Origin of the sequence: Dactylosporangium sp. NPDC051484 (assembly GCF_040689395.1) — a bacterium.
Taxonomy (GTDB): Bacteria; Actinomycetota; Actinomycetes; order Mycobacteriales; family Micromonosporaceae; genus Dactylosporangium.
Window position 1 is genome coordinate 57,672 of the sequence record NZ_JBFAZX010000020.1, and the last position, 56,778, is coordinate 114,449.

Sequence of the window (56,778 nt, forward strand, 5' to 3'; positions counted from 1 at the left end):
TAGTGGTTCTTGGTGGCGTCGCGCACCACCCTGGTTCCTTCGTCTTCCCGGCCTTTCTCAATGACCCGGATGCGATGGGCGGCGTTGCGATTGATTAGGAATGGTGAGTGGGTGACGTAGACGACCTGGTCCCGGCGTGAACCGTCCTCAGGCTGGGCGTACTGCTCAAGGATGCGCAGCAGGTCCTGCTGCCCGGTGCTAGACAGGTAGGCGTCGGGTTCGTCCATGAGCAGGATCTCGTGCCGATCAGCTGGGCGTTGATGGGCCAGAAGTTGCACGTAGTAGCTCAGAAAGTATTGGAGGCCGCGGCTGCGTTCCTGGAACGAGTAGTCGGTGTTGGTGCGATCACGGATGGTGAAGCACAGTTCGTGTTCGCGGGGTGACAGCAGGAGCTTGAACTCGCGGTCCTGCGTCCACCAGCGGGGCAGGTTCAGGTTTCGGGCGATCTCGTTGTTCATTCGCTGGATCAGGCCGTTGACCTGCCCTTCGTGGCCTTTCTTCATCGCTTCAGCGAGGTCGTCGAACGCCCGCCGGTCGATGCCGCACACGTCGATTAGGAGTTTGCGGCCGAGTTCACGCTGCTTGCCGATCGCGCTATTGGCGTCGGCAGCCCCGCCTTTGATAATCGACAGGATTTCCGGGGCGCGTTGGGTGATCTGCTCGGTTGTGGTGATTCCCCCGCTGAAGATCAGGTCCAAGAAGCTCGTGCGCTGCTCGCGTTGCTGCGACCAGGTCGGTGTGCGGCCGGCGAGATAACTGATCGGGATGCTGTCGGGCAGGGCGACTCCGGTGTCGAGCCGGTATACCTGCGGGAGGGCGTCGCAGATCGCCGCGAGGGCCGCTGGCGTAACCGGGGCCGGCGTGTCAGCGTCGCCGTACAGGACGAACGGTTGACCCGATCCCGGCCGGAACAGTCGGAAGCGGTCACCGATGCGAAGAGGGCCACTGAGCACATCGGTGAGCGCTTTGCCAGCCGTTTCGGAGATGATCTCGAACTCGGCGCCAAACTCGGGCGAGTGCATTTGGTCTTTGGCCACCGAGTAGAATTCGGAGTATCGACAGAACGCCCCCCGCTCGATACCGTCACCGCTGGCGAGAATTTCGATCGCGTCCAACAGGTGGCTCTTGCCGGACTCGTTGGCGCCCACGATCGCGGTGATCGACGAATCGAGGTCGACGGTGACGTACGGAAACCACCGCCCGTCGAAGTCCTCCCACTTCCGGCGCGTGGCGTTGGGGGCGGCTTTGCGTTCGTAGTTGTAGTTGAACGACTTGTAGAAGCGGACGTAGAGCTTCGTCATACGCATAGATGCCTCGGTTCCCCCAACGTTGCGCCACATACGGCCGACCTGAACTCGACCCCGTGGACGGTGGTCGCTGGCGATGGTCTACGTCCGCCGACCTGATTATGCCCGCACGGTGGAAGCGAGGGCCGACACGCGGCCGGTTCGATGGCAAGTTGATCTGGAACGGCAACGGGACACCCGTCTGGCGCGCGGTGGCCCACGCTTTGTTCGCCAGGTCGGTCCCACCTTGACCAGGTGGTTTCGATGTTCTTCGGTTCTGGGCCCACTTTCGACAGCGGGGCATCGGCTGGTCTGGCGAGAGTCCGCCGAGGCTGCCAGTGTCGAAGGTCGACCCCGTTCGCGGCGTTCGGACGGGACTCGCGCGCCGGCTTGTCCGTGCGGGCGCTCGTCTCCAGCTATCAGGTCAGTCGCCGTTTCTAAACCCCGCCCAGCGACGCCCGGCCATCACGGAAGTGGGCCCCAATGTCAGCGACATTGATCAAGGAAGCCGCTCAACCAGGGCCCGGAAGTCGTGCACATCTGGGCCCCCGTTCACGCGCACGAAGCCAGCCGCAGAACGCCGTGAGGCTGCGCCCTCCGAAAGTCATCTTCGCCAACGTGCCACTCGCGGGATCCGCTGTGGTGTTCAACGCCTGACCTGCGTGTTCAACCTCGAATCAATCTTGTTCATGGGGTGGAACGCAGCGACGCACGAGGCTCTGTCGCCGGTGAGCCAGCCGGACGGGCTCCAAATCGAGGCCCGGATTTGTATTCCCTTTATGTCAGCGCTCGTCGGCGGACGTGGCCCACCATCCATGCCCCAGATGCCCCAGCACACTCCCGATCCCAGCCCGGAACGCCCGCGCGTCGGGCTGTTCCTCGTCCCGGCACACCGGCGGCGCGCGCCCCTGGCCGACGCGGATGCCTGGCACGGGCTCGACCCGCACCGCCTCGCCTGGCTGATCCGGCACTACACCCGGGCCGGTGACGTCGTGCTCGACCTCGACGCACACCCGGCCGTCGCCCGCGCCGCCCGGTACCTGCACCGCTACCCGGCCGTGCTCGTCCCCGACGGCGCCACGAGCCGGGTCCGGCTCACCGGTATCCGTGCCCGGCCCGCCCACATCCGGCGCCTCACGGACAGCGGCGTGTCGCTGCTGCTGGCCGGGCTGCCCCGGCCCGGCGCCGACCGCATCAGCCTCCGGGCAATGACCGACGCCATGAGCCAATGGCGCCGACTGCTGCACCCCGGCGGCTTCCTGCTCGCCGTCCTGCCCGCCCGTACCCCGGAGCCGGGCCGGATCTCCCAGCGCAGCGCCGTCGTCACGGCCGCCCGCGCTGCCGGGCTGCGCTACCACCAGCACATCCCGGTGCTGGCGGTTCCGCTGCCGGACGCCGAGCCGCGTACCGACGCGGCGACCGCCGCCAGCACCCGGCCCGCGCTGCTCGACGGCCGGCACGTCCCCATCCACATCGACGTCCTCGCCTTCGGCTCGACCACTACCGACCAGGAGGCCGCAGATGCGTGAACCCATCTCGTCCACCGACGCCTTCGCCATCGGCAACGACCCGGCAGACAGCGGCAGCCCGGACGTCGCCCGGCTGTTCGACCTCATCGCCGACGGAGTGCAGGGCTCGGTCCTGCTGACCGGGCAGCAGGCGTTTCGCGGTCAGCGAAGCGGCCGTTACACCCCGGCCTCGACACCGCACCCGGCCAAGATGATGCCGACCATTCCCCGCTACCTCATCGCCACCTACACCGACGAAGGCGACCTGGTCGCCGACCCGATGGCCGGCATCGGCACCACCATCGTCGAGGCCATGCACCTCGGCCGCCACGGCATCGGCATCGAGTACGAACCCCGATGGGCCACCCTCGCCGCGGGAAACATCCGCCTCGCCACCGGCCAAGGCGCCACCGGCACAGGAGAGATCTACACCGGCGACGCTCGCCGGCTGCCCGCGCTACTCCCACCCGAGATGCACGGCCGGATCAGCCTCGTCATCACCTCACCGCCGTACGGAGCCTCCACCCACGGACGCGCCATCACACCAGGCCGCGACCGAGGCAAGGTCCAGAAAATCAACAACAGGTACGGCGCCGATACCGGGAACCTCGCCTACGCCGGGCACACCGAACTCATCGAAGGGTTCATCCAGATCCTCACCGGCTGCGCCGCCGTCCTTCAACCCGGCGGCTACGTCGCCGTCACCGCCCGCCCGTACCGGCAACACGGCGAACTCGTCGACATCCCGGGCATGGTTGCCGCCGCCGGACTTGCGGCCGGGCTGACCCTGGTCGAAGAACTCATCGCGCTCATCGCCGGAGTCCGCGACGGCGTACTCGTGCCGCGGGCGTCATTCTTCCAGCGACAAAACGTTCGCGAGGCTCTCACCGCTGGTGATCCACAGTGGCTGATCCAGCACGAAGATCTGCTGATCTTGCAGACGAGCTCACACACCCGTCCCGCCCCGGGACTCGGCCGGAGCGATGAACCTCGCAGACGTACCGCCGGCCCGGCACGGTCTCTGACGGACGACTCTACCGGTGCGCACCGCCAGTCGGGCCGAGGTGGTCAGACGCCCTCCGTTGCTGTTGAGCGCAGCCTTGACCCCTCCACGGCTGTCCGCATGGATCGATGTCCGCAACCGGACCGGCCCGTCAACGCATCAGCACCGGGCCGCGTCCCCCGTCCCCGGCAGTCACACAGCCGGACACACGATAGGACGCCTGATTCATGCCCACGCGATCCCCAACCCGTCCCAGGGGCGCCACGCGCCCACTGGGTCATCGGCCCGGGTCCCACGGACAACCCGTCGGTTCAGGGCGCCGGTTCGACCGCAGCGGGCCAGCCATGACCGCGCCGGACGGCGCCGACTGGCGACCCGACCCCCTACTCACGATCGATGACATCGCCGCCTGGTTGCGTAAGCCCAAGAACACGCTCTACGCGTGGCACAGCAGGGGCAAGGGGCCGCGCGCGATCCACGTCGGTAACACCCTGCGGTACCGCCGCAGCGAGGTGGAACGGTGGCTCGACGACCAAACTGACCAGGGGCGGTGAGCCGTGGCCAGACCTGAACTGCCCGTCGGCACATGGGGGAAGATCCGCACAGAGAAGCTCGGTCCGAACCGGTTCTGTGCGAGAGCCCGTTTCCGCGACTACGACGGCAGAACGCGAGACGTCGCGGCCACCGGCAGCACCGGACCGGCAGCCGTTCGCGCACTGACCGTCAAACTCCGCGATCGAACCACCCCTAACGACGACGAGATCACGCGGGACACTCGCATCGATACCCTTGCCGACCTATGGCTCGATCAGATGGCAGCCGAGGAGCAGGTGGTACCCCAGACGCTGAACACGTACGAGTCGAGTCTGCGTTCCAAGATTCGGCCGGCTCTCGGTGGTCTGCGGCTCCGCGAGGCGACGGTTGGTCGCCTCGACAGGTTCCTCCGCGACATCGCGAAAGATCATCCGGCGGCGGCGAAGACCGCCAAGGTCGTCCTTGGCCAGATGTTCGCGCTCGCCGTACGACGCGGCGCCATCTCGACCAACCCGATCCGTGACACCGGACGGCTGCGCACGTCCAAACGGAAGGTAACCGCGCTGACCGACGAGGACCTGCACGCGGTCCGCGCGGCCATCCAGCAATGGCAGGAGCCCATTCCCGGCAAGTCCGGACCACGCCACACCAGTGACCTGGCCGACATCGTCGACCTCATGCTCGCGACCGGCGCGCGTATCGGCGAGGTGCTCGCGCTGCGTTGGGGCGACCTGGACCTCGGCGCCGAACGGCCCACCTTGACGATCTCCGGCACCTTGATCTACCTCAAAGGGCAGGGCGTCGTGCGTCAGGAGTGGACCAAGAGCGACGCCGGTTACCGGACGCTCGTCCTGCCCAACTTTGCAGTGGGTATGTTGCTGACCCGTAAGGTCGCTGCCGCGGATAACCCGATCGACGCGATCTTCGCCACCCGTCGCGGCACCTGGCTGGCGCCGAACAACGTTCGGCGGCAGTGGCGCCGTGCACGCGACGAGGCCGGCCTGGCGTGGGTCATTCCCCACACCTTCCGCAAGACCGTCGCCACCCTCATCGACAAGGAAGCCGACACCAAGAGCGCGGCGGCGCAACTCGGACACGGCAGCGAACAGGTGACGAGCCGGCACTACGTCGCCAAACCCGCACTCGCCCCGGACGTCTCGGAGATCCTCGAACGGCTCGGCACTCAGGGCGACACCAACCGGGCCACATGATTCCGTAGCGGGCGCCCTACGGGCGTCACCGGGTTGTCCGGCGAATCTGACCCCCGGAATCCATTAACGAGGGGTTTTCGGGGGCGGGTTAAAATTCCTGTCGAAGAACATCAATGCCCTGAGCAGGATAAGCCCTGCTCAGGGCATTGATTGTTTGTACGCCGCGTAGGACTTGAACCTACAACCCGCAGATTAAGAGTCTGCTGCTCTGCCAGTTGAGCTAGCGGCGCCCGGCTGAACGGAGGTAACCCTAGCACGGCCACCCGGGACCTCACCAAACGAGATACCCCCGTCCAGAACGTGGCCCGTATTACTCCTCGTCGTCCTCCCAGAAGAAGTCAGTCTGGGAAGCCTGGTCCGGGTCCTCCTCGAGCAGATCGGAGTCCGGGCCGGCGAGCTCGTCCATCTCCTCGTCGGCCTGGTCCCAGGTCGCGGGCGAATTCGGCATCTCGGCTGTCATGGCACACCCCCGTGGGTACCGGATCGTGATTCCAAACTGGCGATCCGCGAGCTACCCGGCCTCGGCGGTCCTAATCGCGACCGGCCAGGTGGAGGCGCGCAGCACCAGGGTGGTGGGCATGAGCAGCTCCTCGGGGGTCCAGTCGCCGGCGGTCATCGCGCGGCGCAGCATGCCCGCGGCGAGCACGCCCTGTTCGAAGACCCGCTGGCGGACCGTGGTCAGGTCGAGCAGTGCGCTCAGTTCGTGGTCGTCGAAGCCGATGACCGATACGTGACGTCCGGTGCGGCGCAGCGCGCTCAGGGCTCCGAAGGCGAGTTCGTCCGATTCGGCGAACACGGCCGTCGGCGGGTCGGCGAGGGTGAGCAGGCGACGCATGGCCTGCTCGCCGCCGTCCAGGCCGTGCGGTACCGACACGATGAGCTCCTCGGCCATGGGGATTCCGGCGCCGGCGAGCGTTTCGGCGTACGCGCGCCGCCGCGCGTGTGCGACCGGCAGGAACATGCTCTGGTCGTTGTACGTCGAGATCATCCCGATGCGCCGGTGGCCGAGCGCGAGCAGGTGCTGCACCGCCGTGGACGCGGCGGCGGAGTCGTCGATCCGGACGCACCCGGCGCCGGGGACGTCGTGGCCCACGGCGACGATCGGGACGCCGAGCGACAGCAGGTCGGCGATCTCTGCGTCGGTGAACTGCATGGCCACGGTGAGCACGGCGTCGACGCGCCGGCGCAGGGGGAGGGCGCCGAAGAAGCGCTGCCGGGCCGGGATGTCGCCGAGGTTGTACAGCAGCAGGTCGAGGGAGTGCTCCCGCAGCACGGACTCGGCGCCGGCCACGATCTGGCCGAAGAACCAGCGGGACGCGTACGGCACGATGACGCCCACCGTGTGCGTGCGCCCGCTGGCCAGGCGCGACGCGATCGGCGAGACGACATACGAAAGTGACGCCGCGGCCTGCAGCACGCGGTCGCGCGTCTCGTCGGAGACGTTGGGCAGCCCGCGGAGGGTACGCGACACGGTCGCGGTCGAAACTCCCGCGAGCCGGGCAACGTCCTCCATGCTGACGGGCGGTGGAGCGTCAGCCACACGCGAAGGCTAGGCAACTCGGGCAGCAACGGCAATATGTCCGCTGTGTTGCTAACTCGTTATCGATGAATGTGTCTGAAGGGCTCGACAAACCGACCTTGCAAGCGCTTACATCCGAGGAACACAGGCACACCCCAGCACACCGGGTACGCGGGCGGAGGCTGTTCGCCCGGACCGGGTATAGCCAGAAGGAGGCTAGCCATGGCCGTCCTCTCAAGGCGACGTCGGGCGTTCACGCTCGCCGGTGTGGCCGTATTGGCCCTCGCCGCATCCGCCTGCGGCAGTGGTGACAAAGGCACCGGCTCCAGCAACGCCGACAAGCCCGAGTGCGCGCCGTTCGCGCAGTACAAGGTCGAAAAAGCCAAGCGGGTCAAGATTTACGCCACGATCCGCGACGCCGAGGCCGAAAAGCTCGAGCAGTCGTGGAAGCAGTTCGCGGACTGTACCAATATCAAGATCGATTATGAGGGCTCCGCCGAGTTCGAGACCCAGGTCAAGGTCCGCGCCGACGGTGGCCAGCCGCCGGACATCGCGATCTTCCCGCAGCCGGGCCTGCTCGCCTCGTTCGTGAAGAGCAAGCAGCTCAAGGAGCTGCCGGCGCCGGTCAAGGCCAACCTCGACAGCAACTGGTCGAAGGACTGGGCGAAGTACGCGACCGTGGACGGCAAGGTCTACGGCGTGCCGCTGGGTGCCAATGTCAAGTCGCTGGTGTGGTATTCGCCGGGCCTGTTCAAGGAGAAGGGCTGGACCGTCCCGACCACGTGGGACGAGATGATCGCCCTCTCCGACAAGATCGCCGCGAGCGGCATCCAGGCGTGGTGCGCGGGCATCGAGTCCGGTGACGCGACCGGCTGGCCGGCCACCGACTGGATCGAGGACATCGTCCTGCGCGACCAGGGCCCGGACGTCTACGACCAGTGGGTCAACCACACGATCCCGTTCAACGACCCGAAGATCTTCTCGGCCGCCGAGCGCGCCGCGTCGATCCTCAAGAACCCGAAGTACGTCGGCAACCCCAAGACCATCGTGACCACCTCCTTCCAGGAGGGTGGCCTGCCGGTCAAGGACAAGAAGTGCGGCATGCACCGCCAGGCCAACTTCTACTCCAACCAGTGGCCGAAGGGCACGAACGTCGGCCCGGAAGGTGACGTCTACGCGTTCTACTTCCCGCCGGTGGACCCGTCCAAGGGCAAGCCGGTGCTGGTGGGTGGCGAGTTCGTCTCCGCCTTCTCGGACCGCGACGAGGTCGTCAAGGTGCAGACCTACCTCGCCTCCGGCGAGTGGGCCAACAGCAAGGCCAAGCTCGGCGACTGGATCTCGGCCAACAAGAAGCTGGATGTCAGCGTCGTGACCGGCACGATCGACAAGCTGTCGGTGACGATCCTGCAGGACCCGGCCACCGTGGCCCGGTTCGACGGCTCGGACCTGATGCCCGCCCAGGTCGGCTCGAAGTCCTTCTGGACCGGCATGACCGACTGGATCAACGGCACCAAGGACACGAAGACGACGCTGGACTACATCGAGAACAGCTGGCCCAAGTAGTGAACTGAGGTCCGGGTCCGGCGCCACTCACCGCGGCGCCGGACCCGGCTGGCCGGAGGACACCCCATGGAATACGACTTCTCCGAAGACGTCGCCAAGATCTGGCCGGCACTCATGTTCATGGCCGGCTTCGCCGTGGTCGTCGGCGCGTTGCTGTTCGTGCTCGACATCCTGCCCCGGTGGGGGAGGGGCAAGGAACGGCTGCAGATGGCCGGCTTCCTCGGCCCGGCGCTGATCCTGCTCTGCCTCGGCCTGGTGTACCCGCTCCTTCGCACCGTCTACCTGTCCTTCTTCAACGCCGAGGGCGACCAGTTCGTCGGGGTCGACAACTACAGCTGGATCTTCACCAACGACGACACGCTGCTGATGCTGCGAAACACGCTCCTCTGGGTCGTGTGCGTGCCGCTGGTGTCGACGGCGTTCGGCCTCGTCTACGCGGTGCTGGTCGACAAGGCCCGCGGTGAGGGCATCGCCAAGTCCCTGATCTTCATGCCGATGGCGATCTCGCTCGTCGGCGCGTCGATCATCTGGAAGTTCATCTACGCCTTCCGTGAGGAGGGCCAGGACCAGATCGGCCTGCTCAACCAGGTCCTGATCTGGCTCGGCGGCACGCCTCAGCAGTTCCTGAGCAGCGCCCCGAGCAACACGTTCTTCATGATCATCATGCTGATCTGGATCCAGGCCGGCTTCTCGATGGTCATCCTCTCCGCCGCGATCAAGGCGATCCCGTCCGAGATCGTCGAGGCGGCCCGGCTCGACGGCGCCAACCCGTGGCAGATGTTCTGGCGGGTGACGCTGCCGACCATCCGCCCCGCCGTCGTCGTCGTGGTCGTCACCATCACCATCGCCACCCTGAAGGTCTTCGACATCGTCCGCACCTCCACCGGTGGTCAGTTCGAAAGCAACGTGCTCGCCCTGGAGATGTACAACCAGGCGTTCCGGTCCTACGACAGCGGCAAGGGTTCCGCACTCGCGGTGCTGCTGTTCGTCCTGGTCGTCCCGGTCGTCATCTACCAGGTCCGGCAGCTGCGGCACCGAACGGAGGTCCGATGAGTAGCACCCTCAGCACCGACGCTCCCAAGGCCGGCCCGCTCAACCGGGGCGAGCCCGACACGATGGCCGGCCGCGTGGCGCGCAAGCTCGGCTCGCGCGTCGCCAGCGTCGTCTCGATCGTCATCGCGCTCGTCTGGACGATTCCGACCTTCGGCCTGTTCGTGTCGTCGCTGCGCCCCGAGAGCGACATCAAGACCACCGGCTGGTGGACGTTCTTCAAGAACCCGGCGATGACCCTGGACAACTACAACGAGGTCGTCTTCGGCACCTCGGGGACGTCCGGCCGCCTGGCCAGCTACTTCGTCAACTCGCTCGTCATCACGCTGCCGGCCGTGCTGTTCTCGGTCACCCTGGCGGCGATGGCGGCGTACGCGCTGTCCTGGCTGAACTTCCGCGGCCGTGACTGGATCTTCATCGGCGTCTTCGCCCTGCAGATCGTGCCGCTGCAGATGGCGCTGATCCCGATGCTGAAGCTGCTGCACAACTACACCGAGTGGGGCGGCGGCTTCTTCGCGGTCTGGTTCGCGCACACCTGTTTCGGCCTCCCGCTGGGCGTGTTCCTCCTGCACAACTTCATGGCGGAGCTGCCCAAGGACCTCTTCGAGGCGGCCCGGGTCGACGGAGCGGGCCCGGCGACGGTGTTCCGGCGCATCGTGCTGCCGCTCATCACCCCGGCGCTCGCCTCGCTGACCATCTTCCAGTTCCTCTGGATCTGGAACGACCTGCTCGTGGCCCTGGTCTTCACCTCGGGGCCGGGCACCCGCCCGCTGACCGTGCGGCTCGCCGAGCTCGCCGGCACGCGGGGCAACGACTGGCAGCGGCTGACCTCCGGCGCGTTCGTGTCGATGATCATCCCGCTGGTCGTGTTCCTTTCCCTGCAACGCTATTTCGTACGCGGCCTGCTGGCCGGTGGAGTCAAGGGGTGAGTCCGCTGCTCTGGTGGCGCGATGCCGTGATCTATCAGGTCTATCCGCGCTCGTTCGCCGACGCGGACGGCGACGGAATGGGAGACCTGCGCGGCATCACGTCGCGCCTCGACCACCTGGTCGAGCTGGGCGTCGACGCCCTGTGGATGTCGCCGTTCTACCCGTCTCCACAGCACGACGCGGGGTACGACGTCGCGGACTACCGTGACGTCGATCCCCGCTTCGGCACCCTCGCCGACTTCGACGCCCTCGTGGCCGCGGCCAAGGAGCGCGGCCTGCGGGTCATCGTCGACCTGGTGCCCAACCACACCTCGGGCGACCACGCGTGGTTCGCCGACGCCCTGGCCGCCGGCCCCGGCAGCGCGGCCCGCGACCGGTACCACTTCCGCAAGGGCCTCGGCGTCGACGGCGAGCTGCCGCCCAACGGCTGGCAGAGCGTCTTCGGCGGCCCGGCGTGGACGCGCGTCGCCGACGGCGAGTGGTATCTGCACCTGTTCGACACCAGCCAGCCCGACCTCAACTGGGACCTTCCCGAGGTGCGGAGCATGTTCGAGGACGTGCTGCGCTTCTGGCTGGACCGCGGCGTCGACGGCTTCCGCGTGGACGTCGCGCACGGCCTGATCAAGGAGAGCGGCCTGCCCGAGTGGACCGCGGCGCAGGTGCCGATCACCAGCCCCGGCGCCGAGCACCGCACCCCGCCGATGTGGGACCAGGACGGCGTGCACGAGGTGTACCGCTCGTGGCGGCGCATCCTCGAGCGCTACCCCGGCGACCGGATGATGGTCGGCGAGGCGTGGGTCGCCCCGGCCGAGCGGCTCGCCCGGTACGTGCGCCCGGACGAGATGAACCAGGCGTTCAACTTCAACTATCTGATGGCCCCGTGGACCGCCGCCGACCAGCGCGAGGCGATCGAGTCCAGCCTGGCCGGCGTGGAGCCGGTCGGCGCCGTCTGCACCTGGGTGCTGTCCAACCACGACGTGGTCCGCCACGCCAGCCGGCTCGGCTTCGCGCCCGGCCGCTCCGTGCAGGGCGGCATCGGCGAGGACGACCCGCAGCCGGACGAGGCCCTCGGCCTGCGCCGCGCCCGGGCGGCCACGATGCTGATGCTGTCGCTGCCCGGCTCGGCGTATCTGTACCAGGGCGAGGAACTCGGCCTGCCCGAGCACACCACGCTGCCCGACGACGTGCGCCAGGACCCGACCTGGTTCCGCTCCGGGCACGAGGTCCGCGGCCGCGACGGCTGCCGCGTGCCGATTCCGTGGGAGGCGGACGCCCCGGCGTACGGCTTCGGCCCGAGTGGAGATTCGTGGCTGCCGCAGCCGCCGGACTGGGCCCGCTTCGCCGCCGACCGGGAGCGGGGCGTGCCGGGCTCGACGCTGTCGATGTACACCGAGGCCCTGCGCCTGCGCCGCAAGCACGGGCTGGGTCAGGGTACCGTCGAATGGCGCACGGCTCCCGACGCGATCGACTTCCGCAACGGCTCGGTCCGGGTGATCACCAACTTCGGCAAGGTCCCCGCCCCGCTGCCGCCGGGCGAGGTCCTGCTGGCCAGCGCCGACCTGGCCGCGGACGGCACTCTCCCCCCGGACACCACCGCCTGGCTGCGCGTATGACGTCCCGGGGCGTGACAGCTGCGGTTACCGTCTAAACCATGAGCGCACTCATCGCCCTGGTCTACAGCTACCTCAGCCCGGCGACCCTGGAGGCCCTGGACGCCGGGCTGGAGCTCGACCGGCGTCGCCGCGGCTACGGCGGCAGCGTGATCGGCGCCTGCTGCTGCGCCGTGGTCGTGGCCATCGCGGTCGTGGTCTTGGTGATCGTTATGCGCCGGCGTCGCCCGCGGGCCTGATGTTTCGCCGCCACCCTTCCGAAGGGGGATTGCGACCCCTCCGGAAGGGAACCATGAGGTCATGGCGCGAGTCCTGCTCATCGACAACGACACGGAGAGGGCCCGGCTGAACAGCCTGCTCGCCACCATCAATTGCCTTTCGAATGAGCGTTTCTCCACTCGGGCCCGCGTCACCTGCGGACCGTCCCTCCCGCGAGAGACCGGTCGGCCCTGGCGGGCCTCCCTGCCAGGGCCGTGGGCGCAAGAACCGCACGGGGCGCAGGGTTCACGGTGGTTGGGCAGGCTCGGCGGATCACCCAGACATGAGGAGCGATTCCCGAGTTTTCGCAGGTCAGGGGTGGGTAGGCTTCGCACCGGGCGCGGCGCTGCGGCAGAGCGGCGACAGGGACGGGGCGTTGAGGCGCACCAGAACACCGCGCCGACCGAAGGGGGTGTCCGCTTGATGCGGATCGATTCGCGAATCGGGTGCACCGCCGGGCGCATCGCCGGCCGAGTGAGAGGTTACGGCCATGTGGCCGCCTGAACACGAGCGCTTCGCGGACCGTTCGGCCGCGGGAAGCATGCTCGGCACCGCCGTCGCGGAACACTTGCGGCAGATCGGAACGGGCGCTGGGTACGACGCCGCAGACCTGGACGCGCGCGCTCCGCTGGTGCTGGCGCTGCCAAGGGGTGGGGTGCCGGTCGGCGTCGCGGTGGCCGAGGCCATCGAGGCGGAGTTCGACCTGGTCATCTCGCGCAAGATCGGCCTGCCCTGGAAGGCAGACCACGGGGTCGGTGCCATCGCCGAGAACGGGCCCGCCGTGTTCGACCTGAGCGCGGTCGTGGCCGCCGGGCTCTGCGTCAGCGACCTCTCGCCAGCGGTACAGCGTGAGCGCGTCGAGCTGCGCCGGCGCCAGGAGCGCTACCGCGGCGCCCGGCCCGGCCCGGACGTAGCCGGGCGCGTGGTCGTGGTCGTGGACGACGGGCTCGCCACGGGGGTGACCGCCCGGGCCGCGGTCCGCGCACTGCGGGCGGGCAAGCCGGCGCACCTGGTCTTCGCCGCTCCCGTGTGCGCGGCGGAGTCGGTCGACCTGCTCACCGCCGACGTGGACGCGGTCCTGGACATTCACAGCCCGCGCGAGTTCCACGCCCTGGGGCTCTACTACAGCGACTTCACCCCACTGACGGACGCCCACGTCCTGCAGATGTGCACGCGGATGTGGGAGGCGACCAAGGTGCCGGCCCCGGTGTGAACAACGTATAGGCCACGGTGCGAGCCACGAGTTTTCGCACCGGTCGCGATCCCGGCACCGAAGAAGGTGCCGGGATCGCGGTGTTTATAACGCCGGGGGTGGGTAGAGCATCACCCTATGAGGGCGGAAGATCTGCGGGCCCGCGTCGAGCGGCGGGGGGATGCCACGGTCGTGCGCCTCGACGGGGTGTTGGACGTGGACAGCTCGCCGTCGTTGCGCTCGGCGGTCCTCGCCTGCCTGGCCGCGGAACCTTCGGTGATCGTGCTCGACGTCGCCGACCTGCGCCACCGCGACGACGTGGCGCTGACCGTGCTACCGGCGCTCGCCCAGCACGCCGCCGCCTGGCCGGGCAGCGCGATGACGCTGGCGGCCGCACCCCCGCCGCTGGCCTCGGCGCTGGACCGGATGGCGGTCGCCCGCCTGGTACCGGTGTTTCCGACGACCGACGCCGCCCTGGCCAACGCGTCCGGCGCGGGCGAGCGGATGCGCGTGCGGCTGCAGCCGATGCTGGACGCGACCGCGGCGGCCCGGCACCTGGTCGGCCGCGCCTGCACGCGGTGGGGCGTCGAGCGCGTCCGCGACGTCGCCGAGCTGGTCGTGACCGAGCTGGTGAGCAACGTGCTGCGCCACGCCGGCACCGAGATGGAGGTCGGCGTCGCCCGCGATCGGCGCCTGCTGCACGTGTCCGTGCGCGACCACGGCCCCGGCCTGCCCCGCCTCGGCGGGCGCGCCTACAAAGGCTACGAAGAAGCCTATGAAGACGAACGCAGGCACAAGGAGGAGCCGGCCTGGGACGAGGAGCAGGAAAAGGATGAGGGGCGGGAAAAAGACGAGGAAAAGGATGAGTGGCAGGGCGGCGGCATGCTGCGCGAGGATGGGCGTGGGCTGCTGGTGGTGAGCGCACTGACGCACGCATGGGGATGCACCCCGGTGCCCGATGGAAAGGTGGTCTGGGCGACATTGCGCATTTAAAAAGCTCACCCAGGAACTCATCCTTTCGCTTTGAAAATGGGCGCGAATTGGTGCGTACAGTGATCCGGAAAGCAAATCCGCCTGACTGATTAGGGGGAGTCTCCGCCATGGAGACAATGCCTACGGATTCGGTACCTGCACTGGACACCTGGCGGAATGGGGACGACGAGGTCCTGCGTCCCTCCGGAATCCTCGACTATGCGGCGAGCGTCGGCCTGCGGGTCGCGCTTTCCCGACGGCTCGACGCCGGCCAGCTGAACCTGACCGTCGACCTGTCCCGGCTGCGCCTGCTGGACTGCGCCGCGGCGGACACGCTGCTGCACGCCCAGTCCGAGGCCCAGGAGCGCGGCGGCGCCCTGCGCGCACCCGGCGCGAGCGACCTCGTCCTGGACGTGCTGGAGATCATTGGCGCGGCGAAGCAGCTACGCGCGTACGACGACCCGCCGCCGGGCGCGCCCCCGGTGCAGGGGGAGGAGACAGAGGACGCCGAGCCGCCCAGCCAATGGACCACGGTCAACGAGCTGCTGCGCCAGGCCGCGGCGATGGACCGCAACGACCCGCGGCGGGGCGCGCTGCGCGACCGGGCCGTCGCGCACAGCCTGCCGCTGGCGGACCGGCTGGCCCGTCGCTTCCACGGCATGGGGGAGTCACCCGCGGACCTGAGCCAGGTCGCCGCGCTCGGGCTGATGAAGGCGATCGAGGGCTTCGACCCGGACTACGGCACCGACTTCGGCGGCTACGCCACCCCGACGATCGTGGGGGAGCTGAAGCGGTACTTCCGCGACAAGGGCTGGGGCGTGCACGTCCCGCGCCGGCTGCAGGAGCTGCGCATCGAGATCAACCGCGTGCGCGACTCGCTGGGCCAGCGGCTGGGTCGCTCGCCCACCCCCAAGGACGTGGCGAGCCACCTCGGCATCGACGAGGAGCAGGTGCTCGAGGCGCTGGTGGCCTCCTCGGCGTACCGCCCGGTGTCGCTCTTCGCCCCCCTCGGCGGCGACGACGACGCCGGCACCCTGGCCGACGTGCTCGGCGACGACGACCGCGACATCGACGGCGTCGAGTTCCGGCAGGCGATCAAGCCGCTGATCGCCCGCCTGCCCGAGCGCGAGCGGCGGATCCTGTCTTTGCGCTTCTACGGCAACCGCACCCAGGCACAGATCGCGGCCGACCTGGGCATCTCCCAGATGCACGTGTCGCGGCTGCTCAGCCGGACCCTGGACGGGCTGCGCAGAGCGCTGCTCGACGGTTGAGATCACCGCACGACGGGTAGTGGGTCCCCTGGTTTCGACGAAAGGGGAGCCGTGACAGAGCTCCACACCGTGGAGATCGCCGCGGTGCTGCGCCAGCTGACCGCGAGGCTGATCGCCAGCGACGACCTCGACGAGGCACTGGAGGACCTCGTCGAGACCGCCGCCGACCTGGTGGAGGGCGCGTCCTGGTGCGCGGTCACGCTGGTCCGCTCGGGCGGGCCGTCCACGGCGGCGGCATCGTCCGGGTTGCCGGAGTCGCTGCTCGACAGCCAGTACGGCAATGGCGCCGGCCCCTCCATGGAGGCGATCCGCGCCCGGGACCTCGTCCACAGCGACGACCTGGCGGCCGACTCCCGCTGGCCGCAGTGGCGGCCCCACGCGCTGGCGGCGGGGGTCAAGGCGGTGCTGGCCGTGCCCGTCGACATCGACGAGCACGTGATCGGCGCGCTGACCGTCTACACCGCCGAGCCCGGGAGCTTCACCAGCGACGTCGGGCTGACCGCGATGCTCGTCGCCGAGCACGCCGGGTTGCTGCTGTCCGCCGTGCTCGACCGCGGCCGCCGCGCGGACGTGCACGCCGAGCTGACCGAGGCGCTCGCCGACGGCGAGACGGTCAACCGCGCCGTCGGCATCATGATGGTCCAGCGCGCCTGCTCCGCCGAGGCCGCCCTGGACGTGCTGCGCAGCACCGCCCACCGGCTCGACCTGCCGCTGACCACGGTCGCCGGTCGCCTGGTGCAGACGGTCGAGCGCCGGGTCGGCCACGATCGTCAGCCCTGACCGTCAGCCGGCCACCTCGTCAGCCCTTGACGGTCAGGATGGGTCGCAGCTCGACCACCGGCTCGGCGACGCCCGCCGTGCGCAGGCTCTCCACCACCGGGCGCACCTCCTTGTACGCCCACGGCGCCTCCTGCTTGAGGTCGCGCCGCCACGCGGCGATGATGTCCCGGCGCGTCGCCACCGCGGGGTCGCGATGGTTGAGCGGGGTGACCACCCGGAACTCGCGCAGGAACTCGTCGAGCTCGGCGTCGCTGCCCCGGGCCGCCGCGCCGCGCGGCACGCTGCGTCCGGCGCCGTGGCAGGCGCTGCCGAGCGCCCGCTCGCTGCCCAGGCCGTGCGGCAGGTAGCTCGGCGCGCCCATCGAGCCGGGCACGATGACGGGCTCGCCCCACCCGTCGGCGCTCGTCCCGGCCGGCGTCGCGCTCCGCTTATGCCTGATTATTGGCCGAGGGCAATGCGGCTGTCCTGCGAGACTGGGCGCATGGAGCCCTCGCTGGCCGTGTTCGACATCGACGGGGTGGTCGCCGACGTGCGGCACCGGCTGAAGTATCTGGACCGCCGGCCCAAGGACTGGAACCGGTTCTTCGCCGCCGCCGGTCGCGACCCCGTGCTGGCCGAGGGCGTCGAGCTGGCCCGGGAGTACGCGCGGCGCCACGTGCTGGTCTGGCTCACCGGGCGGCCGGAGCACCTGCGCGACGTCACCACCGCGTGGCTGGGCGCCGCCGGCCTGCCCGCCGAGCTGCTCTTCATGCGGCCGGTCGACGACCGCCGGCCCGCGCGCGACTTCAAGTCCCGCCAGCTCGCGCGGCTCGCCCGGGAGTCGCCGATCGAGCTCGTCGTCGACGACGACCCCGAGGTGGTGGAGCGGCTGCGCGGGCTCGGATACGCGGTGCGCCTCGCCGACTGGGTGCCGCGCTCCTCGACGCTGCGCACCGCCCAGGAGCGCGAGGGTCGCACCTAACCGGGCCCGGAACGACGCACTCGACCCGATCCTGAGCTGACTCCACTTTTGGGACGATATGAGTTATCTCATATGTTCTTCCCGTTCCCAAGGCCGTGAAGGACCTCTTGGACGACCTGCCGGCATGGTGCCCGGAAAGTACCGAATTTTTCGGGCACCACACCGGTGAGATCCAGGTCCGCATGGTTGTGTGGGTGACACCGTGCAAAAAATTGCGTAGTCATGCACTACGCTTGCGGTCATGACTCGACGACTCGCTGAGGTGGCGAAGTACGCCGGCGTGAGCGAGGCGACCGTGAGTCGGGTGCTCAACGGCAAGCCCGGCATCTCAGACGCTACCCGCACCGCGGTCCTCACCGCGCTCGATGTGTTGGGCTACGAGCGGCCAACCAAGCTTCGCGGCGAGCGGGCCCGCCTCGTCGGCCTCGTGCTGCCGGAACTGCAAAACCCGATCTTCCCGGCCTTCGCCGAAGTGGTCGCCGGGGCGCTGTCCAAACGCGGCTTCACCCCGGTGCTGTGCACCCGGACCGCGGATGGCGTCTCCGAGGCCGACTATGTCGACATGCTGCTGGACCAGCACGTCTCCGGCATCATCTTCTGCGGTGGCCTGTATCACCAGGGCGCGGCGGAGCACGAGCACTACCACCGGCTGCACGACCGCGGGCTGCCCGCGGTGCTGGTCAACGCCGCCATCGACGACCTCGGCTTCCCCCGCGTGTCGGTCGACGACGGGCACGCCGTGGACCAGGCGTTCAACCATCTGAGCTCGCTGGGGCACAAGCGGATCGGGCTGATTCTCGGCCCCGCCGACCACGCGCCGTCCAACCGCAAGCTGGCCGCGTTCAAGGAGGCCGCCGCGCTGTCGAGCACGGTCAACGAGGCCGACGTCGAGCGGGTCATCTTCTCGATGGAGGGCGGGCGCGCGGGTGCCACGCGGCTGATCAAGCACGGCGTCACCGGCATCATCTGCGCCTCCGACGTCCAGGCCCTCGGTGCGATCCGAGCGGCCCGCCGGCTCGGCCGCGAGGTCCCCGACAACGTGTCCGTGGTCGGCTTCGACGACTCGCTGTTCATGAACTGCACCGACCCGCCGCTGACCACGGTCCGCCAGCCCATCCAGTCGATGGGCCAGGCGGCGGTGACGCTACTGGTCAGTCAGGTCGCCGGCACGCTCGTGCCGACGGAGGAGATGCTGTTCGAGCCCGAATTGGTCGTGCGTGGCTCCACCGGCGCGTTGCAGGAGGCCCGGGCGACCACCGCCGCATAGCCCCCGAAACCGGGGCGACATCTGAGAGCGTCGCGACTTCTGCGCGAAGTCGTGGCGCTCTTTGCAACTCGTGCGCGACCCGCTTACTCCGCGCCGTCGACCCGCTGGAGCACACCCCTCGGTGGTCGTGTGCCGCTTTCCGGTGCCGACGGAGGTCCGCCGCTCCGGCCGCTATGATATCGGCCGATTCCATGCAAGTTGCTGGCCGTGGGAGCGCGCTCTTGCAAGCGGTTGTCAGACCTCATTAAAATTTTGCAACGAGCCATGGACTTCTTGTGCGGCGTGAGCCTAATCTCTTGCCTATGCCAGGCCGAGACCCTGACGCGATGCGAGGGAAGCCGATCAGTAACGCGCGCTGTGGAAGGACTTCCTCTGGCCGCTGCTGGTGCTGCCCACGCCGGACAACCAGAAGCTCTCGGCCGGGCTCACTCGGCTCGCGGAGAGCTCGTTCGTCTCGCCCATCCAGTTCATGGTCGGCCTGGCGATCGCGTGCGTGCCGATGATCGCACTCTTGCTGATTCTCCAGCGGCAGATCCTGCCCGGTCTGAGCGCGGGCAGCCTCAAGGGGTGACGGCGGCGCGCAGCAACCGGGGCGCTCATTACGTGGAGTCCCGAGGATCCACCTGTCGTGTGTAGGCATTCAAGTGCGAGAAAGCAGGTTCCACGTGGGCGACCAGAACCACCAAGCATGGTGGCGTAGCGCCGCTATCTACCAGGTGTACTTGCGGAGCTTCGCCGACGGCAACGGCGACGGCGTCGGCGACCTGGCGGGCCTGCGTTCGCGCCTGCCGTACCTGGCCGGTCTCGGCGTCGACGCCATCTGGATCGTGCCGTGGTACCCGTCGCCGCTCGCCGACGGGGGCTACGACGTCGCCGACTTCCGGGCCATCGAGCCGATCTTCGGCACCCTCGCCGAGGCCGAGAAGCTCATCGAGGAGGCCCACGCCGCCGGCATCCGGGTGATCTGCGACATCGTGCCGAACCACTGCTCCGACCAGCACGCCTGGTTTCAGCGGGCGCTCGCCGCGCCGCCCGGCTCGCCGGAGCGGGACCTGTTCTGGTTCCGTAAGGGCCGCGGCGAGCACGGCGAGCTGCCGCCGACCGACCTGCAGTCCATCTTCGGCGGGTCGGCCTGGACCCGGGTCAGCGACGGCGAGTGGTATCTGCACCTGTTCGCGTCGGAGCAGCCGGACTTCAACTGGGACCACCCGGCCGTCCGCGAGGAGTTCGAGGACATCCTGCGGTTCTGGCTGGACCGGGGCATCGACGGCATCCGGATCGACTCCGCCGCCGTGCTCATCAAGGACCCACTCGTCAGCGACACGTATGAGGACAACGACGGCATCCACGAGGTCTACCAGTCGTGGCGGCGCATCACGGACACCTACAGCCCGCCGCGCGCGTTGATCGGCGAGGTGTGGCTGCCCGACCACGAGGCGTTCGCGCGTTACCTGCGCCCCGACGAGCTGCACACGGCGTTCAACTTCGCCTTCCTGGGCGCGCCGTGGGAGGCCGAGCGGCTGCGGTACGAGATCGACATGACGCTCGAGGTGCACGCGCCGGTCGCCGCGCCGGCCACTTGGGTGCTCAGCAACCACGACGTGACCCGTGAGGTGACCCGCTTCGGCCGCGAGGTGACGAACTTCGCCTTCGCCGACAAGCGCCGCAACGTGCCGTCGGACCTGGAGCTCGGCACCCGCCGGGCGCGCGCCGCCGCGCTGCTGACCATGTCGCTGCCCGGCGCCTACTACCTGTACCAGGGCGAGGAGCTCGGCCTGGAGGAGGTCGAGGACCTCGACGACACGCTGCGCGAGGACCCCATGTTCCACCGCTCCGGCGGTGTCGACCCCGGCCGGGACGGCTGCCGTGTGCCGCTGCCCTGGTCGGGTTCGCAGGCGCCGTTCGGCTTCAGCCCGGCCGATGCCTCGGGCGCGCCGTGGCTGCCGCAGCCGGCGCACTGGGCCGGGCTGTCCGTCGCCGCCCAGCAGGGCGTGCCGGGCTCGTTCCTGCAGCTGTACCGCGACGCGCTGCACATCCGGCGGGCCGAGCCGGCGCTGGGCGACGGGCCGATGCGCTGGCTCGACTCCGACCCGCAGGTGCTCGCCTTCGCCCGCGACGACTCGTTCGCCAACGTGACCAACCTGGGCACCGAACCGGCCGTCCTGCCGCCACATCGCGAGGTGCTCCTGAGCAGCATCCCGCTCAACGAGGACGGCACGCTCCCCCCGGACGCCTCCGCCTGGATCCGGCTGGCGTAAGCGCCACGATCACGGGGGCCTGAGACGCCGGGCGGTCGCACAAGTTGGCGGGTGCGGCCGCCCGGCTTTTTCTACTCTTAACTGTTAATGGCGGACGGGCCCGCGAGCGTTAACTGTTAAGGCGATCCACAATCTTGAGATGGCGCGCGGCGGCCAATAAGTTCATTCCCAAGGAAAATGACTTCCTTGTGGAGGCGGCACATGCGTTCCACCCTGACCGTCGCGGCGACATCCCAGCCGTTCCGATGGTGACGCCGGGTTTTTCCGGGAACAGAGACGGGGCGCTGGCCACACCGGCGCCCCGTTGTTCTGCCCTACCGTCCAAGGTGTTGCGATCGACCCTGTCCAAGGTGTTGTGAGCAGCGCGAACTACTCCCAGTCCCACCGAAGTCCATAGCGGCCGGGGCCATAGTCGAGAGCGATCGCGTGGACCGAGTGGCCCACGTCGACCTCCATTGACGTGACCTGTTCATCCTGGCCGTCCGTCTGCTGGTACTGATAGACGGCCCGCGGTAAGGCGGCGGGGTCGAAACAGACCTCGACGACGTATTCGCGCACCGGAAGCCGGAACTTGCGCTCATACTGCTTCGCCAGTGGAAACGGCGGATAATTGTGCAGCGCGTGTTCGGTGATTACCGTCTCACCCTTGGCGAGCGGCCGGTCGAACAGTAACTCGGCCAGCAATAGGCCGCTCTCCGGGTGTTCAACGATCCGGCCCAGCCGGCAGTTACGCACCGGCGTGAGCAACGGCAGCGGGTTGCCCGGCACATCCAGGCGGATGATCGCCACCCAGCGGTCCGGCCCGTCGGCCTCCGCGCGCAGCACCTGTCGTACGAGAAACGACACCTCGCCCCGGTCGGGGCCGACGTTGACGCGGTCGTGCTGGCTCAGGCGGGTCAGCCGCTCGTCCCACCGCGTGTCGATGCCCTGCGCCAGGTCGACGATGAGGTCGCGCTCCGACCAGAAGGCGCCCAGCTCCGGGTTGTCCGTGCTCTTGTGCAGGTGCCGGCCCCGGGGCCGGGGCGGCCCGACCAGCGCCGCGAGCGAGCCGGGATCGACCTCGAGGATCTTCTCGAGCTCGGCCAGGGCCGCCAGCGACTCGCGCCGCTCCGGCCGGCTGCGCCCGGTCTGCCAGTAGCTCAGCGTGGCGAGACTCACCGAATAGCCTTCGGCGCGCAACCGCTCCTGGATACGTTCCAACCCCAGACCACGTGCCTGGATTGCGTCCCGTAGCGCGCCAGCGAAGTCGACCATCAGCCCCCCGGGAGCCATCCTCGCGGTCCGGGCCGCACACACGCAAGCGCACGTTTGAGCGGAGTCCGATTCCGTTGCCCGGACCGCATTGGCGAGCGATAGTACACCGGGATTGTCATCTATCGCCCGGACGTCGAGACGTTCCAGGACTCCGCCGGCGACCGCATCGCCGACTTTCATGGCACCATCGGTCGCCTCGACCATCTGACCAGGCCCGGAGCCGACTTTCCGCGGCTGCGTCCGACCCACCCGGCCGTCGAGCGGACGGCGGTCACGGCGCCACGAACCGCTACCACGTCGATGCCTGGCTGGACGCGCTTGGCGATTTCGCGGGGCCGCCCCACCGGGCAGGCGATCGCATCGTCAAGGTCATCATCGATCATGTGGTGAACCACACCCTCGACCGGGCCCGCGGTTTCGGTCGGACTGAAAACTGGCTGATAACCACCAGGCTTTACGCTCGGTCGTGATCGAGCTCACCGAGCCGAGGCGTTTCGACAGCCCGCTGGATCAGGCTTCGGCGGGGGAACGCATGGCGGGGATCCGCACCGGCGCCACCGGCCGCCCGAAGTGCCAGCCCTGGCCGAGGTCGCAGCCCAGGGCGGCGAGCCGGGCGGCCTGGTCGGCGGTCTCGATCCCCTCGGCGGTGACCGTCATCTGCAGCGTGTGCGCCAGCCGGATGACGGTCTCGACGATCTGCTCGTCGACGTGGTCGCTCTCCAGCTTGCGGATGCCGGCCATGAACGCGCCCGCGAGCTTCAGCCCGTGCACCGGCAGGTGGCGCAGGTAGGCCAGATTGGAGTAGCCGATGCCGAAGTCGTCGATGACGATGCGCACGCCGAGGTCGGCGATGGTGCGCAGAGTCTGCACCGGGCGTCCGGTCGACTGCATGAGCACCGTCTCGGTCAGCTCCAGCTGCAGGTTGGCCGGCTCCAGCCCGGAGTCGGCCAGCGCGTGCCGCACGTCGTCGAGCAGCCGCGGGTCGTTGCACTGGCGAGGCGAGACGTTCACGCTGACCAGCAGCGGGGTGCCGGGGTGGGCGCGCTGCCACGCGGCGGCCGCCATGCACGACTCGCGCAGCACCCACCGGCCCAGCGGCAGGATCATGCCGGACTGCTCGGCGACCGGGATGAACGTGTTGGGCGACACCGTGCCGAGCTCCGGGTGCCGCCAGCGCAGCAGTGCCTCCGCGCCCCGCAGGCGGTTGTCCGACAGGGCCACGAGCGGCTGGTACACCAGCTCGAACTCGCCGCGGTCCAGGGCGCCCGAGAGCCTTCCCGTCAGGCCGTACTGCAGCAGCTGCTGGGCGTTGCGCTGCTCGTCGAAGAGCGCGTAGCGGGCCCGCCCGTCGGCCTTGGCGAGGTAGAGCGTGGCGTCTGCGGCGCGCAGCAGCTCCTCCGGCCCGGCGCCGCGGGCGGCCTGCTCGACGATGCCGATGCTGGCCGACACCGCGAGCTCGTGCCCGTCGAGGTGGACCGGCTTGTTGAGCTCGGCGAGCATCGACTCGGCCAGCTCGGTCAGCTCATCGGGGCCCTTGGTGTCGCGCACGACGACCACGAACTCGTCGCCGCCCACCCGCGCCACGAAGTGTCCGACGTCGATCACGCACGACCGCAGCCGATCGGCCAGGGCGACGAGCAGCTGGTCGCCGAAGCCGTGCCCGAGCGTGTCGTTGATGGTCTTGAACTCGTCGAGGTCGACGAAGCACACCCCGATGCGGGTGCCCTCCTCGGCCCCGCGCAGCGCCTCGGTGAGGTGGCCGTAGAGCAGCACACGGTTGGGCAGGCCGGTCAGCGGGTCGTGGTGCGCCTGGTGATGCAGCTCCCGCTGCAGGCTGTCCTCGGCGTCGCTGAGCGCCCGCGTCCACGCGCGGCGGATGCGCTCCTGGTCGTCGAGGACCTTCTGCCGGCTCGCTCGGGTGAAGCCGGCCGCGAACGCGCCGATCAGCTCGCCGTCGGCGGACGGCAGCTGGAACAGCACTCCGATCGAGCGCCGCAGCGCCTCGGGGCTGTTGAGCCCGGCGTCGACCAGGGCGGCGCCGACGGCGGCACCGGCCACGGGGTCTCCTGTGCGCAGGGCGGCGGTCTGCTGCTCGAAGAAACGCTGCAGGGCCTCGGCGCTCAGATCGAGGTAGCTGGTCTGCCGCACGGCGGAGATCCACTGCCGGGCGAGGTGTGAGAGGGCAGGATCGATGACGGCATCGTCCTGGCTGCCGGCGCCCGCCACCGAATCACCCCCGGCGAAGAGTACTGCACCGCGGGCTCCGGAAGAATCGACGCTCAGTGCTGTTCTGGTCCGGTTCCGTGAGCCCTTCGGCGAACCTGGTCAGGAGCTGCGCGAACGTGGCCGCTCGGCCGCCGTCCAGTGCTCGGTGGCCCGCGCGAACAGGCCCGGCGGGAGTGGCGGACGCGTTCGTAGAGTTCCTGGCCGGCCACGGTGCGTACCACCCGCGCGGCTGGCCGTCCCCGTCTCCACGCTGACGCGTCCGGCACTTATCCCGTGGCGGCCAGCGTGATCGAGCCGAGCGTGCGGGCGGTCAGGCGGCCGTCGCCCAGGCCGAGCTCGATGAGGTCGTCGAAGACGCGCTGGTCTCGATCCGCGGCGCGCACGGCCGCGTCGACGATCCAGCGCCGCGAGCTCAGTGCGGCGGCCACGCGCGAGTGGCGCAGGTGCCGCCCCAGCCGGTCGCGCAGCGTCGCGCGGTAGCGGCCGGCGGGCGAGTCCCCGTGCGCGGCGGCCGCGCCGGCCAGCGCGCCCGACAGCACCGCGTAGAAGATCCCCTCGCCGGTGAACGGGTTGATCAGCGACAGCGCGTCACCGGCCAGCAGCAGGCGCCCCCGCGCGGGCGGCGGCCGGTGCGTGGACAGCGGCAGGTGGTGGGCGCGCAGCGGGCTCAGGGAAATCCCTGGTTCGTGGATCCGGGTGCGGGCGGGGTGCGGCCCGGATGTCCGCGAGGCCGCCGATCCATAGCGTTTCCGGCGTGGAGAAGAGACCGATCACCGTTCGGGTCGCGCGCTGGAGCGCGGAGCATCCGTGGCGCGCCATCGCATTCTGGGTCGTGTTCGTCGCCGTCTGCTTCGTGGGCGGAAACATGGCGGGGACCGTCGAGGCCACCAGCCGTGACCAGGCCATCGGGGAATCCGGCCGGGCCGGCGTCATCGCCGACGACGGGCATTTCGACAACCCGGCGACCGAGAGCGTGCTCATCACCGCCCGCTCCGGCGCCCTGGACACCGACGCCGCGATGCGCGCGGCAACCGACGTCACCGCCGCGATGAAGGCGCTGCCGGAGGTCGAGGCGGTCAGCGACCCGCTGCCGTCGCACGACAAGACCGCCGTGCTCGTGCAGGTCACCATGAAGGGCGACCCGGACACCGCGCAGGACCGCTTCGCGCCACTGATGAAGGCCACCGCCGACGTGCAGAGCCGCCACCCGGACCTGCGCGTGGAGGAGACCGGCGGACCGTCGATCTCCAAGGCGATGGACGACACGCTGGGCAAGGACTTCAAGAAGGCCGAGTACCTCAGCCTGCCGGTCACCTTCGCGATCCTCATCGTGGCCTTCGGCGCGCTCATCGCCGCCGGTGTGCCGGTGCTGCTGGCCCTGTCGTCGGTCGCCGCCGCCCTCGGCCTGTCCACCCTGGCCTCGCACCTGGTCCCGTCGACCGACACCACCTCCAGCGTCATCCTGCTGATCGGCATGGCCGTCGGCGTCGACTACTCCCTGTTCTACCTGCGCCGCGAGCGCGAGGAGCGGGCGAAGGGCCGGGCCCACCTCGACGCCGTCGAGATCGCCGCCGAGACCTCCGGGCACGCCGTCGTCGTCTCCGGCATCGCCGTGACGATCGCGATGGCCGGGCTGTTCCTCGCCGGCGACGTGGTCTTCTCGTCCCTGGCGCTGGGCTCGATCCTGGTCGTGCTGGTCGCCGTGCTCGGCTCGCTGACCGTGCTGCCGGCGCTGCTGTCCAAGCTCGGCCGCTGGATCGACCGGCCGCGTGTGCCGCTGCTGTGGCGCCTCACCCGCCCGCGCACCGACGAGAAGGGATCCCGGCTCTGGTCGGTCCTGCTGCGCCCCGCGCTGCGCCGGCCCGCCGCGACCCTGACGGTGTCGGTGCTGGCCCTGCTGGCGCTCGCCGCACCCGCGCTGAGCATGCGGCTCACGTTCCCCGGCATGGAGGACCTGCCGCGCACCACGCCGGCGATGCAGGCGTACGACCGGCTGGTGAAGGCCTTCCCGAGCAACGGCACGGTGCACATGGTCGCGGTCCGCGTCCCGGCCGGGCAGCTCGACGCGACCAGGGCCGCGCTCACCCAGCTGGCCCAGAAGGCCGCCGCGGACCCGCTGTTCGCGCCCCTGGACCAGGAGCCGGACGTGCGGGTCTCCAAGGACGGCCGGGTCGCCGTGCTCGACGTCGCCACGCCGTTCGAGGGCCGCTCCGACCAGGCCAAGGAGTCGCTGACCCGGTTGCGCACCCAGCTGGTGCCGCAGGCGCTCGGCGCGGTGCCGGGCGCGGAGATCGCCGTCGGCGGGTTCGTCGCGGCCGACCTCGACTACGCCGAGCACATCCAGCGGAAGCTGCCGCTGGTCATGGGCTTCGTGCTGGTGCTGACGTTCGTGGTCATGGCCTTCACGTTCCGCTCGGTGGTGGTCGCGCTGACGTCCATCGCGCTGAACATGCTCTCCGCGGCCGCCTCCTACGGCCTGGTGGTGCTCATCTTCCAGGGCACCTGGGCCGAAGGCATCCTGGGCTTCAAGTCCATGGACGCGGTGGTGTCCTGGCTGCCGCTGTTCCTCTTCGTGGTTCTGTTCGGCCTGTCGATGGACTACCACGTCTTCGTGGTCAGCCGGATCCGCGAGGCGGTGCGCCGGGGCCTGAGCACCCGCGAGGCCGTGGCACAGGGCATCTCGGGTTCGGCCGGCGTGGTGACCAGCGCGGCCGTGGTGATGGTGGCGGTGTTCTCCATCTTCGCCACACTGAGCACGGTCGACATGAAGCAGCTCGGCGTCGGCCTGGCCGCGGCGATCCTGCTCGACGCGACGATCATCCGGGCGGTCGTGCTGCCCTCGCTGATGACCCTGCTGGGCAATGCCAACTGGTGGGCACCACGGTTCATGCGCCCCCGCCACGCGCCGGCGCACCGGGCCCGCGAGGTCGAAGGCGAGCTGGTCGCCACCCGCTGAGGTTTCCTCCGGGGTGCCGCGAAAGTGCTGATGGGCCGGCGTGTGGAAACAACACACGCCGGCCCTGCGCTTCCGTCATCCTTCCGTTTCCCGCCCGGCGCGGCCGACAATTCGGGTACTGTTCGCCTATCGCCCAGCGATAGGAGCGGCTTGTGCTCGTCCTGACCCGACGTCCCGGTGAAAGCGTGATGGTCGGTGACGACGTCGTCATCACCGTGCTCGACGTGCGCGGCGATGTGGTAAGGCTGGGCATCAAGGCACCCCGCAGCATCCAGGTCCACCGCGAAGAGGTGTACCGCGAGCTGCGGAAGGCCAACCGTGAGACCGCCTCGCCCAGCGATGTCGCCGTGCGGGCACTGAGCCGCATGCTGCGCACCGACAGCAAGTAGGCGGGCCGGTCACCCCGTTCCCCGGTTTGACGCAGCCTCATCGGCCCGAGGTCGCCATGCGGCCGGCGTTGACCCGCAAGCGGGCGAGCTCGAAGACGATTGCGCGTGGCCGCGCGCGGCCGCCTCCTGAGCGGTCGCGGAAGCGATGTCGCCGACGATCACCCGGCGACCGGGCCGCTGGGTGGGTGTCGATCCGGCGCCAAAGGGAATCCAGCCGGCCATGGCGTCCCGTACCGCGGATCAGCATGGGTCTGTGCCAAAGGCCGGCAATGGTCTGGCGGCATTCCTGCGGGCGCTGCTTGCGCTGGTCCTCTGCGCGGCCTGGCTCGTGGGCGAGCCGCCTATGACGACGCGGACCGACCGCTTCGCGATCGTGGTCCCGGGGCCGCCGACCGGACAGCCGGCCGAGGCGGCGATGGGCGGGCGCCGGTGCGCGGACCCGGCCGGCACATGGCTGGGCATGCGCTGGCGCAACGAGCTCAAGTGGCGGGTGAACGAGCGGACGATCCCGGCGTACCTCGGCGACCGCACGGCCGTCGTGAACGCGTTGCGCAGCGCGGCCACGTCCGTTGACATCGGGCGCAACGACTGCGGCCTGCCGGAGAACCTGGGCATCCAGGAGTCGTACGACGGCAAGACCGACCGCGTCGCGGGCGTCACGTCGTCTGGCGGGTGCGGCGAGCGCGACGGGCACAACGCCGTGTCCTTCGGCCCGCTCAAGCACGGGCTGCTCGCGGTCACGTGTATCTGGTGGTACGGCCCGAAGGAGAACGGCCGCAGCGTCGAGACCGACATCCTGATCGACGACACCGAGGGCCTGTTCTTCCTCACCACGCCTCCCTCCTGCAGCAACCGCTGGGACCTCGAGGGCACGGTGACCCACGAGTTCGGGCACGCGTTCGGCCTCGGCCACGTCGCGTACGCGCAGCACTCGGTGCTGACCATGACCGACGGGCTGCCGGACTGCTCGACCGCCTACCGGGGCCTCGGCCTCGGCGACTACCTGACGCTCAAGCAGCAGTACGGCACCAATTGAGCCAACGGTGCTGTGGCTCAGGACTTGGGTCGGGTTGCCTTCGGCGGCTGTGGGCGCCACGTCGTTGATCGTCGGGCTGCCTGGAATACCGCCTCGATTGTGGCCTCGTCGAACGCGTCGGGGCGGGCTTGCAGCCACTTGCCGAGCCGCATGCCGTGTGCACGCCGAGGACCCGCGCGAGAAAGGTCCTCACCGGCGCCGCTTGCCGCAGTGCGACAGCCTGCTCGCGAGCCTCGGCGCCGGCACGGCGGAGTGCGAGGTCCTCCCAGTCTTCGACGGCCGCCGCAGGCTCGTCGCAGATCGCGGGCGAGCTCTGCGACGCGATCGACTCGGTGCCGGTTGACGTTGTTTCGACATCTGTGGCAGTGGGTTCGTGCGGCCGAACGGCGGTGAGAGCGTCGCCCGGCGCTGGCTCGGCGGCGGGAGGAGCAGCCGCGCCGCGTTGCGTCACGACGACGTTGTCGGCAGTGGGCGAGGCGTTTTCCCTCCAGTGCGCGATTGCCGCCATCACGGTGTCCCGATCAGCGGTTGCCTCTACGTGTGTTTCGCCTGATAGGAGGTCGTGCCAGCCCACCCGCGTGCCGCCGGGCGTGGAGACGTACAGCCGGTCTTTGCCGTATTTGCGCCACCGCGTCACGGTCAGCTCTTCCATCCGAGAATGATCTCGCTGGAGTCCTGAACAACGAAGGTCCACCGCACGCAACCAACCGAATCGGCTGCCAGACCTGCCCAAGCGGACGGCAGGCGGTGACGTACGCCGAGAGCCCCGCGCCCAGCGCGCGATACAGCAGGTTGTCGTCGCTCACGGCACTGCGCTCGTCGGCACCCGTGCTGCACCGCAGGACAGTCGAACCCTGGCCGACACCGTCCCGTCTAGGGTGGAATCCATGATCGAGGTGGTGACGCGGGTGCGGGCGATCTGCCTGGCGTTGCCGGGCGTCAGCGAGCACGTCAGTCACGGCACGCCGCTGTTCAAGCGCGCCCGGAGGGCGTTCGTGCAGGTCTGGCCGGACGGCCACCATCAGAACCGGTTCCCGCACCTGTGGTGCGCGGCGCCTGAGGGCGTCCAGGAGCTCCTGATCGCCGAGGATCCGCGGGTGTACTTCAGGCCGCCCTACGTCGGCCACCGCGGCTGGATCGGCATCGACCTCACCGACCCCGACTGGGAGGACGTGGAGGAGCGCATCGACGTGGCCTACGGCACGAGCGGGCCCTAAGGGTAGGGCGCACCGGGGCCACGCTGACCCGGTCGGCACCGCTGTGGACGGCGGCCGGCACCGATGGCGGGCCCGGCGATCGGCAGACCCTGCCCGCGTTGCGTGCGTTAGACCTGGCGATAAGCAATCTGGCTGTATACCTGATGTCGAATCGTCGAACGGTTGATCATGGCAACCGGGTTGTGACCAAGAGCAAACGCTTACGAACTGGGCGCGCAATTCAGACGAACGTAGTGTTGGTTTGGTCAGCCGCAACACGCGGAAATGTCACACATCGGATTGCCACCATCCGTTACGAGCCCGAGGAGACCGAGATGACCCCGATGCTGATCTCGCGCCCGGCCGTTCACGTCGTCCCCGAGCTGGCCAGCGAGCGCTGCGACAGCTGCGGCGCGGCGGCCAAGCTGACGGTGACCTTCGGTACCGCCGGCGAGCTGGCCTTCTGCGGGCACCACGCGAACCGTTTCGCGGATCGGATCGCCGCGACGGCGGACAAGGTCGTCGTCGAGTCGGGCTTCGAGTGGCGCGGCTGAGGACTTTGGACGATCCCTGCTGAGCGGGGGGAGTGTGGCGTCGTGGCGTTGCCGCGGCGCCACGCCGCGTTCCGGCGGTCGGCGGTCCATCGGGGCAGTAGCACCGGCACGATCAGCCCACGAGGCGGCCGCGTCGGTGCACCGTCGCGCGAGCGGAGAGCGCCGGATCGTGCGTGGGCGGGCGGCGTTCGTCGCTGAGTGGCGGATCGATCGCCAGGGTCGGGCGCCGGCGCGGTAGCGGGGCGGGCCACTCGTCGGTGTCGGACGGGCGCCGGCTCACCGCGGCGGCCGGCGGCGGCAACGTGCCGGCGGCCACGACCCGGTCGCGGCCGGCCCGCTTGGCCGCGTAGAGCGCCCGGTCGGCCAGCAGGATCAGCTCGTCCGGCACCGCGGTGTCGGCCGGCAGCACCGCCGTACCGGCGGAGACCGTGACCGCGCGGAGGACACCGCCGCCCACGTCGACCGGGCCGCCGCTCACGGCCGAGCGCAGCCGGTCCGCGAGCTCGGCCGTCCGCGTCGCTTCGGCGCTCGGCACGAGCAGGGCGAATTCCTCGCCGCCGTAGCGCGCGACGGCCACGCCGGGGCCGGCCGCGGCGCGCAGCCGGTCGGCGACCTCCCGCAGTACCCGGTCGCCGGCCGGGTGGCCGAACGAGTCGTTGATGCGCTTGAAGTGGTCGATGTCGAGCAGGATCACGCCGAAGGGCCGGGCGCCCCGCCGCGCGCGGAGGTGCTCCTCGAACGCCCGCCGGGTGTGCAGCCCGGTCAGCAGGTCGGTAGCGGCGAGCCGGCGCTGGTCCGCGACGAGGCCGGCCATCCGCCCGAGCACCAGCAGGAACAGCAGCGCGCACGCGACGGCGATCACCGGGACGTCGCGCGTCCTGCCGGTTTCGTACTGCACCAGGAGTACGACCGGGGCAAGCAGTGAGGCGGCAGCCAGGGCGACCAGGCGCGCGGACGTCATGTCGGTCGCTCGCCGCGCCGGTGGGTCGTCGACGCGGCGCATGGAGGGGTGCAGCGCGGCCCCGCCGAGCAGGGTGTACGTCAGCAGCCACAGGAAGCACTCCCAGCCGCGGGCGCCGCCGCCGAGCAGCGTGAACGAGGTGTCGCCGGCGAGCATCGTGCACAGGCCGGCCAGCAGCATGAGGTAGCTGGGGGAGCGGGCGCCGCCGCCGAGCAACAGGCGCAGGCCGATGACGAGGACCAGCAGGTCGCCCAGCGGATACGCCACGGTCACCAGCCGGGCCGGCGTGGTCATGTCCGCCGCCTCGGTCAGCGGGCCGATGAGGTACACCCACGACAGCAGGCCGGCGGCGGTGGCCAGGATGCCGGCGTCCAGCAGCGCCGGGGTGCGCCGTCCCGGCGTCCGGCGGCGCACGAAGCTCACCAGCGCGCCGATGATCAGGGGGTACTGCGCCAGGTACAGGGCGTCGGCGACGCTCGGGAACGCGGTCGAGCCGTGGACCAGGCTCTGCGCGAGGTAGATCGAGTCGCCGGCCGCGTAGGCGAGCTGGCCGGCGCCGAGCAGATACCAGCCGGTCAGCTCGCCCGCATGGCCGGGCGAACGGTAGCGCCGGGTGGCGTACAGGACCGTGGCGGCCGTGAGCGCGGACAGCCCGGTGTACAGGCCGCCGGCGAGCCAGGGCGCCGCCCCGAGCGCGAACAGCGCGACGAACGCCGCGGCGGTCACCGTACCGAGCGCGACGAAGACCGCCCACAGCGGCCTTTGGTCACGGATTGCGGTCACGCGACCATTCTCCGTCATCAAAATCTCGAGGCTCATCGTCCAGTCGGATGATCCACAGTTTGTTCCCGGTCACAACGCCGTGCCGGTGTCGCCTGTCCGATACCTCCCTGTCCGCAACCCGGAGGACACGGCGGTGCTCCGGCGGGAGCGTGGACTTGGCCAAGGCGAAGGGAGCAAGTCATGACGCCGCAGCTTCTGGAACACGTCCGCGCCGAGGCGCTCTTCGTGTCGGACGTGCAGTCGTCGGAGCCGCTCGACCCGGAGCGCATCCGCCGCGCGGTCATGCTCAGCGTCCGCCGGCATGGGCCGCGCGGGTGCGCGGCGCTGGTCGCCCACGAGTTCGGCGAGCACCCGGAGACCGCCGTCGGCCGGATGGGCTGGGTCCTCGACGCCGTGCGCCGGGCCTACGTCCGCGCCCACCGCTGATCCTCATTTTCTGTCGTACCCCCGGGGCAGAATCCGGGGTATGCGATTCGACGAGCTGGCCACGGTATCGAGGGCGGTGGCGGCGACGCCCGCCCGCAACGCCAAGATCGAGCTGCTCGCGGCCGCCCTGCGGGGCCTGGCCGGGTCCGGCGACGAGCGCACTGTCTCCGCCGGCGCCGGTTACCTCTGCGGGGAGCTGCGCCAGCGCCAGACCGGGGTCGGCTACGCGAGCCTCCGCGACCTGCCCCCGCCCGCCGCCGAGGCCTCGCTGAGCGTCGCCGACGTCGACATCGCGTTCGAGCGGATTTCGCAGCTGTCCGGCAAGGGCTCCCAGGCCGCCCGTCGCGCGGAGGTCGCGGCCCTCTTCGGCGCGGCGACCGACGCCGAGCGGCGGCTCCTCGTCGGGCTGCTCAGCGGCGAGCTGCGCCAGGGCGCGCAGGCCGGGCTGCTGGCCGACGCGCTGGCCCGGGCGGCCGGGATCCCCTCCACGGCGGTGCGCCGGGCCCTGCTGCTGGCCGGCGACCTCAGGACCGTCGCGGTCTCCGCGTTGCTCGGCGGGGCCGATGCGCTGGACGCCTACCGGCTCACGGTCGGCCGGCCGCTCTCGCCGATGCTCGCCTCCAGCGCCCCCAACGCCACCGAGGCCCTCGCGGCCACCGGCGTCCCGGCCGCCGCCGACGAAAAGATCGACGGCGTGCGCATCCAGGTGCATCGCTCCGGCTCCGCGATCTCGGTGTATAGCCGCAGCCTCGACGACCTCACCGCGCGCGTGCCGGGCGTGGTCGCCGCCGTCGCCGCGCTGGACGTGTCCTCGATCGTGCTCGACGGCGAGGCCGTCGGCGTCGACCCGGACAGCGGCCGGGCCATCCCCTTCCAGGAGACCTCGAGCCGGGCCGCGCGCCGCGACGGGTTGTCGGTCCTGCGACCGTTCTTCTTCGACATCCTGCACCTGGACGGCGCGGACCTGCTCGACGAGCCGGCCTCGGCGCGCTGGGCGGCGCTGGATCGCGTGGTCCCCGAGCGGATGCGGGTCGGGCGCACCATGCTCGCCACGGCCGACGAGGCGGAGGAGGCATTCGCGCTCGCGGTCGCGGCCGGGCACGAGGGCCTGGTGATCAAGTCGGCCGCCGCGCCCTACGACGTGGGCCGCCGCGGTGCCGCCTGGGTCAAGGTCAAGCCCCGGCACACGCTCGACCTGGTGGTCCTCGCCGTCGAGTGGGGCCACGGGCGGCGCCGGGGCTGGCTGTCCAACCTCCACCTAGGCGCCCGCGACCCGCACGGCGGCGGGTTCGTGATGCTGGGCAAGACCTTCAAGGGCATGACCGACGAGATGCTGCGGTGGCAGACCGAGCGGCTGCGGGCCTTGGCCGTCGAGGACGCTGCCGCGTCCGAGTGGGTCGTGCGGGTGCGGCCCGAGCTGGTGGTCGAGGTGGCCTTCGACGGGGTGCAGACGTCACCGCGCTATCCGGGCGGGGTGACGCTGCGGTTCGCACGCGTGCTGCGGTATCGGGAGGACAAACGCCCCGAGGAGGCGGACACCATTGACGCGGTCCGCGCGATCCACCGTGGCACCGCCGCTCAGCGGGAAGCGCCGTGAGCCGCTTCCTCCTCCTCATCGGCCTCGTCGTCGAGCAGGTTCGCCGGGCGCGGGCCGCGGACCTCCCGGCGGGCGAGGTAGCCGAAGCCGTAGAGGGTCATCGCGGCGAAGAGCCACCACTGCAGCACGTAGCCGGCGTTCTGCAGCGCGTTCTGCTTCTGGGCCGGCACCGTCGTGAAGCCCGGCGCCGGCTCGTCCGAGCTCACGTAGGCGTCGAAGAGCGCGTAGGGCAGCGCGGGGGCGATCGCCGAGGGCGTGATCCGGCGGACCTCCGTGCGGCCGTTGACCTCCTGCGGCGGGCCGCCCCGGCTCTCCGCCGGGCGCAGCCGCCCGGCGACGGTGACGTTGCCGCTCGGCGCCGCGGGCACCTCGGGGGCCGTGAGGGCGCCGGCCGCGGCCGGGCGCACCCAGCCCCGGTCGACCAGCACCGCCGTGCCGTCGCTCAGCACCAGCGGGGTGAGCACCTCGAAGCCGACCGCGCCCTCGACGGTGCGGCCGCGCACGAGGATCTCATGGGCGGAGTCGTAGCGGCCCGTCACCGTCACCCGCGTCCACTCGGTGTGCTCCGCCGGCGGCGGCCCGACCGTCCCCGCCGCCCCGGACGGCGCGCCGACCACGCCGGTCAGTGGCACGGGCGCCGCCGACGTGCCCGCCTCGATCCGGGCGTTGATCTCGGCCCGCTGGTGATAGCGGTCAAGCTGCCAGAGGCCGAGCAGCACCATGACGGTCGCTGCGGCCACCGTCAGCGCGGCGTAGCCGAGCCAGCGGGGCGTCGCGAGAAACCGGTACACAACCATGCACAGTATCCCGCCCCATTCCGGACGGCCGGGGTGGCGCCCGTTCGGTATCGTCCGGGACACACCTACGCCTTAGCGCCGGAGGAGCACATGAGCACGATCCCGCGGCTGGTGATCAGCGCGCCGTCGTCCGGTCATGGCAAGACGGCCGTGTCGGTCGGCCTGCTCGCGGCGCTGTCGGCCCGCGGCTACCGGGCCGCCGGGTTCAAGATCGGGCCGGACCACGTCGATGCCGCCTACCTGGGCCTGGCCGCCGGCCGCCCGGGCCGCAACCTCGACCCACGCCTGGTCGGGGCCAAGCGGATGGGACCGCTGTTCGCCCATGGCGCCACGTCGCTGGACATCGCCGTGGTCGAGGGCACGATGGGGCTGTTCGACGGCCTCGCCGGGCGCACCGACAGCGAGTCCACGGCGCAGATCTCCGGCCTGCTGCGTGCCCCCGTCATCCTGGTCGTCGACGTCGGCGCGATGGGCCAGTCGGTCGCCGCCCTCGTGCACGGCTTCCGCGCCTACGACGAGCTGCTCTGGCTTGGCGGCGTGATCCTCAACCGGGTCGCCTCCAGCCGCCACGAGCAGCTGCTGCGCGAGGCGCTCGACGACATCGGGGTGCCCGTCCTGGGCGCCCTGCGCAGGCACGCCCTCAGCGACGCCGGCGACGCCGGGGCCCCGTTGCCGTCCCGCCACCACGGGGTCGCCCCGGTCGTGCACCACAACATCGACGCCGTGCGCGCCGTGCGCCGCCTCGGCGAGGTCATCGCCAGCGCCGTCGACATCGACCGCACCATGGCGCTGGCCCGTTCCGCGCCCCGGCTGATCTCCGACGCGTGGAATGCCGAGGCCGAGGTGGCCGCGGCCGGCGCGAGCGACGCCGCCGCGTCCTCGCTCGCGGCCACGCGCATCGGCCGCCGGCCCGTCGTGGGCGTCGCCTTCGCCTATCCGGAGACTGCCGAGTTGCTCACCGCCGCCGGCGCCGAGGTCGTGCCGTTCGACCCGCTGCGCGACGAGGCGCTGCCGGCCAACGTCGACGGCCTGGTCATCGGCGCAGCGCTGCCCGAGTCCTACGCGGAGGAGCTCACCTTCAACGGCCGCCTCCGCTCCGCCGTCGCCGCGCACGCCGCGGCCGGCAAGCCGATCGCGGCCGAGGGTGCCGGCCTCGTCTGGCTGTGCCGCGACTACAACGGCCGCCCGATGTGCGGGGTTGTCGACGCCTCCGCCCGCGACACCGACCTGGTCGTCCTCGGCTATCGCGAGGCCACCGCCCGATCCTCGTCGGTCTTGTTGCCGGTCGGCGCGCAGGTCATCGGCCACAAGATGCACCGCACGACCATCACACCGCGCGCGGGCCAACAGGCCGCCTGGACGTGGGCCGGCGGCCCGGCCGAGGGCTTCGTCCAGCGCGGCGTGCACGCCTCCTACCTGGGCCTGCACTGGGCCGGCGCGCCGTCGATCGCGTCCCGCTTCGTGGCCGCGGCCAGCGCGACCGCCGCGCCGGCGCCGGGCCAGTGGAGCACGCCGTCGACCAGTCCGTATGGGCGGCCGTCCGTGCCGCAGCTGACCTTCCCCACGGCCCTGGTGACCGGCGTCCCGGCCGCCGCCGGCGCCCCGAGCTACACGGCCGACTACACCGCGCCTGAGCCCGCCGCGCCGCCGCGCCTGCCCGGCTCGGCCATCCCCGGCTCGATCCTGTCCAGCCCGGGCGGCCCCGGCTCGATCGCCGCGCTTGCCGCCGATCCGCTCGCCGCCGATCCGCCCGCCTTCGACCCGGCCGCCGTCGCGCCGGCCGTTCCGTCACCCCCGCTCACCGCGGCCGGCTCGTCCGCGGTCTCCGTCTCGTCCCCGGCCGCCAGCTCGCCTCCGGTCTCCGTCTCCTCCCCGGCCGCCGGCTGGTCGCCGGGGCCGGTCCTCTCCGCCGGGCCTGTCTCGTCCCCGGTGTCCGCTACGTCCGCGGTGCCCGGCTCGACGTTCGGCGCCGTGGCGGCTTCCGGCGTGCCGGCGAACGCGCCGACCTCGCCGGGCGCGTCGTCGCCGTTCGGGCCGGGGCTCGGCCCCGCGATGCCGTTGTCGTGGACCTCACCGTCCCTGTCGGAGCCGGTCGCCCTCGCCTCGTCTTCGGCCTCCGCGCTCCCGGCCTCGTCCACGCCCGTGTCCTCCGCCCCGTCGTCGGCCGCTGCGCCGTCCGCACCTCCGGCGTCCGCTTCCGTGTCGCCGGTCTCCGTATCGCCCGCGTCCGCGGCGGCGGATTCCGCGTCGCCGGTGGTCCTGGCGTCGGAGGGTCCGTTGTCAGCGGCTCCGACGTCCGCTCTTTCGGCGCCCGCGGGCCAGTCATCCGCGACGGCGGTGGCGGGCGCGCCGCTGTTGGCGGGTCCGGGCTTTGTGGGTCCGGGCTCTGTGGATCGGGACTCTGCCGGTCCGGGGTCCGCCGGTCCGGGGTTCGCGGGTCCAGGGTTTGCCGGTTCCGCCTCGGGCGGGGCGGGCTCGGAGGGTTCGGGCTCTGCCGGGTCGGCGGCGAAGCGGGTTTCCTCGGGTATTGCGGACATGTCCGACATTTCTGTTGTATCGGACGAAGCGGACTGGTTTCGCGATGGCGACTTGGGTGAGCCGGGTGTTGCGCGGTCCGGGCCCGGGCTGCCCGCCGTGGGCTTGGTGACGTCCGGGCCCTGGTCGGCCGGCCCGGCTGATGGCGCTGACGAGGATGCGGCGGCGGCCCTGCCCGGTGACACGCTGCCCACCGCGATGGATGAGGCGAGCGTAGGGGTGCCTTCCGGCTCGAACGGCCCCGTGACGGCCGCGGGCCTGCCATCGTCTGGGGTTGTGCCGACGACCGTAGCGATCTCGCCGCCGACCGTGCCCTCCCGGCCCTCCACTGCGCAGCCGCTGTCTGCCGCCGAGCCGGCGTCCGCCGCCCGGCCGGTTTCGCCCGCGCCGGGGGGTTCCGCCGCTCATCCGGTATCGACACCGCCGGCCGTGGGGGTGCGGCCCGCAGGGATGATCAGCCCGGCCACCTCGGCGGCGATGCCCGTCTCGTCGGCGCCCATGCCGCGGGCGCCCGCCCCGGTTTCCGCGGCGCCGGTCGGCGTCACCGCCATGCCCGCCGCAGAGTCGGAGCTCGTGCCCTCGCCCGGCGATGGGCCCGGGACGTACCCTTCGCCGTCGCTTCCGGGCGCCGGCCTTCCGGAGCAGGCTCCGGTGTCCGCGCCGCCGGTTTCGGCACCGCCCTCGTCCGGGTCATCTGTCGAAATCGCGTCGATTCCGGCCGCGCCCGTGTCGGTGCCGGTCTCGGGGCCGCCCGGTTCGGTAGTGTCCGGTTCTGTGCCTTCTTCGCCTGTTTCGGGATCGCCGTCCGGGCCGGTCCCCGTGTCCGCGCCGCCCGGTTCCGCGCCCGCCGGCCCTGCCTCCGGCTCCCGGTCCGTCGATGCCGCGCCCGGCTCTCTGGGCGCCGGGGACCTCTCCGACTCCCGGTCTGCAGAGGGCGGGCTCGGGGTCGAGGGCGCCGAAGGGCTGGTCGGTTTCCGGCCTGGTGAGGGTGTGGCCGGTTCCGGGGGCTCCGACGGTGACGCGGGTGGTGCGGGCAGCGGTGGCGGGAAGCCGCCGGCCGGTGGTTCGAGCGAGGCCGCCTAGTGGCGACGTGGTCGGTGGCGCTGCGACGATTTCCGTCGCTGGTGGTCGAGACGCCGCGGCTGACCGTGCGGCCGCTGTGTGCCGACGACGACAAGCGGGTCACCGAGATCTTCGCCGACCGGCTCGTGCGGCGCTGGCTGCCGGTGGCGCAGGATGAACTGGACGAGCTGGACGAGTTCGACGGATACGCGTGGTGCACCGAGCTCGCGGTCGAGCGGCGGGACAGCGGGGCCGGTGACCACTTCGGGATCGTGCGGCGCGAGGACGAGCGGCTCGTCGGGTGCCTGTGGACGAAGAACACCGACTGGCTGACGCGGTCGACCGAGATCGCCTACGCGGTGGCGGCCGATGCCCGCGGATACGGCGTGGCCCCCGAGGCGGTCGACGTGCTAGCGCTGTCGCTGCTGCTGGAGCACCGGTTCCAGCGCATCGAGCTACGTGTGGCACCCGGCAATGTGGCGTCGCGGCGGGTGGCGGAGAAGGCCGGGTTCACCTATGAGGGCCTCCTGCGTAACGCGGGCTCGCTCGCCAGCGGGCGCGTCGACCTGGAGAGCTGGTCGCTGCTCCCGTCCGACATCCGGTGAACCCACAAGCCGCCGGCGGGCCTTTCGGCGGCTGTCCGCGACAGGAGCACATCGGCTGAACTCGTCGGCCGCGCGCCGGGTCCGCAGGAGCTGAGGAAGCCGCCGGCCACCCGCATCGTGCGCGCGATCACAATCTTGAGCTGGGACAATTCGACCCGTCATACGCGACGATCGCCTGATGCTGCGGTTTCACGGCGATGCGGAGGTCGCGCCGGGCCTCGTCGACCTGGCGGTCAACGTCCGGCAGGAGGCGCCGCCGTCCTGGCTGACCGGGCCGATCGCGGCGTCGCTGGCGCACCTGGCGCGATACCCGGATCCGGCCGAGGCCACGGCCGCCATCGCGCGGCGCCATGGGCGGGCACCGGAGGAGGTGCTGCTGACCGCCGGGGCGGCGCAGGCGTTCACGCTGCTGGCCCAGGCGCTGCGGCCGCGGCGGGCGGTGGTGGTGCACCCGCAGTTCACCGAGCCGGAGTCGGCGCTGCTGACCGCGGGCCACGCGGTGGAGCGGGTGCTGCTGCGGGAGCGGGACGGCTTTCGGCTCATCGATCCGGCCATCCCCGACGACGCCGACCTGGTGATCGTGGGCAATCCGACAAACCCGACATCGGTCCTGCACCCGGCCGCGGACATCGCCGCGATCGCCCGGGACGGCCGGATCACCGTCGTCGACGAGGCGTTCGCCGACACGGTGCCGGGCGAGCCGGAGTCGTTGTCGGGCGACCGCGAGCTGCCAGGGCTGCTCGTCATCCGCAGCCTGACCAAGACGTGGGGGCTGGCCGGGCTGCGGATCGGGTATGTGCTGGGGCCGGCCGGCCTGCTCGACCGGCTGCGCGAGCACGCTCCACTGTGGAGCGTCTCCACGCCGGCCCTCGCCGCCGCGCTCGCCTGCGCCTCGGCCCGGGCGGTCGACACGGAGCGTGAGATCGCCGAGCGGCTCGTCGCGGACCGCGCGCACCTCGTCGGGGCGCTCGAGCGGGCCGGGGTCCGGGTCGCCGGGCGGCCGTCGAGTTCGTTCGTGCTGATCAAGGTGGCGGGCGGCGAGCGGGTGCGCGCCGCGCTGCGCGAGCGCGGGTTCGCGGTGCGACGTGGCGAAACCTTCCCGGGACTGGGCCCGGACTGGTTACGTATTGCCGTGCGGGACACTGCCACGAGTGACGCCTTCGTCGCGGTGTTGTCGAACCTAGTGGGAGGGCCAACATGCTGAACGAGACGATCACCGCGATCCGGCCGCTCGACGACGAGGCCATCACGGCCGCCCGGGCGCTGCAGGGCCGCCTGACGAAGCCAGCGGGCTCCCTCGGCGCGCTGGAGGCCCTGTCGGTACGCCTGGCCGGGCTCGCCGGCGTGTGCCCGCCGCCGATCCCGCAGCCGGCGGCGCTCGCCATCTTCGCCGGCGACCACGGCGTGCACGAGCAGGGCGTCACGCCCTGGCCACAGGAGGTCACCGCGCAGATGGTGGCCAACTTCGTGGCCGGCGGTGCGGTCGTCAACGCCTTCGCGCGCCAGGCCGGCGTGCCGGTCACCGTCGTGGACGTGGGCGTGAAGGCCACGCTGGAGCCGGCCGGGGCGCTGCTCGACCGCAAGGTGCGGGCCGGCACCCGGGATCTGAGCGTCGAGCCGGCGATGACGCGCGAGGAGACCGTACGCGCGATCGAGGCCGGCATGCAGGTCGCCGAGGACCTCGTCGCCGGCGGCGCCCGGGCGCTGCTCACCGGCGACATGGGCATCGCCAACACCACGCCGTCGGCGGCGCTGATCGCGGCGTTCACGCACGCCGACCCGGCCGCCGTGACCGGGCTCGGCACCGGCATCGACAGCGAGACGCACGCCCGGAAGGTCGCGGTCGTCACGTCCGCGGTCGTCGGGCTGAACGCCGAGGATCCGATCGACATCCTGGCCGCGGTCGGCGGGCTGGAGCACGCGGCGCTGACCGGGTACATCCTGCGGGCCGCCGCCCTGCGCGTGCCGGTGGTCCTCGACGGCGTCATCGCCGCGTCGGCCGCGCTCGCCGCGCACGCCCTCGCGCCGGGCTCGGTGGGGGCCATGGTGGCCGGGCACCGGTCGGCCGAGCCGGGCGCCACCGTCGCGCTGGGCTATCTTGAGCTCGAACCACTCGTCGACCTCGGCCTGCGCCTTGGCGAGGGCACGGGCGCCGTCCTGGCGCTGCCGATCGTGGCCAGTGCTGTTCGCGTGTTGCACGAAGTCGCCACTTTCGACTCTGCTGGAGTAGCCCACAAGTGAACCCCTACCCCCTCGGCCTGCAACTCGACGGCTTACGCGTCTTGGTGGTCGGCGGTGGCGCCGTCGCCACCAGGCGCGTGCCCGCTCTGCTCGACGCGGGCGCGGACGTCGTGCTCGTCTCCCCGCACATCACCCCCGCGCTGCAAGCCCACGTCGACGCCGGTCGGCTCAACTGGCGGCCCCGCCGGTTCGAGCCGGCCGACGCCGACGACGCGTGGCTGGTCCACGTCGCCGTGAACGACCCCGAGGCCGGCCAGGCCATCAGCGAGGTGACGGCGGCCAAGCGGATCTTCACCGTCCGCGCCGACGACCGCCACGCCGCGACCGCTTGGACGCCCGCGGTGACCCGCCACGGCCCGGTCACCGTCGCGGTCCTCGCCGGTGGCGACCCGGTCCGCGCGGTCGCGGTCCGCGACGCGATCGGCGAGCAGCTGGCCACCGGGGGGCTCGACACGGCCCACGCCGAGGCCCGGCGGGGCTCGGTCGCGCTCGTCGGCTCCGGCCCGGGCGATCCCGAGCTGCTGACCGTGCGCGGCCGCCGGCTGCTCGCCGCCGCCGACGTGGTCGTGGTCGACCGGCTCGCGGCCGGCCTGCTGCTGGACGAGCTGCGTCCCGAGGTGGAACTGGTCGACGCGTCGAAGATCCCGTACGGGCCCTCGGCGGCGCAGGAGGAGATCAACCGGGTGCTCGTCGACCAGGCCCAGGCCGGGAAGTTCGTCGTGCGGCTCAAGGGCGGCGACCCGTATGTCTTCGGCCGCGGCGGCGAGGAACTGCTGGCCTGCGCCGAGGCGGGCGTGCCGGTGCTCGTGGTGCCAGGGGTGACCAGCGCGATCGCGGTGCCGTCCGCGGCCGGCATCCCGGTGACGCACCGCGGGGTCGCGCACGAGTTCACGGTGGTCTCCGGCCACCTGGCGCCGGACCACGCCGAGTCGCTGGTCGACTGGGCGGCGCTGGCCCGGCTGCGGGGCACCGTGTGCGTGCTGATGGGGCTGAAGAACCTGCCGGCGATCGCCGCGGTGCTGCAGGAGCACGGACGGGCGCCGGACACGCCGGTCGCGGTGATCCAGGAGGGGACGACCCGGGATCAGCGCATCGTACGGGCGACGCTGTCCACGGTCGCCGACGCGACCAAGGAGGCGGCGATGCGCCCGCCGGCCGTGATCGTGATCGGTCCGGTCGTGGACGCGCTCGCGACCTGAACAACCCGGGCGTCGATCTTGCAGTTGTGGTGCCGACAAACTCGGACATCCGCGGAGTGTCCCGGCACCACAACTGCAAGATCAGCAACAAGCACGGCTACGAGCGGTCGAGCTCCAGCGCGCAGCGGATCAGGCCCAGGTGCGAATACGCCTGCGGGTGGTTGCCCAGCGCCCGCTCGGTCATCGGGTCGTACTCCTCCGGGATCAGCCCCGTCGGGCCCGCGCACTCGATGAACTGCGCGAACAGCTCCTCCGCGTCGGCCCGGCGGCCGGTGCGCAGGTATGCCTCGATCATCCACGTGGTGCACAGGTGGAAGCCGCCCTCGACGCCCGGCAGGCCGTCGTCCCAGCGGTACCGGTAGACGGTCGGACCCTCGCGCAACTCGGCCTCGACGGCGAGCACCGTGGCCAGGAACCGCGGGTCGTCGTCCTGCAGCAGGCCGGACAGGCCGATCCACAGCACCGAGGCGTCCATCTCCTCGTAGCCGTAGGCGACCGTGTACGCGCCGGCCTTCTCGTTCCAGCCCTTGTCGAGCACGTTGTCGGCGATGGTCTTGCGCAGCGTGTGCCAGCCGTCGGGCACCGGCCGGCCCTGCCGCTCGAAGAGCTGGATGCCGCGGTCCACGGTCATCCAGCACATGACCTTCGAGTACACGTAGTGCCGGGGCCGGCGGCGGGCTTCCCAGATGCCGTGGTCCGGCTCGTGCCAGCGCCGCTCGACCGCCTCGACCATCGCGTCCATGAGCGTGAAGTCGCCCTCCTCGGGCGGGCGCACGTCGGCCAGGGTGCAGATCAGGTCGGCGACCGGGCCGAACACGTCGAGCTGCACCTGGCCGTTGGCGGCATTGCCGATGCGCACCGGGCGGGAGCCCGCGTAGCCGGGCAGCGCCTCGATCACGGCCTCGGGGCCGAGCTCGGTGCCGTCGAGCGTGTACAGGGGGTGCAGCCGCTCCGGGTGCCCGTCGGTGTTGTCGGCGACGCGCAGCGTCCAGCGCACCAGCGACTCCGCCTCCTCGGTCGAGCCGAGGTCGACGAGGGCCTTGGCGGTCAGCGAGGCGTCACGCAGCCAGCAGTACCGGTAGTCCCAGTTGCGGGAGCCACCGATCTCCTCCGGCAGCGACGAGGTCGCCGCGGCCAGGATCGCGCCGGTCGGCTTGTGCCACAGCCCGCGCAGCGTGAGCGCGCTGCGGCGCACCAGGTCCTTGGCGACCGAGGGCAGCTTCAGCGCGTCCGACCAGTCCCGCCAGGCCTGCTCGGCGGCGACCTGCCGCTCCGCGAGGGGCACCCGCGGCGCCTCGATCGAGTCGGTGCCCAGCCGCAGCTCGAGCATCGCGCTGCCGCCCATGGCGCCCAGGTCGACCGTGGCGCGGGCCAGGTCGCTGTGGCCGTCGGAGCTGATGTCCCATTCGATGCCGGGGGAGTACAGCACGATGGGCTCGTTGGAGCCGAGCACGAGCAGGCCGTCGTCGCCGAGCGGCTGTAAGCGGATGTGCACCTGGCCGAAGTCCGGCCGCGGAACGAAGTCGATGCGCGCTCGTGAGCTGCCGGACAGCACGCGGATCAGCGAGTTGCCGGTGCGGTGGTGGTCGAGCCAGTCCGTGACGGTGAGCCCCGACCAGCGGGTCTCGACGGTCATGGTCCCGGGGCGGTACCGCTGCCCGAGCGGGATCCCGCCCTTCTCCGGCTGCACCGTGAAGTGCCCCGCCGCGGTGTCACCGAGCAGGTCGGCGAAGACCGCGCCCGAGTCCGGCTTGGGGTGGCACAGCCAGGTGACCCGGGCGGCCGGCGTGAGCAGCGCGACCGTGTGCGTGTTGGACAGCATCGAGTGCCGCTCGATCGGCACCGCCTGCTCGCCGAAGAGCCAGCGCCGCCGGGTGTACAGCAGCAGCTCCAGCACCGCGACGGCCTCCTGTGCCCCGTCGATGCTGAACCGCGCCTGGGTCTCGTCGCCGCCGCCGACCTTGATGCCCAGGTCCGGGCCGTGCAGGCGGGCGAAGGCCTTCTCGTCGGTCGCGTCGTCACCCAGGTAGACGACCGCGCTCGCGGACGCCTGCATGCGCAGCGCGTCGACGGCCAGGCCCTTGTCGGTCGGCACCACCGACAGCTCGATGACCTCCTTGCCGGTGGTCACCTCGATGTCCGGCCACAGCGCGGCGCCGCTGCGGACCGCGTCGAACACCCGCTGGGCCACGTCGCGCGGCGCGGCCCGGGTGTGCACGGCGATGCTGGCCGGCTTGCTCTCCAGGCGTACGCCTGGCTGGTTGTTGCAGATGGCGTTGAGTGCGGCCTGCAACTCGGCGCGGCGCTGCTGGCGCTCGGGCGGAAGCTCGTCGACGAAACCGACGTCGAACTCGGAGCCGTGGCTGCCTACCAGGCGAACCTCGGCGGGGAGGCGGGACAGGGCGGCGAGGTCGCGCAGAGCCCGTCCGCTGATCACGCCGACCGTCGTCTGCGGTAACGACGACAGCGCGCGTACGGCGGCTACGGATTCGGCGGTCGGGGTCGCCTTGGTGGGGTCCGCGACGATCGGCGCGAGGGTGCCGTCGTAGTCACATGCCACCAAGAGGTTGGGCACGCGGGCGACGCGAAGCACAGCCGCGCGGAGGTCCGGGTCGAGCGAGAGGACGGTGCCTGTCGCCGAGGTCTGGTTCATGTCCGGCCTGTTCGTGGGAGCGATGGAGGTCGTTTGTGCGTTCAGGGTGCCGGGACGGTTGTCTCGCGCTGTTGAACCGGCGCCGGGTCGGCGGACGGTTCATGATGCGGCGCCGAGTGCGTCGAGGAACGCATCCGCCCAACTGCGGACATCGTGCGCGCGCAAGTGGGAATGCATAGCATGCATCCGTTTGCGCCCCTCGACCGGGTCGACGTGAATCGCACGCATGAGTGCGTCTTTCACCCCGTCGAGATCGTGCGGGTTGCACAGGAACGCCTGGCGCAGCTCGGCCGCGGCGCCGGCGAACTCCGACAGCACGATGGCGCCACCGCCGTCGGCGCGCGCGCCGACGTACTCCTTGGCCACCAGGTTCATCCCATCCCTCAGCGGAGTAACCATCATGACGTCGGCCGCGACGTACAACGCGGCCAGCTCAGCCCGACTGTACGACTGATGGAGATAGTGCACCGCCGGTTGGCCAACTCGTCCGTACTCGCCATTGATCCGCCCGACCTCGCGCTCGACGTTCACCCGCAGTGTCTGGTAGTGCTCCACCCGCTCCCGGCTCGGCGTAGCCACTTGTACCATCACCGTCTCGGGCGCCGTGAGTCGTCCTTCCGACAGCAGTTCCCGGAAAGCCTTCAGCCTTCGTTCGATCCCCTTGGTGTAGTCGAGCCGGTCGACGCCGAGGATGATGGTGCGCGGATCGCCGAGCTCGGTGCGGATCGCCGTCGCTCTGGCCTGCACCTCCGGTGACGCGGCGAGGCGGCGCATCTCATCGACGTCGATTGAGATCGGGAAGGCCTCGGCGCGCACGGTGCGCCCCTCCCACTCGACGATGCCGCGCCGCACGCGGGTGCCCAGCAGGTGCCGGGCCAGCTGGACGAAGTTCTGCGCGCCCAGTGGCCGCTGGAAACCGACCAGATCGGCGCCGAGCAGACCCTTGAGGATGTCGGCGCGGCGAGGCAGCTGCATGAACAGCTCGACCGGCGGAAACGGGATGTGCAGAAAGAACCCGATCTTGAGATCGGGCCGGGTCTCGCGCAGCAGGGCCGGCACGAGCTGGAGCTGGTAGTCCTGGACCCACACCGTGGCGCCCGGTGCCGCGTCGTCGGCGACCGCCTTGGCGAAGCGCTCGTTGACCAGGCGATACGACTCCCACCATCGGCGCTTGAAGATCGGCGTCTCGACGGCATCGTGGTAGAGCGGCCAGAGGCTCGAGTTGGAGAAGCCCTCGTAATACCGCTCGATCTCGCCCGCGCTGAGTGAGATGGCGTGCAGTTGCACCCCGCCGGCCTCGAACGCCTCCCCCGGCATGTCCGAGTCCCCGGCGCCGCCCGGCCAGCCCACCCAGGTGCCGTCGCGCTGCTGGAGCACAGGTTCGAGCGCGGTCACCAGCCCACCCGGGCTCCTGCGGAAGGTTGCCGCCCCGTCCGGGCCGACCACCTTGTCGACGGGCAGCCGGTTGGCGACCACCACGAATGCACTGTTTCCAGCCACGTGTCGTGTCCTCCTCTTGGGTGATCAACCACTCGTACTTTCAGCCTACTGATCCCCGTAGCAGCCTGGCAGCATGCGGAGTGCTGGCTCACAGATGCGATCCTGCTGTGCATGTCGCGCTACGGGGCCGGGCCCGCGCAGGAGTCGAGCCGGACTTTCACCGTCGTCCTGCTCTCGTTGCTCATCCTTACGGTCCTCGGTGCGCTCTTCGGATACGTGCTGGGCCTGCGTTACATCGATGAGGATAAGTCAGCATCCGATGACGGTCCGTTGGCACCTCCGACCGGCGTGACCTCCGCCGCGTCCTCGCGCCGCCCGCCGACGACCGGGTCTACCCAGTGCCCGGGCTTCATCAGCCAGGCGGCGAAGGCGCAGGACCCGAAGACGGCGACACCCCTGATGCTGGTGCAGTACATCCGCACGGCCAAGAACCAGGAGGTGTGGATCTGCCAGGAGGCTGACGGATCGGGGCTGTGGTATCAGGGCCACGACAAGAAGGACGCGTTCTTCGACGACGGCGAGATCCCGAAGGAAGGGGTGAACGGCCTGCTGCGCCCGGGCGTGGTCGCCAAGGGCAACCGGACGTGGAGCGTCACCAACGAGGACACCACGTACACGGTCACCCCGACCGCTCTGAAGGTCGCAGGCAAGCAGAACTTCATCGCCCCCGCCATCCAGGCCAATCCGCAGGCCGAGTAGGGCCGATTTGGGGGCGCAGTACTCACCTGGAAAGATTGGTCCGACAGCACACATGTTGACCGGAGGTAGGGCCGCACCGTGGCGCAGTACATCTACGTGCTCGAGAAGGCGCGCAAGGCGCACGGCGACAAGGTCGTGCTCGACAACGTCACGCTGTCGTTCCTGCCCGGCGCGAAGATCGGTGTCGTCGGCCCCAACGGCGCCGGCAAGTCGAGCCTGCTCAAGATCATGGCAGGCCTCGACCGCCCGAGCAACGGCGAGGCCCGTCTCATGCCCGGCTACACCGTCGGCATGCTGCAGCAGGAGCCGCCGCTCAACGAGAGCAAGACGGTCCTGGGCAACATCGAGGAGGCCGTCGCCGAGACCAAGGCGAAGCTGGCCCGGTTCAACGAGGTCGCCGAGCTGATGGCGACCGACTACAGCGACGAGCTCATGGATGAGATGGGCCGGCTGCAGGAGGAGCTCGACCACGCCGACGCGTGGGACATCGACTCCAAGCTCGCCCTGGCGATGGACGCGCTGCGCTGCCCGCCGCCGGAGGCCGAGGTCTCCCAGCTCTCCGGTGGTGAGCGCCGCCGTGTCGCGCTGTGCAAGCTGCTGCTTGAGGCGCCCGACCTGCTGCTGCTCGACGAGCCCACCAACCACCTCGACGCCGAGAGCGTGCAGTGGCTGGAGCAGCACCTGCAGAAGTACGCCGGCGCCGTGCTCGCCGTCACCCACGACCGTTACTTCCTCGATCACGTCGCCGAGTGGATCGCCGAGGTCGACCGCGGCCAGGTCCACGGCTACCAGGGCAACTACTCCACCTACCTGGAGAAGAAGGCCCAGCGCCTGGCGGTGCAGGGGCGCAAGGACGCCAAGCTGCAGCGGCGCCTCAGCGAGGAGCTCGAGTGGGTGCGCTCCAACGCCAAGGCCCGCCAGACCAAGTCCAAGGCCCGCCTCGGCCGCTACGAGGAGATGGCCAACGAGGCCGAGAAGACGCGCAAGCTCGATTTCGAGGAGATCCAGATCCCGCCGGGCCCGCGCCTGGGCAACGTGGTCATCGAGGCCAGCGGCCTGCGCAAGGGCTTCGACGAGCGCGGCCTGCTGATCGAGGACCTGTCCTTCACGCTGCCCCGCAACGGCATCGTCGGCATCATCGGCCCCAACGGCGTCGGCAAGACCACGCTGTTCAAGACCATCGTCGGGCTGGAGCAGCCGGACGCGGGCAGCGTGCGCGTGGGTGACACGGTCCAGCTCTCCTACGTCGACCAGAACCGCTCCGGCCTCGACGGCGACAAGACGGTATGGGAGATCGTCTCCGACGGCCTCGACCACCTGATGGTCGGCAAGGTCGAGATGCCGTCGCGGGCCTACGTCGCCGCGTTCGGCTTCAAGGGCCCCGACCAGCAGAAGCCGACCAAGGTGCTCTCCGGCGGTGAGCGCAACCGGCTCAACCTGGCGCTGACGCTGAAGATCGGCGGCAACGTGATCCTGCTCGACGAGCCGACCAACGACCTCGACGTCGAGACGCTGTCCTCGCTGGAGAACGCGCTGCTGGAGTTCCCCGGCTGCGCCGTGGTCATCTCCCACGACCGGATGTTCCTCGACCGCGTGGCCACGCACATCCTGGCGTGGGAGGGCGACGACGAGAACCCGGCCAAGTGGTTCTGGTTCGAGGGCAACTTCGAGTCGTACGAGAAGAACAAGGTCGACCGGCTGGGACAGGAGGCGGCGCGGCCGCACAGCGTCACCTACCGCAAGCTGACCCGCGACTGACGGTAGTTGGCGGATACGGTGGCGCGGTTCATCTATCACTGCGCCCTGCGCTGGTCCGACCTGGACGCGTATGGGCACGTCAACAACGCGCGCTTCCTCACGCTGTATGAGGAGGCGCGCGTTGCGCTGATGTTCACCGCCGCCCGGGCGGCCGGCCTTGAGTCGTTCGAGAACGGCATCGTGATCGCACGTCATGAGATCGACTACCTGCGGCCGATCGACTACGGCGACCCGGTGCGCATCGAGCTGTGGCTCGAGGAGATCAAGGCATCCCGATTGACCGTGGCCTACGAGCTCTTCGACGGTGAGGAACTCGCGTCGCGGGCGCGGACCGTCTGCGTCCCCTACGACCTCGAGGCCGGCCGGCCCCGCCGGGTCCGCGACATCGAACGCGAATTCCTCTCGCCATGGCTTGGCTAGCCGATTCCGGCCGATCCGACGCCGTGGCGTTCGTGGCGCGGGTCGTGCGCCTGGACCCCGGCGCGGTCGTGCGGTTGCGGCCCGCGGGGGAGGGTGCGGTCACGCTGTGGTCTCGCCTGCCCTGGGGTGTACTCGTATGTCGCGGGATTCCCGCGCGGATCGCGCTCGACCGGACAGTGTCGGCCCGCGAGCTGCTCGAGTCGATGGATGGCGAGCTTCCCGCGCCCCGGGACACCGATTGGCGTTGGTCGCTGCCCCGCGTCCCGGGGACCGTCGTCGAGCGGATCCCCCGCGGCGACGTCGTCCGGGTCGGCGAGGCGGCGGCCCAGACCGTGCGCACCGCCGCCGCGGAGGGGGTCGGCGGCCGGCCGGTCGGCTCGCGGATGCTGCGCGACGCGCTCCTCGAGCACGTGCCGATCACGGTCACCACCGAGGCTGGCGACCGTATACCGGTCTCTCAGCGCCTCGTCCAGGCGGTCATCCGAATGGGTTTCACCTCCGGGACGGCAGGAGACTTCGTCGATGTCCGGATTTCGGGTCCGTGGACGGCTCTGGCCTGCACGTATGGCTCTGCCTGGCATCGCGCCGGTGGATCACCCTCGATCGGATAGACGGCCATAAGACCCTCACCCGAACGGGTGGTGCGAGGGTGAAATTGGGGGCTGCTGAAACTCGACCGAACGGGTACCGTCCTCTTTCGGGTCCACCGCCGAGCGAAGTCGATCGGCGACGGACCGCACATGCGGGTGGAGGCGCACGGGGGAGCAGGGAGTCCGAACGATGCCAAGGTGGCCATGGCGTGCCGAGCAACCGAGCGGGTCGAAGACCGACTCGACCGTTGCTCAGCTGCCGCGGGAAGACGCAATCCCGACGATCGACGGAGCGCGCGAGCAGGAGGGTGGCGACGGCGGGATCGCCCCGTTGACGCTGCTACGGGTGGCCGAGGCCCTCGAGAAGCTTGAGATCCGATACCTGACCGACGGAGACGGCAGCCTGCTCGCGCTGTGGGAGCGCCACGCGGTGCTGTTCGCGCTGGAGGGCCCGTCGGACGAGATCCTGGTCATCCGGGCGCGGCCGCACGGCACGGTCCCGCCGGACTGGGCCGACCGCTCCTATCGGGTGGTCAACGAGTGGAACCACACGCGCCGCTTCTACAAGGCGTATGTCGGCGACCCTACTGACCGCGGCCAGCTGCCCATCTACGCCGAGATGCAGGTGCCCCTGCTCTCGGGCGTGCACGACGCGCTCATCGCCGAGCTCGTCGATTGCGCGGCGGTGGTGGCGCTGGGCTTCGTGGACTGGCTGCACGACGAGGGTGGGCTCCTCTGACGCCGGCCCGAACGGGCGGGCGCCATGGCTGAGACTGAGGTTATGAACTGAGCGTGGCCGGCCGCCGGTCGGCATGGGACCACAGGATCGACGCATGCGCACGGTGCCTAGTGGCGCGTCGATCCTGGGACCCACGCCGATCGGCGTCGACCGCACGGCGTGCAGGGGCTGCTTCGGCCGGTTCGCTGGCCTCACACGAACGTGAACGCTCGACCTGGACGATTGTCCGATGCGGGACTCTCGATGTCCTCTCGATCGGCTCTCAACACCCTATTGATCGAACGCGACTTGCCGTGGCCACCGCCCGTACCCGACTTATACGGCAAATCCCCGATACGGGCCGTCTCGGGGCCGGGGCGGACGGCGGGGCGGCACGGCCGTGAGCCGGGATCGCGGCGGGCGTGGGACGATGTATGAGATCCCCAGCCCGATGGAGAACGGACGCCTGTGCCACCGACGATCGACCCCGGCGCGAACCGCCCCGGCGCCAGCGTGCCGGACCGGATCCGCAACTTCTGCATCATCGCCCACATCGACCACGGCAAGTCGACGCTGGCCGACCGGATGCTGCAGCTCACCGAGGTGGTCGAGGCCCGGCAGATGCGGGCGCAGTATCTCGACCGCATGGACATCGAGCGTGAGCGCGGCATCACGATCAAGAGCCAGGCCGTGCGCATGCCGTGGAAGGTCCGCGAGGGCGGCCTGGCCGGCGAAGAGTTCGTGCTCAACATGATCGACACGCCCGGGCACGTCGACTTCACCTACGAGGTCTCGCGCAGCCTGGCGGCGTGCGAGGGCGCGGTGCTGCTGGTGGACGCGGCCCAGGGCATCGAGGCGCAGACGCTGGCCAACCTCTACCTGGCTCTCGAGAACGACATGCAGATCATCCCGGTGCTCAACAAGATCGACCTGCCGGCGGCGCAGCCGGAGAAGTACGCCGAGGAGCTCGCGCACCTCATCGGGTGCGAGCCGGACGACTGCCTTCGGGTCTCCGGCAAGACCGGCGTCGGGGTGTCGCACCTGCTGGACGAGATCGTGCGCCAGCTGCCGGCACCGACCGGCGAGTCCGACGGCGCCGCGCGCGCGATGATCTTCGACTCCGTGTATGACGTGTACCGCGGCGTGGTCACGTATGTGCGGGTGGTCGACGGGCGGATCGAGGCGCGCGACCGAATCCGGATGATGTCCACCGGCGCCGTCCACGAGCTGCTCGAGCTCGGCGTCATCTCGCCTGAGCCGATCAAGAGCACGGGGCTGGGTGCCGGCGAGGTGGGATACCTCATCACCGGCGTGAAGGACGTGCGCCAGTCGCGGGTGGGTGACACGGTCACGATCAACGCGCGGCCGGCGAGCGAGCCGCTGGGCGGCTACAAGGACCCCAAGCCGATGGTGTACTCGGGCCTTTACCCGATCGACGGCTCGGACTACCCGCTGCTGCGCGACGCGCTGGACAAGCTCAAGCTCAACGACGCCGCCCTGGTGTACGAGCCGGAGACGAGCGCGGCGCTGGGCTTCGGCTTCCGCTGCGGCTTCCTCGGCCTGCTGCACCTGGAGATCATCCAGGAGCGGCTGGAGCGTGAGTTCAACCTCGACCTGATCTCCACGGCGCCCAACGTGGTCTACCGCGTGATCATGGACGACGGCAGCGAGCACGCGGTCACCAACCCCAGCGAGTTCCCCGACGGCAAGACCGGCCAGATCTTCGAGCCGACGGTCCGCGCCACGGTGCTGACCCCCAACGACTACGTCGGCGCGATCATGGAGCTCTGCCAGGGACGGCGTGGCTCGCTGCTGGGCATGGACTACCTGTCCGCCGACCGCGTGGAGCTGCGCTACACGCTGCCCCTCGGCGAGATCATCTTCGACTTCTTCGACCAGCTCAAGAGCCGCACCAAGGGCTACGCGAGCCTCGACTACGAGCCCTCCGGCGAGCAGCAGGCCGACCTGGTGAAGGTCGACATCCTGCTGCACGGCGAGCCGGTGGACGCCTTCAGCGCGATCGTGCACAAGGACAAGGCGTACAACTACGGCGTCACGATCGCGGGCAAGCTGCAGAAGCTGATTCCGCGCCAGCAGTTCGAGGTGCCGATCCAGGCGGCGATCGGCAGCCGGATCATCGCGCGCGAGACGATCCGCGCCATCCGCAAGGACGTGCTGGCCAAGTGCTACGGCGGTGACATCAGCCGGAAGCGCAAGCTGCTGGAGAAGCAGAAGGAAGGCAAGAAGCGGATGAAGATGGTCGGCCGGGTCGAGGTGCCGCAGGAGGCCTTCATCGCCGCCCTGTCCTCCTCGGACACCCCGGGCGGCGACGCCAAGCCGAAGAAGTGACCGGCCCGGAGGCCAGGCACTGCCCCCGGTGCGGGGCGCGGACCGAGCAGCCGCCCGCCGTCTGCGGCGCCTGCGGCTATGCCGTGTTCGTCAACCCGCGCCCCACCGGCACCGCGATCATCGTGCGCGACGGCCGCTTCCTGGCCATCCGGCGGTCCCGGCCGCCCCGCGAGGGGTGGTGGGACCTTCCCGGCGGCTTCTGCGACGGCTTCGAACACCCGGCCGACGCGGCCGTGCGCGAGGCACGGGAGGAGCTGGGCGTGCGGATCGAGCTGGGCGCGTTCGCGGGCATGCACATCGGGACGTACGAGTTCCAGGGCGAGCGGCTGCCCGTTCTGGACTGCTTCTGGCTGGCCACGATCACGGCCGGGGAGATCGCCCTCGATCCGGCCGAGGCCAGCGAATATGCCTGGCTGGCGCTGGACGATCCGCCGGAAATGGCATTTCCGACCATGGACGCGGTCCTGCGCAGTCCGCTCGTTCGACAATCTTCGGTGCGTTTGGTCCCCTGAGCCCGCGGGCAATACAAGCTCAACCGCAAAGCACAGCCCCCTGGTTGAGCTGGTAAGGAGGAGACCAATGACTGTCACCGGTATCATCACCGCGCTGATCGTCGGTCTGATCATCGGTGCGCTCGGCCGCCTGGTCGTCCCCGGGCGCCAGAGCATGCCGATCTGGCTGACGATGGTCATCGGCGTCGTCGCGGCGCTGCTGGGTACGGTCGTCGCCAATGCGATCGGCATCTCCACGAACACCCCGGGCGTCGACTGGGGCGAGTTGCTGATCCAGGTTCTGCTCGCGGCCGTCGGCGTTGCCCTGGTCGCCGGTTTCGCCGGTCGTGGTCACCGCACCCTGCCGTAACGAGCATCGCATTCGAAAAACGCGGGCCCCCGGCTGAAAAGCCGGGGGCCTCGCGCTGCGACTGAAACGCGAACGGGGACTTAACGCAGCCAGGGAATCGAACGGTCCAGCAGGCCGCGGGTCTTCAGCTCCTTGCGGAGCGGAATCTCCTCGTCGATGTAGCCGTTCCAGTTGATGCCCCAGTAGTTGGCCGTGTGCGTCGCCTCGCCGCACAGCTGGCGCTGCACGGGGGTGCGGTTGGCCCACCACTCGCCGTCGTAGTCGATCGGCATGTCGTCGAGCTGGCGGATCCAGCGGTACGTGTAGCCGATGAAGAGCATCTTGCGCGTGACGTTCGAGTAGTTCGGCGACCGGGAGTGCCAGAGGCGGCGGTCGAAGATGAAGCAGTCACCAGGGTTCGCGGTGATCTCGACGGTGCCCTCGGGGTCGGGGTTGTGCACCGTGGTGTCGGCCGGGCGGGGCAGCGAGTTCCAGAGGTGGCTGCCCGGGATGACCTTGGTGGCGCCGCGGCCCTGCTCCGACAGGTCGGAGATGACGTAGGCGATCTTCAGCGAGAACATCGGCCGCGGGAGGTTCGGGTCCAGGGTCTCCGGGTCGGAGTTCTGGCGGTATCCGTCCTGGTGCCAGCCCCAGGAGGGGGGTTCCTCCTCGGAGGTGGGCGGCGTGATGTCCAGGTGGTTGTGGTGCGTGTAAATGTTCCAACCCGCCAGGCCCCACATGTAGGGGAAGAGGGTCGGCTGGGTCAGCAGGTGCCCGAACAGGTCGTCCCGCGTCAGGAAGCCCAGCAGGTGCAGCGTGCCGTCCTTCTTCAAGAAGGAAGAGCCGGCCGCCTTCTCCTCGGCCCAGACCCGGTCCATGGCGGCCTCGAGCTGAGCCCGGTGGTCCTCCTTGAGGACGTTGCGGACCAGTAGGAAGCCGTTGTCCAGGAACTCCTTGCGGTCAGCCTCGCTGATCGGCTCGTAGCCGGTGAGACCGCCGTAGTCGGGTGCAGCGGACGTCATGTCCTCCCCTTAGTTTCGTCGAACCGAACGCCCGATCGTAACGCGAGGTGCACTCGCGCCCGACTCGGGAGTTGGCCACCGGACAGTGTCCGAAAGTGCGACAACCCGCTGGTCGCGCGGAACGTCAGGGCTCTCAGTAGACCTCGGCGACGACCCGCTCACCGGCCGGTCCGGCGTTGATGCCGCCACGCTCCGTCACGTGCGACCACGCTCCGCTCGACGCCGTCCACTGCATGTCGCCGAAGACCACCCGCTTCACGCCGTGGTCCTGGGCGTGGGCGACCAGCCAGTGCGCGTACTGCCAGCCGGACTTCGGCTCGCGGACCTTCAGCGCCACCCCGACCAGGTCGGCCACGTCGGCGGTGCTGACGCTGCCCCAGTCGAGTTTCAGGCTCGCGCCCAGGGAGCGCGCCGCCTCCGGGCCGCGGCTGGCCGCCTCGCTGACGCTGCAGGCGACCGCGCCGGTCACGTCGCCACTGAGCGCGCGGACCATGATCTCGGACTCGTCGGCCCACTTCTCGTAGGCCTCCGGGTGTGCGCTGCGCTGCACCTCCTGGGCGGCGTCGGTGACCCGCATGTTCTCCCAGCCCTTGACCTTGAGCAGGGCGGTGAAGAACGCGTTGGCCGCGTAGCGCGGGTCGGCGATCTGCTCCGGCCGGCCCCAGCCCTGGCTGGGCCGTTGCTGGAACAGCCCGATTGAGTCGCGGTCGCCGCCGGCGAGGTTCTCCAGTTTCGATTCCTGCCACGCGGTGGCCAGCGCGACGACCAGCCCGCGGTGCGGGATCTTGCGGGTGAGCCCGACCGCGGTGATCGTCGCGGCGTTGGCCAGCTGCTCCGTGTCGAGCCCGACCTCGCCGGAGCCGTCCGCGGTGGCCTTGACCGATGCGTTGCCGGCGTTGACCACGCACGCCTTGCCGAGGGTGGGGATGCGCAGCGGGATGTTCTCGCCCACCTTGTGGATCACGACGTAGGCGCACAGCGCCACGGCGACGGCGGCCACGGCCGCCAACGTCACCAGCGTTCGACCACGCATCGTCACCTCCCGTCGCTCAGGTCGAACAGCCTACGTGCCCGGCGCCACCCCACGGCGTCAGCGAACGCCGTCCGGAACCCAATTCGGGTCCCGTTTCTCCCGGAATGCCATGATGCCCTCCATGCCCTCGGCGGATCCGAAGTACCCGACGGACAGCTCGGTCATGGCCGCGATCTCGTCACGGAACGTTTCGGATTCGTGGCGCCG

The 56,778-nt window shown here is 70.5% G+C and carries 51 protein-coding genes, 1 tRNA gene and 1 pseudogene (2 of these 53 running past the window's edge); 37 read left to right on the forward strand and 16 right to left on the reverse strand.

What is annotated here, in order from left to right; all coding sequences use genetic code 11:
• A protein-coding gene (locus AB0367_RS27025; RefSeq protein ID WP_366229229.1) for an AAA family ATPase crosses the window boundary here: on the reverse strand, nt 1-1,301 show its 5' portion. The gene continues 1,060 nt to the left of window position 1, outside the view; the window shows 1,301 of its 2,361 coding nt (coding positions 1-1,301); its start codon is at nt 1,299-1,301; its stop codon lies beyond the left edge, outside the window.
• An 809-nt stretch (nt 1,302-2,110) separates the two neighbouring features.
• Between AB0367_RS27025 and AB0367_RS27030 the strand changes: the two genes are divergently transcribed.
• From AB0367_RS27030 to AB0367_RS27045, 4 genes are read left to right on the forward strand one after another with little or no spacing between them, the layout of a single operon-like run.
• A complete protein-coding gene (locus tag AB0367_RS27030; protein ID WP_366229230.1) occupies nt 2,111-2,815 on the forward strand; it encodes a hypothetical protein in 705 nt (234 codons plus the stop codon).
• Nucleotides 2,808-4,145: a DNA methyltransferase gene (locus tag AB0367_RS27035; protein WP_366229231.1), complete on the forward strand. Its 1,338-nt coding sequence runs from the start codon at nt 2,808-2,810 to the stop codon at nt 4,143-4,145. The genes AB0367_RS27030 and AB0367_RS27035 overlap by 8 nt, the downstream gene beginning before the upstream one ends.
• Nucleotides 4,142-4,351, forward strand: coding sequence for a helix-turn-helix domain-containing protein (locus tag AB0367_RS27040; RefSeq protein ID WP_366229232.1), 210 nt, complete (start codon nt 4,142-4,144; stop codon nt 4,349-4,351). Before AB0367_RS27035 ends, AB0367_RS27040 begins: the two co-directional genes overlap by 4 nt.
• Nucleotides 4,352-4,354: 3 nt before the next feature.
• Entirely contained in the window at nt 4,355-5,542 is a 1,188-nt protein-coding gene (locus tag AB0367_RS27045; protein ID WP_366229233.1) for a site-specific integrase, read from the forward strand.
• A 157-nt stretch (nt 5,543-5,699) separates the two neighbouring features.
• Here the strand turns inward: AB0367_RS27045 and AB0367_RS27050 are convergent.
• From AB0367_RS27050 to AB0367_RS27060, 3 genes are all read right to left on the reverse strand, one after another.
• Nucleotides 5,700-5,772: transfer RNA gene (locus tag AB0367_RS27050), tRNA-Lys, on the reverse strand.
• 80 nt (nt 5,773-5,852) lie between these two features.
• Nucleotides 5,853-5,990, reverse strand: coding sequence for a hypothetical protein (locus tag AB0367_RS27055; protein ID WP_366229234.1), 138 nt, complete (start codon nt 5,988-5,990; stop codon nt 5,853-5,855).
• A gap of 63 nt (nt 5,991-6,053) precedes the next feature.
• Nucleotides 6,054-7,082 carry a LacI family DNA-binding transcriptional regulator gene (locus tag AB0367_RS27060; protein WP_366229235.1) on the reverse strand — a complete coding sequence of 343 codons (1,029 nt, stop codon included), beginning with the start codon at nt 7,080-7,082 and terminating at the stop codon, nt 6,054-6,056.
• A gap of 201 nt (nt 7,083-7,283) precedes the next feature.
• Between AB0367_RS27060 and AB0367_RS27065 the strand changes: the two genes are divergently transcribed.
• The 9 genes from AB0367_RS27065 to AB0367_RS27105 all read left to right on the forward strand — a co-directional run bounded on the left by AB0367_RS27065 (nt 7,284) and on the right by AB0367_RS27105 (nt 16,686).
• Nucleotides 7,284-8,624: an ABC transporter substrate-binding protein gene (locus tag AB0367_RS27065; RefSeq protein WP_366229236.1), complete on the forward strand. Its 1,341-nt coding sequence runs from the start codon at nt 7,284-7,286 to the stop codon at nt 8,622-8,624.
• A gap of 66 nt (nt 8,625-8,690) precedes the next feature.
• Nucleotides 8,691-9,677, forward strand: a complete 987-nt coding sequence (locus AB0367_RS27070; RefSeq protein ID WP_366229237.1) for a sugar ABC transporter permease — start codon at nt 8,691-8,693, stop codon at nt 9,675-9,677.
• Nucleotides 9,674-10,603 carry a carbohydrate ABC transporter permease gene (locus tag AB0367_RS27075; protein ID WP_366229238.1) on the forward strand — a complete coding sequence of 310 codons (930 nt, stop codon included), beginning with the start codon at nt 9,674-9,676 and terminating at the stop codon, nt 10,601-10,603. Before AB0367_RS27070 ends, AB0367_RS27075 begins: the two co-directional genes overlap by 4 nt.
• A complete protein-coding gene (locus tag AB0367_RS27080; RefSeq protein WP_366229239.1) occupies nt 10,600-12,216 on the forward strand; it encodes an alpha-amylase family glycosyl hydrolase in 1,617 nt (538 codons plus the stop codon). Before AB0367_RS27075 ends, AB0367_RS27080 begins: the two co-directional genes overlap by 4 nt.
• Nucleotides 12,217-12,254: 38 nt before the next feature.
• Entirely contained in the window at nt 12,255-12,452 is a 198-nt protein-coding gene (locus AB0367_RS27085; protein ID WP_366229240.1) for a hypothetical protein, read from the forward strand.
• A gap of 509 nt (nt 12,453-12,961) precedes the next feature.
• Complete coding sequence (locus AB0367_RS27090) at nt 12,962-13,684, forward strand: phosphoribosyltransferase family protein (RefSeq protein WP_366229241.1); 723 nt, start codon at nt 12,962-12,964, stop codon at nt 13,682-13,684.
• Nucleotides 13,685-13,801: 117 nt separating this feature from the next.
• On the forward strand, nt 13,802-14,656 hold the full coding sequence (locus AB0367_RS27095; protein ID WP_366229242.1) for an STAS domain-containing protein: 855 nt from the start codon (nt 13,802-13,804) through the stop codon (nt 14,654-14,656).
• A gap of 107 nt (nt 14,657-14,763) precedes the next feature.
• On the forward strand, nt 14,764-15,906 hold the full coding sequence (locus AB0367_RS27100; protein WP_366229243.1) for a SigB/SigF/SigG family RNA polymerase sigma factor: 1,143 nt from the start codon (nt 14,764-14,766) through the stop codon (nt 15,904-15,906).
• Between the two features lie 51 nt (nt 15,907-15,957).
• Nucleotides 15,958-16,686 carry a GAF and ANTAR domain-containing protein gene (locus tag AB0367_RS27105; protein ID WP_366229244.1) on the forward strand — a complete coding sequence of 243 codons (729 nt, stop codon included), beginning with the start codon at nt 15,958-15,960 and terminating at the stop codon, nt 16,684-16,686.
• 19 nt (nt 16,687-16,705) lie between these two features.
• On the opposite strand, the gene AB0367_RS27110 is transcribed toward AB0367_RS27105, so the two are convergent.
• Nucleotides 16,706-17,224 carry an RtcB family protein gene (locus AB0367_RS27110; RefSeq protein WP_366229245.1) on the reverse strand — a complete coding sequence of 173 codons (519 nt, stop codon included), beginning with the start codon at nt 17,222-17,224 and terminating at the stop codon, nt 16,706-16,708.
• On the opposite strand from AB0367_RS27110, the gene AB0367_RS27115 reads away from it, so the two are divergent.
• From AB0367_RS27115 to AB0367_RS27130, 4 genes are all read left to right on the forward strand, one after another.
• Complete coding sequence (locus AB0367_RS27115; protein ID WP_366229247.1) at nt 17,168-17,647, forward strand: hypothetical protein; 480 nt, start codon at nt 17,168-17,170, stop codon at nt 17,645-17,647. The two genes, AB0367_RS27110 and AB0367_RS27115, sit on opposite strands and share 57 nt — an antisense overlap.
• Before the next feature lie 241 nt (nt 17,648-17,888).
• Nucleotides 17,889-18,914, forward strand: coding sequence for a LacI family DNA-binding transcriptional regulator (locus AB0367_RS27120; protein ID WP_366229248.1), 1,026 nt, complete (start codon nt 17,889-17,891; stop codon nt 18,912-18,914).
• A 385-nt stretch (nt 18,915-19,299) separates the two neighbouring features.
• Nucleotides 19,300-19,485, forward strand: coding sequence for a hypothetical protein (locus tag AB0367_RS27125; RefSeq protein ID WP_366229249.1), 186 nt, complete (start codon nt 19,300-19,302; stop codon nt 19,483-19,485).
• Between the two features lie 94 nt (nt 19,486-19,579).
• Complete coding sequence (locus tag AB0367_RS27130; protein ID WP_366229251.1) at nt 19,580-21,172, forward strand: alpha-amylase family glycosyl hydrolase; 1,593 nt, start codon at nt 19,580-19,582, stop codon at nt 21,170-21,172.
• Between the two features lie 369 nt (nt 21,173-21,541).
• Here the strand turns inward: AB0367_RS27130 and AB0367_RS27135 are convergent, their stop codons facing one another.
• The 3 genes and pseudogenes from AB0367_RS27135 to AB0367_RS27145 all read right to left on the reverse strand — a co-directional run.
• Nucleotides 21,542-22,630 carry a hypothetical protein gene (locus AB0367_RS27135; RefSeq protein ID WP_366229252.1) on the reverse strand — a complete coding sequence of 363 codons (1,089 nt, stop codon included), beginning with the start codon at nt 22,628-22,630 and terminating at the stop codon, nt 21,542-21,544.
• 306 nt (nt 22,631-22,936) lie between these two features.
• Complete coding sequence (locus tag AB0367_RS27140; RefSeq protein WP_366229253.1) at nt 22,937-24,652, reverse strand: bifunctional diguanylate cyclase/phosphodiesterase; 1,716 nt, start codon at nt 24,650-24,652, stop codon at nt 22,937-22,939.
• A gap of 266 nt (nt 24,653-24,918) precedes the next feature.
• A pseudogene (locus AB0367_RS27145) lies at nt 24,919-25,335 on the reverse strand (geranylgeranyl reductase); the annotation flags it as partial.
• Nucleotides 25,336-25,406: 71 nt separating this feature from the next.
• Here AB0367_RS27145 and AB0367_RS27150 point away from each other — a divergent pair.
• The 3 genes from AB0367_RS27150 (at nt 25,407) to AB0367_RS27160 (ending at nt 29,033) form a co-directional block, all read left to right on the forward strand.
• Complete coding sequence (locus tag AB0367_RS27150; protein ID WP_366229254.1) at nt 25,407-27,608, forward strand: MMPL family transporter; 2,202 nt, start codon at nt 25,407-25,409, stop codon at nt 27,606-27,608.
• A 152-nt stretch (nt 27,609-27,760) separates the two neighbouring features.
• Nucleotides 27,761-27,997, forward strand: a complete 237-nt coding sequence (gene csrA / locus AB0367_RS27155) for a carbon storage regulator CsrA (RefSeq protein ID WP_366229255.1) — start codon at nt 27,761-27,763, stop codon at nt 27,995-27,997.
• A 253-nt stretch (nt 27,998-28,250) separates the two neighbouring features.
• Entirely contained in the window at nt 28,251-29,033 is a 783-nt protein-coding gene (locus AB0367_RS27160) for a hypothetical protein (protein ID WP_366229256.1), read from the forward strand.
• On the opposite strand, the gene AB0367_RS27165 is transcribed toward AB0367_RS27160, so the two are convergent.
• Nucleotides 29,008-29,685 (reverse strand): hypothetical protein, encoded by a 678-nt coding sequence (locus tag AB0367_RS27165; protein ID WP_366229257.1) that lies wholly within the window; start codon nt 29,683-29,685, stop codon nt 29,008-29,010. The two genes, AB0367_RS27160 and AB0367_RS27165, sit on opposite strands and share 26 nt — an antisense overlap.
• Nucleotides 29,686-29,920: 235 nt before the next feature.
• Between AB0367_RS27165 and AB0367_RS27170 the strand changes: the two genes are divergently transcribed.
• Both AB0367_RS27170 and AB0367_RS27175 read left to right on the forward strand, forming a co-directional pair.
• Nucleotides 29,921-30,250 (forward strand): MmcQ/YjbR family DNA-binding protein, encoded by a 330-nt coding sequence (locus tag AB0367_RS27170; protein WP_366229258.1) that lies wholly within the window; start codon nt 29,921-29,923, stop codon nt 30,248-30,250.
• Nucleotides 30,251-30,564: 314 nt separating this feature from the next.
• Complete coding sequence (locus AB0367_RS27175) at nt 30,565-30,783, forward strand: hypothetical protein (protein ID WP_350545152.1); 219 nt, start codon at nt 30,565-30,567, stop codon at nt 30,781-30,783.
• A 112-nt stretch (nt 30,784-30,895) separates the two neighbouring features.
• Here the strand turns inward: AB0367_RS27175 and AB0367_RS27180 are convergent, their stop codons facing one another.
• Nucleotides 30,896-32,527: a GGDEF domain-containing protein gene (locus AB0367_RS27180; RefSeq protein WP_366229259.1), complete on the reverse strand. Its 1,632-nt coding sequence runs from the start codon at nt 32,525-32,527 to the stop codon at nt 30,896-30,898.
• Nucleotides 32,528-32,707: 180 nt separating this feature from the next.
• Between AB0367_RS27180 and AB0367_RS27185 the strand changes: the two genes are divergently transcribed.
• Nucleotides 32,708-32,953, forward strand: coding sequence for a hypothetical protein (locus AB0367_RS27185; RefSeq protein WP_366229260.1), 246 nt, complete (start codon nt 32,708-32,710; stop codon nt 32,951-32,953).
• A gap of 40 nt (nt 32,954-32,993) precedes the next feature.
• Complete coding sequence (locus AB0367_RS27190) at nt 32,994-34,550, forward strand: ATP-dependent DNA ligase (RefSeq protein ID WP_366229261.1); 1,557 nt, start codon at nt 32,994-32,996, stop codon at nt 34,548-34,550.
• On the opposite strand, the gene AB0367_RS27195 is transcribed toward AB0367_RS27190, so the two are convergent.
• On the reverse strand, nt 34,532-35,347 hold the full coding sequence (locus tag AB0367_RS27195) for an SURF1 family protein (protein WP_366229262.1): 816 nt from the start codon (nt 35,345-35,347) through the stop codon (nt 34,532-34,534). The genes AB0367_RS27190 and AB0367_RS27195 overlap by 19 nt on opposite strands.
• Before the next feature lie 90 nt (nt 35,348-35,437).
• On the opposite strand from AB0367_RS27195, the gene AB0367_RS27200 reads away from it, so the two are divergent.
• The 5 genes from AB0367_RS27200 to cobA all read left to right on the forward strand — a co-directional run bounded on the left by AB0367_RS27200 (nt 35,438) and on the right by cobA (nt 42,989).
• The gene (locus tag AB0367_RS27200) at nt 35,438-38,965 is read left to right on the forward strand and encodes a cobyrinate a,c-diamide synthase (protein WP_366229263.1); all 3,528 of its coding nucleotides are present in this window, start codon (nt 35,438-35,440) and stop codon (nt 38,963-38,965) included.
• On the forward strand, nt 38,965-39,549 hold the full coding sequence (locus AB0367_RS27205) for a GNAT family N-acetyltransferase (RefSeq protein WP_366229264.1): 585 nt from the start codon (nt 38,965-38,967) through the stop codon (nt 39,547-39,549). Before AB0367_RS27200 ends, AB0367_RS27205 begins: the two co-directional genes overlap by 1 nt.
• 178 nt (nt 39,550-39,727) lie before the next feature.
• On the forward strand, nt 39,728-40,753 hold the full coding sequence (gene cobC, locus AB0367_RS27210) for an Rv2231c family pyridoxal phosphate-dependent protein CobC (RefSeq protein ID WP_366229265.1): 1,026 nt from the start codon (nt 39,728-39,730) through the stop codon (nt 40,751-40,753).
• Complete coding sequence (gene cobT / locus AB0367_RS27215) at nt 40,747-41,790, forward strand: nicotinate-nucleotide--dimethylbenzimidazole phosphoribosyltransferase (protein ID WP_366229266.1); 1,044 nt, start codon at nt 40,747-40,749, stop codon at nt 41,788-41,790. Before cobC ends, cobT begins: the two co-directional genes overlap by 7 nt.
• Nucleotides 41,787-42,989, forward strand: coding sequence for a uroporphyrinogen-III C-methyltransferase (gene cobA / locus AB0367_RS27220; protein ID WP_366229267.1), 1,203 nt, complete (start codon nt 41,787-41,789; stop codon nt 42,987-42,989). Before cobT ends, cobA begins: the two co-directional genes overlap by 4 nt.
• A gap of 97 nt (nt 42,990-43,086) precedes the next feature.
• On the opposite strand, the gene otsB is transcribed toward cobA, so the two are convergent.
• Nucleotides 43,087-45,642, reverse strand: coding sequence for a trehalose-phosphatase (gene otsB, locus AB0367_RS27225; protein WP_366229268.1), 2,556 nt, complete (start codon nt 45,640-45,642; stop codon nt 43,087-43,089).
• 99 nt (nt 45,643-45,741) lie between these two features.
• Nucleotides 45,742-47,142, reverse strand: a complete 1,401-nt coding sequence (locus AB0367_RS27230) for a trehalose-6-phosphate synthase (protein ID WP_366229269.1) — start codon at nt 47,140-47,142, stop codon at nt 45,742-45,744.
• Between the two features lie 111 nt (nt 47,143-47,253).
• On the opposite strand from AB0367_RS27230, the gene AB0367_RS27235 reads away from it, so the two are divergent.
• The 8 genes from AB0367_RS27235 (at nt 47,254) to AB0367_RS27270 (ending at nt 54,537) form a co-directional block, all read left to right on the forward strand.
• The gene (locus AB0367_RS27235; RefSeq protein ID WP_366229270.1) at nt 47,254-47,841 is read left to right on the forward strand and encodes a hypothetical protein; all 588 of its coding nucleotides are present in this window, start codon (nt 47,254-47,256) and stop codon (nt 47,839-47,841) included.
• A gap of 78 nt (nt 47,842-47,919) precedes the next feature.
• The gene (gene ettA, locus AB0367_RS27240) at nt 47,920-49,599 is read left to right on the forward strand and encodes an energy-dependent translational throttle protein EttA (RefSeq protein ID WP_366229271.1); all 1,680 of its coding nucleotides are present in this window, start codon (nt 47,920-47,922) and stop codon (nt 49,597-49,599) included.
• 6 nt (nt 49,600-49,605) lie between these two features.
• Entirely contained in the window at nt 49,606-50,019 is a 414-nt protein-coding gene (locus AB0367_RS27245; RefSeq protein ID WP_366229272.1) for a thioesterase family protein, read from the forward strand.
• Complete coding sequence (locus tag AB0367_RS27250; RefSeq protein WP_366229273.1) at nt 50,007-50,630, forward strand: hypothetical protein; 624 nt, start codon at nt 50,007-50,009, stop codon at nt 50,628-50,630. Before AB0367_RS27245 ends, AB0367_RS27250 begins: the two co-directional genes overlap by 13 nt.
• 169 nt (nt 50,631-50,799) lie before the next feature.
• Nucleotides 50,800-51,348, forward strand: a complete 549-nt coding sequence (locus tag AB0367_RS27255) for a YbjN domain-containing protein (protein ID WP_366229274.1) — start codon at nt 50,800-50,802, stop codon at nt 51,346-51,348.
• A 447-nt stretch (nt 51,349-51,795) separates the two neighbouring features.
• Nucleotides 51,796-53,676 carry a translation elongation factor 4 gene (gene lepA, locus AB0367_RS27260; RefSeq protein WP_366229275.1) on the forward strand — a complete coding sequence of 627 codons (1,881 nt, stop codon included), beginning with the start codon at nt 51,796-51,798 and terminating at the stop codon, nt 53,674-53,676.
• The gene (locus AB0367_RS27265; RefSeq protein ID WP_366229276.1) at nt 53,673-54,188 is read left to right on the forward strand and encodes an NUDIX hydrolase; all 516 of its coding nucleotides are present in this window, start codon (nt 53,673-53,675) and stop codon (nt 54,186-54,188) included. Before lepA ends, AB0367_RS27265 begins: the two co-directional genes overlap by 4 nt.
• Nucleotides 54,189-54,255: 67 nt before the next feature.
• On the forward strand, nt 54,256-54,537 hold the full coding sequence (locus tag AB0367_RS27270) for a GlsB/YeaQ/YmgE family stress response membrane protein (protein WP_366229277.1): 282 nt from the start codon (nt 54,256-54,258) through the stop codon (nt 54,535-54,537).
• An 80-nt stretch (nt 54,538-54,617) separates the two neighbouring features.
• Here AB0367_RS27270 and AB0367_RS27275 read toward each other — a convergent pair whose 3' ends face one another.
• From AB0367_RS27275 to AB0367_RS27285, 3 genes are all read right to left on the reverse strand, one after another.
• Nucleotides 54,618-55,538 carry a phytanoyl-CoA dioxygenase family protein gene (locus AB0367_RS27275; protein ID WP_366229278.1) on the reverse strand — a complete coding sequence of 307 codons (921 nt, stop codon included), beginning with the start codon at nt 55,536-55,538 and terminating at the stop codon, nt 54,618-54,620.
• Between the two features lie 133 nt (nt 55,539-55,671).
• A complete protein-coding gene (locus AB0367_RS27280; protein WP_366229279.1) occupies nt 55,672-56,571 on the reverse strand; it encodes a hypothetical protein in 900 nt (299 codons plus the stop codon).
• 57 nt (nt 56,572-56,628) lie between these two features.
• Nucleotides 56,629-56,778, reverse strand: the 3' portion of a protein-coding gene (locus AB0367_RS27285) for an enoyl-CoA hydratase family protein (RefSeq protein ID WP_366229280.1). Its footprint extends 627 nt past the window's final position; 150 of the gene's 777 nt are visible here — the last part of the coding sequence; its start codon lies off the right edge, out of view; its stop codon occupies nt 56,629-56,631.

What these genes read in the sequence shown, in the direction of transcription:
- AB0367_RS27030 (WP_366229230.1), top strand. Translation starts at nt 2,111, where the DNA reads ATGCCCCAGCACACTCCCGATCCCAGCCCGGAACGCCCGCGCGTCGGG.
- AB0367_RS27035 (WP_366229231.1), top strand. Translation starts at nt 2,808, where the DNA reads ATGCGTGAACCCATCTCGTCCACCGACGCCTTCGCCATCGGCAACGAC.
- AB0367_RS27040 (WP_366229232.1), top strand. Translation starts at nt 4,142, where the DNA reads ATGACCGCGCCGGACGGCGCCGACTGGCGACCCGACCCCCTACTCACG.
- AB0367_RS27055 (WP_366229234.1), bottom strand. Translation starts at nt 5,990, where the DNA reads ATGCCGAATTCGCCCGCGACCTGGGACCAGGCCGACGAGGAGATGGAC.
- AB0367_RS27065 (WP_366229236.1), top strand. Translation starts at nt 7,284, where the DNA reads ATGGCCGTCCTCTCAAGGCGACGTCGGGCGTTCACGCTCGCCGGTGTG.
- AB0367_RS27070 (WP_366229237.1), top strand. Translation starts at nt 8,691, where the DNA reads ATGGAATACGACTTCTCCGAAGACGTCGCCAAGATCTGGCCGGCACTC.
- AB0367_RS27075 (WP_366229238.1), top strand. Translation starts at nt 9,674, where the DNA reads ATGAGTAGCACCCTCAGCACCGACGCTCCCAAGGCCGGCCCGCTCAAC.
- AB0367_RS27085 (WP_366229240.1), top strand. Translation starts at nt 12,255, where the DNA reads ATGAGCGCACTCATCGCCCTGGTCTACAGCTACCTCAGCCCGGCGACC.
- AB0367_RS27090 (WP_366229241.1), top strand. Translation starts at nt 12,962, where the DNA reads ATGTGGCCGCCTGAACACGAGCGCTTCGCGGACCGTTCGGCCGCGGGA.
- AB0367_RS27095 (WP_366229242.1), top strand. Translation starts at nt 13,802, where the DNA reads ATGAGGGCGGAAGATCTGCGGGCCCGCGTCGAGCGGCGGGGGGATGCC.
- AB0367_RS27100 (WP_366229243.1), top strand. Translation starts at nt 14,764, where the DNA reads ATGGAGACAATGCCTACGGATTCGGTACCTGCACTGGACACCTGGCGG.
- AB0367_RS27115 (WP_366229247.1), top strand. Translation starts at nt 17,168, where the DNA reads ATGGAGCCCTCGCTGGCCGTGTTCGACATCGACGGGGTGGTCGCCGAC.
- AB0367_RS27120 (WP_366229248.1), top strand. Translation starts at nt 17,889, where the DNA reads ATGACTCGACGACTCGCTGAGGTGGCGAAGTACGCCGGCGTGAGCGAG.
- AB0367_RS27135 (WP_366229252.1), bottom strand. Translation starts at nt 22,630, where the DNA reads ATGGTCGAGGCGACCGATGGTGCCATGAAAGTCGGCGATGCGGTCGCC.
- AB0367_RS27165 (WP_366229257.1), bottom strand. Translation starts at nt 29,685, where the DNA reads ATGGAAGAGCTGACCGTGACGCGGTGGCGCAAATACGGCAAAGACCGG.
- AB0367_RS27170 (WP_366229258.1), top strand. Translation starts at nt 29,921, where the DNA reads ATGATCGAGGTGGTGACGCGGGTGCGGGCGATCTGCCTGGCGTTGCCG.
- AB0367_RS27175 (WP_350545152.1), top strand. Translation starts at nt 30,565, where the DNA reads ATGACCCCGATGCTGATCTCGCGCCCGGCCGTTCACGTCGTCCCCGAG.
- AB0367_RS27185 (WP_366229260.1), top strand. Translation starts at nt 32,708, where the DNA reads ATGACGCCGCAGCTTCTGGAACACGTCCGCGCCGAGGCGCTCTTCGTG.
- AB0367_RS27190 (WP_366229261.1), top strand. Translation starts at nt 32,994, where the DNA reads ATGCGATTCGACGAGCTGGCCACGGTATCGAGGGCGGTGGCGGCGACG.
- AB0367_RS27195 (WP_366229262.1), bottom strand. Translation starts at nt 35,347, where the DNA reads ATGGTTGTGTACCGGTTTCTCGCGACGCCCCGCTGGCTCGGCTACGCC.
- AB0367_RS27200 (WP_366229263.1), top strand. Translation starts at nt 35,438, where the DNA reads ATGAGCACGATCCCGCGGCTGGTGATCAGCGCGCCGTCGTCCGGTCAT.
- cobC (WP_366229265.1), top strand. Translation starts at nt 39,728, where the DNA reads ATGCTGCGGTTTCACGGCGATGCGGAGGTCGCGCCGGGCCTCGTCGAC.
- cobT (WP_366229266.1), top strand. Translation starts at nt 40,747, where the DNA reads ATGCTGAACGAGACGATCACCGCGATCCGGCCGCTCGACGACGAGGCC.
- otsB (WP_366229268.1), bottom strand. Translation starts at nt 45,642, where the DNA reads ATGAACCAGACCTCGGCGACAGGCACCGTCCTCTCGCTCGACCCGGAC.
- AB0367_RS27235 (WP_366229270.1), top strand. Translation starts at nt 47,254, where the DNA reads ATGTCGCGCTACGGGGCCGGGCCCGCGCAGGAGTCGAGCCGGACTTTC.
- AB0367_RS27250 (WP_366229273.1), top strand. Translation starts at nt 50,007, where the DNA reads ATGGCTTGGCTAGCCGATTCCGGCCGATCCGACGCCGTGGCGTTCGTG.
- AB0367_RS27255 (WP_366229274.1), top strand. Translation starts at nt 50,800, where the DNA reads ATGCCAAGGTGGCCATGGCGTGCCGAGCAACCGAGCGGGTCGAAGACC.
- AB0367_RS27270 (WP_366229277.1), top strand. Translation starts at nt 54,256, where the DNA reads ATGACTGTCACCGGTATCATCACCGCGCTGATCGTCGGTCTGATCATC.
- AB0367_RS27275 (WP_366229278.1), bottom strand. Translation starts at nt 55,538, where the DNA reads ATGACGTCCGCTGCACCCGACTACGGCGGTCTCACCGGCTACGAGCCG.
- AB0367_RS27280 (WP_366229279.1), bottom strand. Translation starts at nt 56,571, where the DNA reads ATGCGTGGTCGAACGCTGGTGACGTTGGCGGCCGTGGCCGCCGTCGCC.